50 protein-coding genes (2 of these 50 only partly in view) are annotated in these 57,671 nt (G+C 57.8%); 25 read left to right on the top strand and 25 right to left on the bottom strand.

The annotated features are described in order from the left end of the window. On the top strand, nt 1–434 hold the 3' end of the coding sequence (locus ACTJJ1_RS20910; RefSeq protein ID WP_325987423.1) for an MFS transporter. 859 nt of this gene lie to the left of the window's left edge; only the last 434 of its 1,293 coding nucleotides appear in the window; its start codon lies off the left edge, out of view; the stop codon is at nt 432–434. A gap of 33 nt (nt 435–467) precedes the next feature. On the opposite strand, the gene glpE is transcribed toward ACTJJ1_RS20910, so the two are convergent. Together glpE and malT are read right to left on the bottom strand one after the other, a co-directional pair. After that, nucleotides 468–794 (bottom strand): thiosulfate sulfurtransferase GlpE, encoded by a 327-nt coding sequence (glpE, locus tag ACTJJ1_RS20905; RefSeq protein ID WP_004951393.1) that lies wholly within the window; start codon nt 792–794, stop codon nt 468–470. 83 nt (nt 795–877) lie between these two features. Further along, nucleotides 878–3,592 (bottom strand): HTH-type transcriptional regulator MalT, encoded by a 2,715-nt coding sequence (gene malT, locus ACTJJ1_RS20900; RefSeq protein ID WP_004951391.1) that lies wholly within the window; start codon nt 3,590–3,592, stop codon nt 878–880. Nucleotides 3,593–4,136: 544 nt separating this feature from the next. Here malT and malP point away from each other — a divergent pair. Next, entirely contained in the window at nt 4,137–6,542 is a 2,406-nt protein-coding gene (gene malP, locus ACTJJ1_RS20895) for a maltodextrin phosphorylase (RefSeq protein WP_004951388.1), read from the top strand. A 9-nt stretch (nt 6,543–6,551) separates the two neighbouring features. Further along, nucleotides 6,552–8,642: a 4-alpha-glucanotransferase gene (gene malQ / locus ACTJJ1_RS20890; protein WP_020457643.1), complete on the top strand. Its 2,091-nt coding sequence runs from the start codon at nt 6,552–6,554 to the stop codon at nt 8,640–8,642. Between the two features lie 80 nt (nt 8,643–8,722). Here the strand turns inward: malQ and nfuA are convergent, their stop codons facing one another. Further along, nucleotides 8,723–9,298, bottom strand: a complete 576-nt coding sequence (gene nfuA / locus ACTJJ1_RS20885) for a Fe-S biogenesis protein NfuA (protein ID WP_004951381.1) — start codon at nt 9,296–9,298, stop codon at nt 8,723–8,725. A 58-nt stretch (nt 9,299–9,356) separates the two neighbouring features. Beyond that, a complete protein-coding gene (gene gntX / locus ACTJJ1_RS20880) occupies nt 9,357–10,040 on the bottom strand; it encodes a DNA utilization protein GntX (protein ID WP_004951379.1) in 684 nt (227 codons plus the stop codon). A 42-nt stretch (nt 10,041–10,082) separates the two neighbouring features. Between gntX and bioH the strand changes: the two genes are divergently transcribed. Both bioH and ACTJJ1_RS20870 read left to right on the top strand, forming a co-directional pair. Continuing rightward, entirely contained in the window at nt 10,083–10,865 is a 783-nt protein-coding gene (gene bioH, locus ACTJJ1_RS20875) for a pimeloyl-ACP methyl ester esterase BioH (protein ID WP_122289999.1), read from the top strand. A 259-nt stretch (nt 10,866–11,124) separates the two neighbouring features. After that, nucleotides 11,125–11,406 carry a YdgH/BhsA/McbA-like domain containing protein gene (locus tag ACTJJ1_RS20870; protein WP_004951376.1) on the top strand — a complete coding sequence of 94 codons (282 nt, stop codon included), beginning with the start codon at nt 11,125–11,127 and terminating at the stop codon, nt 11,404–11,406. A 47-nt stretch (nt 11,407–11,453) separates the two neighbouring features. Here ACTJJ1_RS20870 and ACTJJ1_RS20865 read toward each other — a convergent pair whose 3' ends face one another. The 5 genes from ACTJJ1_RS20865 to greB form a co-directional block, all read right to left on the bottom strand. Beyond that, nucleotides 11,454–11,693, bottom strand: coding sequence for a FeoC-like transcriptional regulator (locus tag ACTJJ1_RS20865; protein WP_006328553.1), 240 nt, complete (start codon nt 11,691–11,693; stop codon nt 11,454–11,456). Then, entirely contained in the window at nt 11,693–14,008 is a 2,316-nt protein-coding gene (gene feoB, locus ACTJJ1_RS20860) for a Fe(2+) transporter permease subunit FeoB (protein ID WP_208904462.1), read from the bottom strand. The genes ACTJJ1_RS20865 and feoB overlap by 1 nt, the downstream gene beginning before the upstream one ends. Before the next feature lie 72 nt (nt 14,009–14,080). Then, nucleotides 14,081–14,305 (bottom strand): ferrous iron transporter A, encoded by a 225-nt coding sequence (gene feoA / locus ACTJJ1_RS20855; RefSeq protein ID WP_004951370.1) that lies wholly within the window; start codon nt 14,303–14,305, stop codon nt 14,081–14,083. 685 nt (nt 14,306–14,990) lie between these two features. Continuing rightward, nucleotides 14,991–17,315 (bottom strand): Tex family protein, encoded by a 2,325-nt coding sequence (locus ACTJJ1_RS20850; protein WP_440835116.1) that lies wholly within the window; start codon nt 17,313–17,315, stop codon nt 14,991–14,993. Between the two features lie 179 nt (nt 17,316–17,494). Next, on the bottom strand, nt 17,495–17,968 hold the full coding sequence (gene greB / locus ACTJJ1_RS20845) for a transcription elongation factor GreB (RefSeq protein ID WP_004951363.1): 474 nt from the start codon (nt 17,966–17,968) through the stop codon (nt 17,495–17,497). Between the two features lie 407 nt (nt 17,969–18,375). Here greB and ompR point away from each other — a divergent pair, with 407 nt between their 5' ends. Then, nucleotides 18,376–19,095, top strand: a complete 720-nt coding sequence (gene ompR / locus ACTJJ1_RS20840) for an osmolarity response regulator transcription factor OmpR (RefSeq protein WP_004709363.1) — start codon at nt 18,376–18,378, stop codon at nt 19,093–19,095. Continuing rightward, nucleotides 19,092–20,462 (top strand): two-component system sensor histidine kinase EnvZ, encoded by a 1,371-nt coding sequence (gene envZ, locus ACTJJ1_RS20835; RefSeq protein ID WP_004951358.1) that lies wholly within the window; start codon nt 19,092–19,094, stop codon nt 20,460–20,462. The genes ompR and envZ overlap by 4 nt, the downstream gene beginning before the upstream one ends. A 36-nt stretch (nt 20,463–20,498) precedes the next feature. On the opposite strand, the gene ACTJJ1_RS20830 is transcribed toward envZ, so the two are convergent. The 7 genes from ACTJJ1_RS20830 to ACTJJ1_RS20800 all read right to left on the bottom strand — a co-directional run bounded on the left by ACTJJ1_RS20830 (nt 20,499) and on the right by ACTJJ1_RS20800 (nt 27,401). Continuing rightward, nucleotides 20,499–20,978: a type II toxin-antitoxin system VapC family toxin gene (locus ACTJJ1_RS20830; protein WP_004951355.1), complete on the bottom strand. Its 480-nt coding sequence runs from the start codon at nt 20,976–20,978 to the stop codon at nt 20,499–20,501. Beyond that, nucleotides 20,975–21,238 (bottom strand): FitA-like ribbon-helix-helix domain-containing protein, encoded by a 264-nt coding sequence (locus tag ACTJJ1_RS20825; RefSeq protein ID WP_004951351.1) that lies wholly within the window; start codon nt 21,236–21,238, stop codon nt 20,975–20,977. The genes ACTJJ1_RS20830 and ACTJJ1_RS20825 overlap by 4 nt, the downstream gene beginning before the upstream one ends. A 126-nt stretch (nt 21,239–21,364) precedes the next feature. Continuing rightward, entirely contained in the window at nt 21,365–22,984 is a 1,620-nt protein-coding gene (gene pckA, locus ACTJJ1_RS20820) for a phosphoenolpyruvate carboxykinase (ATP) (RefSeq protein ID WP_004951348.1), read from the bottom strand. Between the two features lie 196 nt (nt 22,985–23,180). Continuing rightward, nucleotides 23,181–24,059: an Hsp33 family molecular chaperone HslO gene (gene hslO, locus ACTJJ1_RS20815; RefSeq protein WP_004951344.1), complete on the bottom strand. Its 879-nt coding sequence runs from the start codon at nt 24,057–24,059 to the stop codon at nt 23,181–23,183. 25 nt (nt 24,060–24,084) lie between these two features. Further along, the gene (gene hslR, locus ACTJJ1_RS20810; protein WP_004951342.1) at nt 24,085–24,492 is read right to left on the bottom strand and encodes a ribosome-associated heat shock protein Hsp15; all 408 of its coding nucleotides are present in this window, start codon (nt 24,490–24,492) and stop codon (nt 24,085–24,087) included. Further along, entirely contained in the window at nt 24,489–25,169 is a 681-nt protein-coding gene (gene yrfG, locus ACTJJ1_RS20805; protein WP_440835111.1) for a GMP/IMP nucleotidase, read from the bottom strand. The genes hslR and yrfG overlap by 4 nt, the downstream gene beginning before the upstream one ends. 96 nt (nt 25,170–25,265) lie before the next feature. Then, the gene (locus ACTJJ1_RS20800) at nt 25,266–27,401 is read right to left on the bottom strand and encodes an intracellular growth attenuator family protein (protein WP_004951338.1); all 2,136 of its coding nucleotides are present in this window, start codon (nt 27,399–27,401) and stop codon (nt 25,266–25,268) included. A gap of 459 nt (nt 27,402–27,860) precedes the next feature. Here ACTJJ1_RS20800 and nudE point away from each other — a divergent pair, with 459 nt between their 5' ends. After that, nucleotides 27,861–28,415, top strand: a complete 555-nt coding sequence (gene nudE, locus ACTJJ1_RS20795; protein WP_004951335.1) for an ADP compounds hydrolase NudE — start codon at nt 27,861–27,863, stop codon at nt 28,413–28,415. Between the two features lie 58 nt (nt 28,416–28,473). Here nudE and mrcA read toward each other — a convergent pair whose 3' ends face one another. After that, nucleotides 28,474–31,032, bottom strand: a complete 2,559-nt coding sequence (mrcA, locus tag ACTJJ1_RS20790; protein WP_409443879.1) for a peptidoglycan glycosyltransferase/peptidoglycan DD-transpeptidase MrcA — start codon at nt 31,030–31,032, stop codon at nt 28,474–28,476. Nucleotides 31,033–31,154: 122 nt separating this feature from the next. On the opposite strand from mrcA, the gene pilM reads away from it, so the two are divergent. From pilM to trpS, 12 genes are all read left to right on the top strand, one after another. Beyond that, nucleotides 31,155–31,988, top strand: a complete 834-nt coding sequence (pilM, locus tag ACTJJ1_RS20785; RefSeq protein WP_440835108.1) for a pilus assembly protein PilM — start codon at nt 31,155–31,157, stop codon at nt 31,986–31,988. After that, complete coding sequence (locus tag ACTJJ1_RS20780; protein ID WP_440835106.1) at nt 31,988–32,524, top strand: PilN domain-containing protein; 537 nt, start codon at nt 31,988–31,990, stop codon at nt 32,522–32,524. Before pilM ends, ACTJJ1_RS20780 begins: the two co-directional genes overlap by 1 nt. Then, a complete protein-coding gene (locus ACTJJ1_RS20775; RefSeq protein WP_122290018.1) occupies nt 32,517–33,038 on the top strand; it encodes a hypothetical protein in 522 nt (173 codons plus the stop codon). The genes ACTJJ1_RS20780 and ACTJJ1_RS20775 overlap by 8 nt, the downstream gene beginning before the upstream one ends. Further along, entirely contained in the window at nt 33,031–33,390 is a 360-nt protein-coding gene (locus ACTJJ1_RS20770; RefSeq protein WP_041417220.1) for a DNA utilization family protein, read from the top strand. The genes ACTJJ1_RS20775 and ACTJJ1_RS20770 overlap by 8 nt, the downstream gene beginning before the upstream one ends. Further along, nucleotides 33,387–34,631, top strand: a complete 1,245-nt coding sequence (gene hofQ / locus ACTJJ1_RS20765) for a DNA uptake porin HofQ (RefSeq protein WP_440835104.1) — start codon at nt 33,387–33,389, stop codon at nt 34,629–34,631. The genes ACTJJ1_RS20770 and hofQ overlap by 4 nt, the downstream gene beginning before the upstream one ends. Nucleotides 34,632–34,979: 348 nt before the next feature. After that, the gene (aroK, locus tag ACTJJ1_RS20760) at nt 34,980–35,501 is read left to right on the top strand and encodes a shikimate kinase AroK (protein ID WP_004391482.1); all 522 of its coding nucleotides are present in this window, start codon (nt 34,980–34,982) and stop codon (nt 35,499–35,501) included. A 95-nt stretch (nt 35,502–35,596) separates the two neighbouring features. Next, entirely contained in the window at nt 35,597–36,694 is a 1,098-nt protein-coding gene (gene aroB, locus ACTJJ1_RS20755) for a 3-dehydroquinate synthase (RefSeq protein ID WP_004951314.1), read from the top strand. Nucleotides 36,695–36,852: 158 nt separating this feature from the next. Further along, entirely contained in the window at nt 36,853–37,923 is a 1,071-nt protein-coding gene (locus tag ACTJJ1_RS20750; RefSeq protein WP_004951310.1) for an SPOR domain-containing protein, read from the top strand. A 317-nt stretch (nt 37,924–38,240) separates the two neighbouring features. Further along, nucleotides 38,241–39,053, top strand: coding sequence for an adenine-specific DNA-methyltransferase (gene dam, locus ACTJJ1_RS20745; RefSeq protein ID WP_004951307.1), 813 nt, complete (start codon nt 38,241–38,243; stop codon nt 39,051–39,053). Nucleotides 39,054–39,165: 112 nt separating this feature from the next. Beyond that, a complete protein-coding gene (gene rpe, locus ACTJJ1_RS20740) occupies nt 39,166–39,843 on the top strand; it encodes a ribulose-phosphate 3-epimerase (protein ID WP_004951304.1) in 678 nt (225 codons plus the stop codon). Then, a complete protein-coding gene (locus ACTJJ1_RS20735; RefSeq protein WP_004951303.1) occupies nt 39,836–40,534 on the top strand; it encodes a phosphoglycolate phosphatase in 699 nt (232 codons plus the stop codon). The genes rpe and ACTJJ1_RS20735 overlap by 8 nt, the downstream gene beginning before the upstream one ends. 2 nt (nt 40,535–40,536) lie before the next feature. Then, nucleotides 40,537–41,541: a tryptophan--tRNA ligase gene (gene trpS / locus ACTJJ1_RS20730; RefSeq protein ID WP_004951301.1), complete on the top strand. Its 1,005-nt coding sequence runs from the start codon at nt 40,537–40,539 to the stop codon at nt 41,539–41,541. 51 nt (nt 41,542–41,592) lie between these two features. On the opposite strand, the gene cysG is transcribed toward trpS, so the two are convergent. The 4 genes from cysG to nirB are packed head-to-tail and all read right to left on the bottom strand — an operon-like array spanning nt 41,593 to nt 46,749. Continuing rightward, a complete protein-coding gene (cysG, locus tag ACTJJ1_RS20725; protein ID WP_440835100.1) occupies nt 41,593–42,996 on the bottom strand; it encodes a siroheme synthase CysG in 1,404 nt (467 codons plus the stop codon). A gap of 49 nt (nt 42,997–43,045) precedes the next feature. Beyond that, the gene (nirC, locus tag ACTJJ1_RS20720; RefSeq protein WP_004951298.1) at nt 43,046–43,846 is read right to left on the bottom strand and encodes a nitrite transporter NirC; all 801 of its coding nucleotides are present in this window, start codon (nt 43,844–43,846) and stop codon (nt 43,046–43,048) included. Nucleotides 43,847–43,876: 30 nt separating this feature from the next. Continuing rightward, a complete protein-coding gene (gene nirD, locus ACTJJ1_RS20715; protein WP_004951296.1) occupies nt 43,877–44,203 on the bottom strand; it encodes a nitrite reductase small subunit NirD in 327 nt (108 codons plus the stop codon). Continuing rightward, nucleotides 44,200–46,749, bottom strand: coding sequence for a nitrite reductase large subunit NirB (gene nirB / locus ACTJJ1_RS20710; RefSeq protein WP_004951294.1), 2,550 nt, complete (start codon nt 46,747–46,749; stop codon nt 44,200–44,202). Before nirB ends, nirD begins: the two co-directional genes overlap by 4 nt. A 303-nt stretch (nt 46,750–47,052) precedes the next feature. On the opposite strand from nirB, the gene ACTJJ1_RS20705 reads away from it, so the two are divergent. Next, nucleotides 47,053–48,321 carry a cytosine deaminase gene (locus tag ACTJJ1_RS20705; RefSeq protein ID WP_440835237.1) on the top strand — a complete coding sequence of 423 codons (1,269 nt, stop codon included), beginning with the start codon at nt 47,053–47,055 and terminating at the stop codon, nt 48,319–48,321. A 63-nt stretch (nt 48,322–48,384) separates the two neighbouring features. On the opposite strand, the gene tsgA is transcribed toward ACTJJ1_RS20705, so the two are convergent. The 4 genes from tsgA to ACTJJ1_RS20685 form a co-directional block, all read right to left on the bottom strand. Beyond that, nucleotides 48,385–49,569, bottom strand: coding sequence for an MFS transporter TsgA (gene tsgA, locus ACTJJ1_RS20700; protein WP_440835097.1), 1,185 nt, complete (start codon nt 49,567–49,569; stop codon nt 48,385–48,387). Between the two features lie 248 nt (nt 49,570–49,817). After that, nucleotides 49,818–50,798, bottom strand: a complete 981-nt coding sequence (locus ACTJJ1_RS20695; protein WP_006328513.1) for a LacI family DNA-binding transcriptional regulator — start codon at nt 50,796–50,798, stop codon at nt 49,818–49,820. 97 nt (nt 50,799–50,895) lie between these two features. Next, a complete protein-coding gene (locus ACTJJ1_RS20690) occupies nt 50,896–52,203 on the bottom strand; it encodes a 6-phospho-beta-glucosidase (RefSeq protein WP_004951273.1) in 1,308 nt (435 codons plus the stop codon). Further along, the gene (locus ACTJJ1_RS20685; protein WP_004951271.1) at nt 52,200–52,538 is read right to left on the bottom strand and encodes a PTS lactose/cellobiose transporter subunit IIA; all 339 of its coding nucleotides are present in this window, start codon (nt 52,536–52,538) and stop codon (nt 52,200–52,202) included. The genes ACTJJ1_RS20690 and ACTJJ1_RS20685 overlap by 4 nt, the downstream gene beginning before the upstream one ends. A 355-nt stretch (nt 52,539–52,893) precedes the next feature. On the opposite strand from ACTJJ1_RS20685, the gene ppiA reads away from it, so the two are divergent. From ppiA to ACTJJ1_RS20665, 4 genes are all read left to right on the top strand, one after another. After that, a complete protein-coding gene (gene ppiA / locus ACTJJ1_RS20680; RefSeq protein ID WP_122290032.1) occupies nt 52,894–53,463 on the top strand; it encodes a peptidylprolyl isomerase A in 570 nt (189 codons plus the stop codon). 159 nt (nt 53,464–53,622) lie between these two features. Further along, nucleotides 53,623–55,308 (top strand): sensor histidine kinase, encoded by a 1,686-nt coding sequence (locus tag ACTJJ1_RS20675; RefSeq protein ID WP_004951267.1) that lies wholly within the window; start codon nt 53,623–53,625, stop codon nt 55,306–55,308. Then, on the top strand, nt 55,308–56,033 hold the full coding sequence (gene btsR, locus ACTJJ1_RS20670; RefSeq protein WP_004951264.1) for a two-component system response regulator BtsR: 726 nt from the start codon (nt 55,308–55,310) through the stop codon (nt 56,031–56,033). The genes ACTJJ1_RS20675 and btsR overlap by 1 nt, the downstream gene beginning before the upstream one ends. Before the next feature lie 140 nt (nt 56,034–56,173). Next, nucleotides 56,174–57,671, top strand: the 5' portion of a protein-coding gene (locus tag ACTJJ1_RS20665; RefSeq protein ID WP_006328494.1) for a helicase HerA-like domain-containing protein. The gene runs 29 nt beyond the window's last position; the window shows 1,498 of its 1,527 coding nt (coding positions 1–1,498); it begins with the start codon at nt 56,174–56,176; its stop codon lies beyond the right edge, outside the window.

Raw genomic sequence — 57,671 nt, 5'->3', positions numbered from 1 at the left:
TTCTGGGGGTATTGTGCGGTGGGGCGATTTCCGATCGTTTGATTCGCCGCGGGGTGAAAGCGATCACCGCACGCAAGATCCCGATCGTCTGCGGTGCCGCGCTGGCGGCCTGCTGCGTGGCGCCGATCGCCTTTGTCGACAGTACGCCGCTGTGCATTTTATTGCTGTCGCTGGGGTATTTCTTCTCGCAGCTGCCTTCCGGCGTGATCTGGACGCTGGCGACGGATATCGCACCGAAACAGCAGGTGGCTTCGTTGGGGGCGATTCAGAACTTTGGCGGTTTCCTCGGTGCGGCGATGGCGCCGATTGTCACCGGGGTGATCCTCGACCTGACCGGGCAGTTCACCAACGTGTTCTTGCTGGGGGCGGGTTTGCTGATGCTGGGGGCATTGAGCTACGGCCTGTTTGTCAAACGGCCGATGGCGGCGGAGTAACAAAGGAAGAGGGCGCAGGATGCGCCCTGATTTTTACGCTGAAGTTTCAACGTCCTGCGGGTACTGGCGTGCCCAGGCTTCAAAACCGCCATCAATGCTGTACACCGCATCAAACCCCTGATTCAGCAGGTATTGCGCCGCGCTGCGGCTGCTGTTGCCGTGGTAGCACATCACCATCACCGGCCGGTCAAAGTCGTTGTGCTGCATGAATGTTTGCAGGCTGGCGTTGGTGAGGTGAAAGGCGCCCGGCGTGTGCCCGGCTTCAAAACTCTGCGGATCGCGGATGTCGACCAGAGCGGCGCTGTCTTCTTTCCAACGCGCGTAGGCTTGTTCAACGTTGATCGCTTCAAACTGTTCCATGACTTCTGACTGCCTTGTAATGAGAATATGCCGCCATTGTAACCAACTCTGCGGCAATTAAGACCAGAGCAACGCTGTGGTTTTTAGGCGCCGTAACCCATCATCTTCAGCAGTTGCTGCGCCTGCTGTACCGCTTCCTGACGGTGGGCCACGCCCAGCTTCTGATACAGATTGCGGATATGGGTTTTGATGGTGGTGGCCGCCACGTCCAGCTCGCCGGCGATCTGGTCGTTGCTGTAACCGGAATAAATCAGCCCCAGCACCTGCCATTCGCGCTGCGTCAGCGGGCTGGTGCGGATCAGTTCCGGCACCTGTGGGTGCGTTAGCAGCTTATCGACGAAGTTCTCGTCAAAATGCGCGAATTTATGCCGATGGTGCTGGTTGATGTCGCGCAGAATGCGCTGAGCGCGATGGTGCTCCAGCTCAGGCAGCGTATTGAGCTGAATCAGCTGACGCAGCTGCTGCGCCATCACTTCGCCCTCGATGACAAAGTGGCTGATAAATCCGGTGCGGCTGGCCAGGGACAGCGCCTCCATCAGGACCTTTTGCGCATCGCCTTTACGTTCCATCTGCCAGTAAAGCTGGTTGCTAAGCAGCAGGTTGCGGTTCAGATCGCTCACCAGCCGCAGGCGGCGGGCGTTTTCGTTCAGTTCATCCAGCACCACTTCGGCTTCTTCGTATTGGCCGAGCATGATTTGCACCCGGGCGATATTACGCCACTGGCCCTGCATAAAGTGGTTATCCGCCATGCCGGGTTTTTCGGTCTGGCGCAGCCATTGGGCGGCGGCGGCGGTGTCGCCGGTCATCTGCCAGTGGATCACCCGCGGTTTGTCGGCATTGGTCAGCCAATCGCGATGGTATTGGCTGCCGTGCAGCAGTGCTTCGCAACGCTGCAGGTGCGCATGGGCGTTATCCAGATCGCCGCGTGCCAGCGAGCATTTGGCCAGCATGGCGATGCACTGCAGCTGTTGCTGAGGTTGGAAGTTGGCCAGAATTTTCAGGCCCTGACGCGCCGCGTCTTCCGCTTCGTCCAGCCGTGACCAGGACCACAGGATCTGCGAACGGATACGCAGCAGGAACTCATGCATCGGCAACTGTTCCAGATGTTGTTCGCGCACCAGCTCAAAAGCCTTGTCCTGCGTCTCATAGGCGGCCTGCAGGAAACCCTGGGCAATCAGGATTTCGCTCTGTTGCAACAGCGCCCACAACGCGTAGTGATAAGCCTGATGGCGTCGCGCCATCTGCTCGGTTTGTTGCATCATCGGCAACGCGCGGGCCAGCTCGCCCTTGCAGTGATGGACTTCGCCGGTTACCGAGGTGGCGACGATGCGGCTATAATAACTGGAAAGCGGCAGAAACTTCAGCGCCTCGGTGGCCAGGCGTTCGGCCTCTTCCGGCTTGCCGGCGTTGATCGCCACCTGTGCGCGCAGGGCGTCGAATTCGGCATGCAGGGTCCGATCGACGTCGATTTTTTGATCGCGCATCGCCTGTTCGGCGCGTTCCAACAGGGTATTCACTTCGATGTAGCGGTGTTGGCTCTGCGCCAACCAGGCCTGCAACAGCGCCAGCTTGGGATTTTGGATCAAGCGTTCATACGGCAACGCATTCAGGCACTCTTCCAGCAGGGCCAGCTCGCTGTGATGGAACAGCGACCAGGCGTGTTGCAGCAGGATATCGCGCAGCATGCTGACGTCGCTGGCCGCCAGCGCGTGGTGAATCGCCTCCGCCGGGTAACCCAATGCCAGCCAGCCTTCGGCGGCGGCGCGGTGCAGCCCCGGTAGCTCCAGCGCCAGCTCCCATTGGCAGCGTTGGCGCAGGAAAGTGGCGAACAGCGGATGGAAGCAGAACCATTCGCCGGTGTCGTCCATGCGGTGGATAAACAGCCCCTGGCGCTCCAGTTCTTCCAGCCGTTGCTGGCCGTTATCTTCGCCGGTCAGGCGCACGATCAGCGCATCGTTCATTGAACGCAGCACCGAGCAGCGCAACAGGAAAGCGCGCGCCCCGGCATCGACGTGATCCAGCACTTCGTCCACCAGATAATCGGACAGGTGGCTGGCGTTCAGACCGGCCAGGCGTTTGGCGGATTGCTGTGCAGACGAGGTGGACTGCCGGGCAGACAGCGCAATCAGCTGCAACGCGGTGGCCCAACCTTCGACTTCATCGCACAGGCGGCTGCTGTCATGCTGTTCCATCGGCGCGGTCAGGCGGCAGTCGAAGAATTGTTTGGCTTCCTGATGGGTAAACGCCAGTTGCTGCGTGCCCATCTCCAGCAGTTGATCGCGCACGCGCAGGTTGGCGATGCCCAGCGGCGGCAGGGTACGGGACAGCAGGATCAGCGTCAGGTTTTCCGGCTGATGACGCAGGAAGAAGCGCATGGCTTCATGGATGACGTCATTGGTGATCAGGTGGTAATCGTCAATCACCAGGTACAGCGGCTGATGCCAGTCGGACAGCTCAATGAACAGCTGGGCGAACAGCGCCGACAGGCTGGCGTACTGATGTTTTTGGCTCAACGCTTCGCTCTTCACGCAGTGGCCGCCGCTGGCATGTTGCAAGGCGGCGATCAGGTAGCTGGCAAAGCGCTCGGGTTGGTTGTCGCTTTCATCCAGCGAGTACCAGCCCAAATCTGATTTGCCGGCTGCCCATTGTGCGACCAGCGTCGTTTTTCCGTATCCCGCCGGGCAATTAACCAATGTCAGGCGATAGTTTGCCGTGCCGGCTAATTTGGCCAGCAGGCGATCGCGGATCACGGTATTTTGCAGCCGTACCGGACGGCTCAGTTTTGATGGGATCAGCATAGTATTCCAGAGTGAAAATCGCGGCTCCCGTAGCCGTTGGCCTGCCCGAAGGGGTTCATTTCATCGCGACTCCTGCCGGGATCGGAGTAAAACTAATTATTTTATGGCTCGTAATTAATCACCCTCCTAACTTCTGACAACGTTAAACGTATTGCAACAAGGTTCATCTTCGGCTTGGAGTTAAATTGCTATTGATCACACTTTTTTACGTTTGCAGGCAAATCATTGCGCAATTGCGGCGTTGTGGGGCGGTTTGGTAACGCGGTTGAGGGAAAGCATTTCGATGCATGTACAAAACTTCATCAGCTGCATTAACTATGCTAATTTCATAGCGGGGATTTTCTGCTTATTCTCAGTGCTCGCGGCGTTCGTCGGCGGGCTTTTTTGCATCATGCAAGGGAGTCAAAAAGTGCCTGAGATCACAATTTTAGCTACGCCCCAATCCTCCTCCCCAGCTAATCCCCGGGCGGGATGATGCCTTCAACCTTTCTCCCCGGCACGATAACGGTAATTTGACCCACTTACTGGATAGAGAGTTTCCCTTATGTCACAGCCTATGCTTAAAAAGGATGCTTTTCTGGCGGCACTGACCCGTCAGTGGCAACGGTTTGGCCTCAGTTCTGCACAACAGATGACCCAGCACCAATGGTGGGAGGCGGTAAGCCGTGCGCTGGCCGAGCAGCTTGCTGCGCAGCCTGCGCCACGCAAAAGCGCCAAGCCGTTGCGCCATGTGAACTATATTTCGATGGAGTTTCTGATTGGCCGCCTGACGGCGAATAACCTGATTAACCTGGGCTGGTACGACACCGTCGAACAGGCGCTGGCGGAGCAGGATATCAAGCTGGCGGATCTGCTCGAGCAGGAAACCGATCCGGCACTGGGCAACGGCGGGCTGGGGCGCCTGGCGGCCTGTTTCCTGGACTCGATGGCGACGGTGGAGCAACCGGCCACCGGTTATGGTCTCAATTACCAATACGGGCTCTTCCGCCAGTCGTTCAGCGAAGGTCAGCAGCAAGAAGCGCCGGATAACTGGCAGCGCGAAAGCTACCCGTGGTTCCAGCACAATGCCGCGCTGTCGGTGGATGTGGGTATCGGCGGGAAACTGGAAAAACTGGCCGATGGCCGCGAACTGTGGCGTCCGGCGTTTACCCTGCGTGGCGAAGCCTGGGATCTGCCGGTGCTGGGCTTCCGTAATGGCGTGACCCAACCTCTGCGCCTGTGGCAGGCGACCCATCAGCACCCGTTCGATCTGGGGGATTTCAACGACGGCAAATTCCTGCAGGCGGAGAAGCAGGGCGTAGAAGCCGCCAAGCTGACCAAGGTACTGTACCCGAACGACAACCATCAGGCGGGTAAGCGTCTGCGCCTGATGCAGCAATATTTCCAGTGCGCCTGTTCGGTGGCGGATATCCTGCGCAAACACCATCAGGCCGGCCGCAAGATTGAAGACCTGCCTAAGTACGAAGTGATTCAACTCAACGACACTCACCCCACCATCGCCATCCCGGAAATGCTGCGCATTCTGCTGGATGAGCACCAGTTGGAATGGGATGCCGCCTGGGCGATCACCAGCAACACCTTTGCCTACACCAACCACACCCTGATGCCCGAGGCGCTGGAGTGCTGGGACGAGAAGCTGGTGCGCAGCCTGCTGCCGCGTCATTTCTCCATCATCAAGCAGATCAACGCCAACTTCAAAAAGCTGGTGGATAAACGCTGGCCGGGCGACAAGGCGGTGTGGGCCAAGCTGGCGGTACACCATGACAAACAGGTGCGCATGGCTAACCTGTGCGTAGTCAGCGGCTTTGCGGTCAACGGCGTAGCGCAACTGCACTCCGACCTGGTGGTGAAAGACCTGTTCCCGGAATATCACCAGCTGTGGCCGAACAAATTCCACAACGTCACCAACGGCATCACGCCGCGCCGCTGGCTGAAACAGTGTAACCCGGCGCTGTCGGGGCTGATTGACGAGACGCTGAAGGTCGAGTGGGCCAACGATCTCGACGCGCTGAAAGGGCTGGAAAAATATGCCGACGATGCAGCGTTCCGTCAGCGTTATCGGCAAATCAAGCGCGATAACAAAGTCGCCTTGGCAAACTACGTGCACGGCGTAATGGGCCTGACGCTGAACCCGGACGCCATTTTCGATGTGCAGATCAAGCGCCTGCACGAATACAAACGCCAGCATTTGAACCTGTTGCACATTCTGTCGCTGTATCGCCAACTGCGTGACAACCCGAATCTGGACATCGTGCCTCGGGTATTCCTGTTCGGGGCCAAAGCGGCGCCGGGCTACTATCTGGCGAAGAACATCATTTATGCGATCAATCAGGCGGCTTCGGTGATCAACAACGATCCGCTGGTGAAGGATCGGCTGAAAGTGGCGTTTATTCCCGACTACCGCGTTTCCGTCGCTGAACTGATGATCCCGGCGGCGGATATCTCCGAACAGATCTCTACCGCCGGCAAAGAGGCGTCCGGCACCGGCAACATGAAGCTGGCGCTGAACGGCGCGCTGACCGTCGGTACGTTGGACGGGGCCAATGTGGAGATCGCCGAGCAGGTGGGCGACGACAACATCTTTATCTTCGGCAATACCGTCGATCAGGTGAAGGCGCTGCTGGCCAAAGGCTACGACCCGCTCAGCTACCGCAAGAAGGACAAACACCTGAAGGCGATCCTCGACGAGTTGGCGAGCGGCGCCTTCAGCCATGGCGACAAGCATGCCTTCGACATGATGCTGCACAGCTTGCTGGAAGGCGGTGACCCTTATCTGGTGCTGGCCGACTTCGCTTCGTACTGCCAGGCTCAACGGCAGGTAGACGAGCTGTATCGTGACCAGGACGAATGGACACGCCGCACTATTCTTAACACCGCGCGGGTCGGTATGTTCAGTTCGGATCGTTCGATCCGCGACTACCAACAGCGTATCTGGCAAGCCAAGCGTTAAGGAGAGCGAATGGATCGCAAGCGCATCGATCAGGCGGCCGCTCAGGCGGGTATTGCCGCTGATTATATTAACGCTCATGGGAAACAGCAGGCGATCGCGCAGGACACCAAGCGCAAACTGCTGGATGCCATGGGGCGGACTGCCGCGCCGCTGGAGGCTGCGGTGACGCCGCTGCCGGCGGTCAAGGTATTCTATCAGGGCGCGCCGGTGGCGTTGCCGCTTGCGGGCAGCGGCGAGTATCTCTGGACTCTGCTGCGTGAAGACGGTGGCCGGCAACAGGGGCGCGCCGGCGCGCGTAAAACCCTTACCCTGCCGGGCGAGTTGCCGGCGGGTTATCACCAACTGACGCTAACCCAGGACGAACAGCAGTGGCAGTGCCGGTTGATTGTTGCGCCGAAACGCTGCTTTGAGCCGGATGCGCTGCTGACCGGACAAAAACTGTGGGGCGCTTGCGTCCAGCTTTACACCCTGCGCTCCGATCGTAACTGGGGTATCGGCGATTTCGGCGATCTGCGGCAGATGGTGGAGCAGGTTGGGGAACGGGGCGGCGCTTTTGTCGGGCTGAACCCGATCCACGCGCTGTATCCGGCGAACCCGGAAAGCGCCAGCCCGTACAGCCCGTCGTCGCGACGCTGGCTGAACGTGGTGTATATCGATGTGAACGCGGTGGAAGAGTTCCAGCGTAGCGATGCGGCGCAGAAATGGTGGCTGAAGCCGGCAACGCAAAAACAGCTGATCAAAGCGCGCAGCAGCGAACTGGTGGATTACAGCACGGTGACGCAGCTCAAGCTGGCGGCGCTGAAGCTGGCGTTCCCGTTGTTCCAGGGGCGTAAAGCTGGTGACGAACAGCGTCAGGCGTTCGAGCAGTTTGTTGCCGACGGTGGCGACAGCCTGTATCAACAGGCGGCGTTTGACGCATTGCATGCTCATCTTGCCGCCGCTGACGGCAGCCTGTGGGGTTGGCCGGCCTGGCCTGAGCAATATCGGCAGGGCGACAGCGCCGCAGTTAAGCAGTTTTGCCGGCAACAGCAAGATTCGGTGACCTTCTATCTGTGGTTGCAGTGGTTGGCCGCCAGCCAGTTCGCCGACTGTTTCCGCCGGAGCCAGCAACAGCAAATGCCGATTGGCCTGTACCGCGATTTAGCGGTAGGCGTGGCGGAGGGCGGTTCGGAAACCTGGTGCGAGCCGGATCTTTATTGCCTGAAAGCGTCGGTTGGCGCGCCGCCGGATATTCTGGGCCCGCTGGGGCAAAACTGGGGGCTGCCGCCGATGGATCCGCACGTGATGGCGGCGCGGGGTTACCAGCCGTTTATCGATCTGTTGCGCGCCAATATGACCAGTTGCGGTGCGCTGCGCATTGACCACGTAATGGCGTTGCTGCGCCTGTGGTGGATCCCCTACGGTGAAACCGCCGATCATGGCGCTTACGTGAAATACCCGGTGGATGACCTGTTGGCGGTGTTGGCGCTGGAGAGCCAGCGTCACCGCTGTATGGTGATTGGCGAAGACCTCGGGACCGTGCCGGTCGAGATTGTCGCCAAGCTGCGCGACAGCGGCGTCTATTCTTATAAGGTGCTGTATTTCGAGCGTGACGGCGAGAACCACTTCCGTGCGCCGCAGGCCTACCCGGTGCAGGCGATGGCGACCATCACCACGCATGACCTGCCGACGCTGCGCGGTTATTGGCAGAGCGGCGATCTGCAACTGGGCAACCAGCTGGGGCTGTATCCGGATGCGGAGATCCTGAAAGAATTGTTTGCCGATCGTGAGCGCGCCAAGCAGGGGTTGCTGGACGGATTGCATCATTATGGCTGTGTGCCGCAGAAGGTGGGCAAGAAGGCGGCGTTGCTGAACATGAGCCCGCTGCTCAACCGTGGTTTGCAGCGCTATGTTGCCGATAGCGCCAGCGCACTGCTGGGCCTGCAGCCGGAAGACTGGCTGGACATGGCCGAACCGGTCAATATTCCTGGCACCAGCGATCAGTACCCAAACTGGCGGCGTAAACTGAACAAAACCCTCGAGGAGATGTTTACCGATCAGCAGGTTAACCGGTTGCTGAAGGATCTGGACAAGCGGCGGCGAACGGTGTCGGTGGGGTAATTGTCATAAAAATGCCGGAGTTGGCGAAGCCAATCCGGCATTTTTCTTTCCGTTTCCAGGCTATTGCCTGGAGTGCGGGATCAGTAGTAAGAGTGCTCGCCGCGCTGATGCTCGGTCAGATCGCGCACGCCTTTCAGCTCAGGGAACTTCTGCAGCAGTTCTTTCTCGATCCCTTCTTTCAGCGTTACGTCGACCATTGAACAGCCGTTACAGCCGCCGCCGAACTGCAGGATCGCCAAACTGTCGTCGGTGATTTCCATCAGCGTTACGCGGCCGCCGTGGCCTGCCAGCTGTGGGTTGATCTGCGATTGCAGCACGTATTCGACGCGTTCCATCAGCGGGGCGTTATCGTCGACCTTGCGCATTTTGGCGTTTGGCGCTTTCAGCGTCAGCTGCGAACCCAACTGGTCGGTGACGAAGTCGATTTCGGCGTCTTCCAGATAAGGTTTGCTTATTTCGTCGATATAGGCGGACAGCTTTTCGAATTTCAGCTCGGTGTCTGTCGCTTCCACGGCATCCGGCGGGCAATAAGAGACACCGCATTCGGCCGTAGGCGTACCCGGGTTGATCACGAATACGCGGATTTGGGTGCCTTCTTCTTGATTTGCCAGCAGTTTGGCAAAGTGTTCCTGTGCGGTATCTGTTATACGAATCATAGCATTAGCTCAGTAGTTGACTTCTATTGTCGGTTATAATACGCCCATTGCGGTGGCACTACAATGTGCGGCAAACGCACCAGATTTGTATCGATGCCGCCCCTTGCCGCAGCAAGAGTCTGGTGATTTCCGCCACCGTGCTGCCGGTCGTCACCACATCATCCAACAGGGCAACGTGTCGGCCTGCCAGCGGCTCATGGCAACGAAAGGCGCCACGCAGGTTGCGCCTGCGCATACGGGCAGGCAGCCGCTGCTGTGGAGCGGTTTTTCGTACCCGCCTCAGGGCGGCAGGGCGATAATCGCAACCCAGCCAGTGCGCCAGCGGCCGCGCCAGCAGATCGCTCTGGTTATAGCCGCGTCGCCAGCAGCGTTTAGCCTGCAAGGGTACCGCTAAAATCATATCGGGTCTGTTCAGATACTGCTCTCTGTGCGCCCGTTGCCAGTTTAGCAATATCAGCCGTGCCAGCAGCGGCGCCAGTTCCGGTGCGTGCTGAAACTTGAATTTTTTGATCAGTTGACGAAGCGGCGCGACGTAGTCGCCGACGAACACCAATGCCTGCCAGGGCGGCGGCCGTTGCAGGCAGCGGCCGCAGGGGTGTGCGGCGTCGCCGGCGGGCAGGCCGCAGCAGGGGCAGCACAGCGGTTTGGCCGGCAGATGGCGCAGGCAGTAACTACAGATGCCGTGGCGGCTGAGGCATAATGGCTGCCGGCATAGCCAACAGCGGCTGTGGATTGATAGCATGGCCGTCCTCCCTGACGGATGAGAATGAAAGGACAATAACTGATGACAGCGCTGTACTGGCAAACAATAGGTGAAGGCGAACGCGATCTTGTGCTGCTGCACGGATGGGGACTGAATGCGGAGGTATGGGGTTGCACGCTCGAGCGGCTGACGCCGCATTTTCGCCTGCATCTGGTCGATCTGCCGGGCTATGGCCGCAGTCAGGGATTTGGCGGCATGTCGCTCGCGCAGATGGCGGAGATCGTGCTGGCCGCCGCACCGCCACAGGCCTGGTGGTTGGGCTGGTCACTCGGCGGGCTGGTGGCCGGCCAGATTGCGCTGACGCAGCCTCAGCGGGTACGCGGATTGATCACCGTGGCTTCCTCGCCGTGCTTTGCCGCACAGGACGACTGGCCGGGGATTCGCCCAGAGGTGCTGAGCGGTTTTCAGCATCAGCTGAGTCAGGACTTCCAGCGCACCGTAGAACGCTTTCTGGCATTACAAACCCTGGGTACGGCAAGCGCACGGCAGGACGCACGCCTGCTGAAATCGGTGGTGTTGAATCAGCCGATGCCGAGCGTCGAGGTACTGAACGGCGGCCTGGAGATGCTGCGCACCACGGATTTACGCCTGCCGATGGCGGAACTGACCCTGCCGCTGCTGCGTATATACGGTTATCTGGACGGGGTGGTGCCGCGCAAGGTCGCCGGGCTGCTGGATGTCAGTTGGCCGTATTCATCGTCGGTAGTCATGGCGAAAGCCGCTCATGCGCCCTTCATTTCTCACCCTGATGAATTTGCCGAGATTATTCGTACCTTTGTGACCGAAGGTGGCATTCCGCGCTAAAACGCACAATAAAGCGCTAAAGAAATGGCCGCTCAGTGGATAAAAAAGAAACCTGTTCGATACTTAGTGGGGTAGATGCGTTGGCTGAAAACTGAAAAACCGCTCGCGGATTTTTTCGCTTTGACGTTTCGTCTCTGGGAAAAGGATTCTCGTCATGGAAAGCAACGAGGTCTGAAGATGTCACGGCAGCCGGTGTTATTGCGCATGTACCCTTGGACGGCTTTCATAACAAATAAATGTTCCCTAGAGAGGTATGGTAATGAAATCTTTGAAAATGATTATTGCAGCGTTGGTCGTCGGTTCCGTGTCTTTCAGCTCCCTGGCGGCAACCTTGCTGACCAAAGAAGATCTGGACAAGAATCCGGGTAAATACGAGAAGATCGGTACGGTCACCACCACCGCGCAAACCACATCACCGATGGATGCGAAAGAAGAACTGTCGAAGAAGGCCGATGAAAAAGGTGGTCAGTATTATGTGATTATCTCCGGCCGCGAACACGGTAAGTTCAGCGCGACAGCCGAAGTGTATAAAGACAAGTAATCATTCTTGATTTAAGCAGGGGCGCATTTCGTACTGCGCCCCGGTTTTTAGCGCTTTAACCGATACACCACCGTATCGCACCCCTTGCCCTCCGGGCAGCTTTTGCAACTGCCGCTCAGGCAGGCGCTGTTGTCCTGCTCAACCCGCTCCACTTTTCCCATCGCCGTTAAACGTTCCAGCATCGCCAACACCAGCGGCAGTGGGGTCGCCAACTGGCGGCTGAGTTGTTGCGCCTGAGCGCTGCCATGCAGCGCCAACGCATCGCGGATCTGCAGCAGGCCGGCCATCAGTGGCAGTTACCCTGAGCACCCTGGCAACAGGCGGCAGGCGTAGCCTTGCCCAGACGTACCGTTACCCGGCTGCGCGCCCGGCGCAGGCAGAACAGGATCAGCAGATTAAACAGCGCCACGATGGCGATGGCCGTCAGGCTGTACCGCGGATGCTGGCTGAAGGTGGCTGTCTGGTAAAACAGCGTGGCCAAGGAGTAGGCGACGTTCAGCCCCCAGAGAATGGAGAAAGTCATCCAGCCGCGGCTGGATTCACGGGCGATTGCGCCCATCACCGAGACGCAGGGCACGTACAGCAGCACAAAGATCAGGTAACTGTAGGCGGAGATGCCGGAGCCGAATTTGCTGCTCATCATGCCCATGGAACTGACGCCCATTTCCCCGTCGCCCTTGCTGGCCTCGATGGGGTTGGACAGCACGCTCAGGCTGAAGGTGTCTTTCAGTCCTTGCCAGGTGGTCTCCACAGCACCGCTCAGCTCGTCCAAAAGGTTAAAGTTGGCGGCATCAAACTCGGTGTTATTGATGTGTTCAGCGGTGTACAGGGTGTTCAGCGTGCCGACCACCACTTCTTTCGCCATAGCTCCGGTCACCAGCCCGACGGTGGCTTGCCAGTTGTCGCTGTGCACGCCCATAGGTTGCAGCAGCGGCGTCAGCATTTTGGACACCGACGCCAGCGCGGAATCGTTGATGTTATCGACCGGTTTGCCGCTGAACGTAAAACTGTTCAGGCCGCCGATGAAGATGCTGGCGATCACGATCACTTTCCCGGCGCGCAGCACAAAGCCTTTCAGCCGCTGCCAGGTTTGCAGCAGCAGGCTTTTCAGGTGCGGCACGTGATAAACCGGCAATTCCATGACGAACGGCGAAGCTTCGCCGCGCATGATGGTGTACTTCAGCACCAACCCTGTGAGGATCGCCACCACGATGCCGAGCATATACAGCGAGAACACCACGCCTGCACCGTCCTGGCCGAAGAAGGCGGCGGCAAAGACGGCGAAGATCGCCAACCGGGCACCGCAGGACATGAACGGCGCCATCATGATGGTAATCAAGCGTTCACGCGGGGCATCCAGCGTACGGGCGCCCATGATGGAGGGGACGTTGCAGCCGAAGCCGACAATCAACGGCACGAAGGATTTACCGGGCAGCCCGAGCGCCTGCATCAGGCGGTCCATGACAAATGCCGCACGCGCCATGTAGCCGGAGTCTTCGAGAAAGGACAAAAACAGGTACATCATGCCGATTTGCGGCACCAGCGGCAGCACGGTGTTGATGCCGCCGCCGACGCCCTGCGCCAGGAAAATCGTCAGCCATTCAGGGACGTGCAGGCTGTAGCCCAGCCATTGAATGCCCTGGATAAAGATCGCCGCCGAACCGATATCAAATATCGGTTGCAGCGCGCCGCCGAGGTTAATCGCCAGCAAGAACATCAGGTACATCACCAGCAAAAAGATGGGCACCCCCAGCCAGCGGTTGAGGATCACCTTGTCCAACGCTTCGGTCAGGCGGTTTGGCATCGCCTGCTGCGAGTTGCTGACCGCATCACACAGGGTGGCTATCGACTGATAGCGCGCATCGGCAATCACCAACGCAGGATCTTCTTGTTGCTGCCGTTGCAGCGCCAGCCTGGCGGCAGGCAGCAGGGCGGTGGCGTTGCCGGCCAATTGGTGGCCGTAGATGTCGCCCTCCAGCATTTGCAGCGCCAGCCAGCGGCGTTGTTCCGTCGGCAGATCCTCCGGCATGGCATCGCTCAGGGTGGCCATTTCCTTCAACAGTACCGGTGGATAGTCCACCAACGCTTTCAGATCGTTAAACCGGTGATGGTCGATTATTTGCTTCAACGCGCCGATACCGTCGGCCTTGGTGGAGACCAGGGGCACCACCGGGCAGCCGAGGCGTGCCGACAGCGCAGCGATATCAATGTCGATTTGCTGGCTTCTGGCGATATCCAGCATGTTCAGCGCGATGATGCAGGGGATACCCAGTTCCAGCAGTTGCAGCGTCAGGTAGAGGTTGCGCTCAAGGTTGGAGGCGTCGACGACGTTGATCAGCAGATCGGCATCGCCGCTCAGGATGTAGTGGCAGGCGATTTGCTCGTCGAGCGAGGTTTGCTCCGAGATGGTGGTCAGCGAGTAGGTGCCGGGCAGATCGACCAGTTTGACCTGGGATTGCGGCGTGGTGAACTGGCCTTCTTTACGCTCTACCGTCACGCCTGCCCAGTTGCCGACCCGCTGGCGAGCCCCGGTCAACTGATTGAACAGCGTGGTTTTACCGGAATTGGGGTTGCCTATTAAGCCAATAGTGAGTTTTTTCATCATTTCGCGTGATATCAGTCAATGGACATTGAGCCGGGCGGTGGGGCGCGGCCGGGGCAAGAGGGCGCAGAGTCAGGATTGGCCGTCGAGCAGGATCAGGGCCAAATCTTTCCTGCGCAGCACCAGGCTGACGCGGCGGGTTTTTATTTCTATCGGGTCCCCAAGCGGCGCGACGCGCACCACTTCGAACGATGAGCCGGGCAGCATGCCGAGCGATAACAGTTTCTGGCGATAGGCCGGGCCGATGTCGTTGGAGAAACCGGCAATTTTATAAGAGCGTTTAGGTTGAAGATGCATATAACCTTCTCAGAGCCCTTGGTCTTGGGCCGATGACGATAAAAGAACGTTCCAGACGAAGCGCCGCGATGAGGATCGCAGGCTGCCGACGTTTTCAATCCATGAGGTAATGCAGTGAACACGCAACGCAATAATAGTGAGAATAGTTATCGTATTCAATACAAAAAGTAGGGGTATTGGTAACCAAAGGTTATGGCACCGACACTTAACGATCGGATTGCCTGATGCCTTTATTTCTATCACCGGGTCTGCAGGGGTGCAAATGCGAATGGCGAGTTAAATCAGTTACGTAATTGCGGCGATTTTTTCCGGTTTGCAAAACTTAGCGACAGATTGAGAGGTTTTTAGAAGGTGTGGCGGCATGCCGGCGTTTATTCGGCAACATCTTGTCTACGGAATGCGAGCGCTAACCATTTGTGTTTCGCCGGGAAATGCCAAAATGAAAACGCCATGTTAATAACGGTGTTAATGAACCGGGATTCGACGTTATTTTCAGGCTTAAAAACCGGGCGTTTATCGCTCAGGAAAAATAAGCGGGTTTATTGAGGCGGGTCAAAAAATAGCGACGCTATTTTTTGAGAAAGGGCGGAGCCGGCTCCGCCCTGTGTACTTTTGGCCTTTCAGTATGCAGGACTGCGCCAGTGACCGGGGCGAATGTATTTGCCCCGGTCATGCCGCGCCCCTGCTATTTCTTACCGAATGCCGCAGCCAGCGCATCACCCATGGCGCTGTTGCCGGCCGGTGAACTGTTGCGCGGTTTGGCCTTATTGGCCGGCGCGCGGGAGGGAGCATCCTTCGCCGGTGCATTGCCGCCGCCGCGACGTGGCGAACCTTCACCCGGTTGCTCGTCCAGACGCATGCTCAGTGCGATGCGCTTGCGCTGCAGATCCACTTCCATCACCTTCACTTTGACGATGTCGCCGGCTTTCACCACGGTGTGCGGATCTTCGACGAATTTGTCCGCCAGCGAGGAGATATGCACCAGGCCGTCCTGATGTACGCCGATATCCACAAAGGCGCCGAAGTTGGTGACGTTAGTGACCGAACCTTCCAAAACCATGCCCGGTTGCAGATCGTTGAGGGTTTCCACACCCTCGGCAAAGGTGGCGGTTTTGAATTCCGGGCGCGGATCGCGGCCCGGTTTCTCCAGCTCTTTCAGGATGTCGGTGACCGTCGGTACGCCGAATTTGTCGTCGGTGAAGTCGCTGGCCTTCAGGCTGCGCACCGCCGCCGGGTTGCCCATCAAATCCTGCAGCGCCTGCCGGGTGGCGGCCAGAATGCGTTCGACCACCGGGTAGGTTTCCGGGTGAACGGTAGAGGCATCCAGCGGGTTGTCGCCGTGGTTGATGCGCAGGAAGCCGGCGCACTGTTCAAAGGCTTTCGGCCCCAGGCGGCTGACTTTCAGCAGTTGTTCGCGGTTGCTGAAGCGCCCGTTCTCATCACGCCAGGTGACGATGTTCTGCGCCATCATGCGCGTCAGGCCGGCCACGCGGGTCAGCAACGGCACTGAGGCGGTGTTCAGATCGACGCCGACGGCGTTTACGCAGTCTTCCACCACCGAGTCCAGCTTCTTCGCCAGTTGGCTTTGGCTGACGTCGTGCTGGTACTGGCCGACGCCGATGGATTTCGGGTCGATTTTGACCAGCTCGGCCAGCGGATCCTGCAAACGGCGGGCGATGGAAACGGCCCCGCGCAGCGAGACGTCGAGGTTCGGGAATTCCAGCGCCGCCAGTTCGGAGGCGGAATACACCGAGGCGCCCGCTTCGCTGACGATCACCTTCTGCGCTTTGACTTCGCTGAACTGCTGCTGCAATTCAAGGTAAAAACGCTCCGTCTCACGCGATGCTGTGCCGTTGCCGATAGCGACCAGCTCCACTTTGTGTTTGATGCACAGTGCGGCGACGATGGCGGCGGCTTTCGCGGCCTGGCCGGTGTGCGGGTAGACGGTATCGGTGGCAACCAGCTTGCCGGTTGCATCCACTACCGCTACCTTTACCCCGGTGCGCAGACCGGGGTCCAGGCCCATGGTGGCGCGCATGCCGGCCGGTGCGGCCATCAGCAGATCCTGCATGTTACGGGCGAAAACGTTGATGGCTTCGTCTTCCGCACGTTCGCGCACCGTGCCCATCAATTCGGTTTCCAGATGCAACAGCACCTTGATGCGCCAGGTCCAGTTGACCACCGCTTTGCGCCAGGCGTCGGCCGGGGCGTTATTCAGGCGCAGATCGAGGTGGCTGATGATGATTTGCTCCGCCTGGCTTTCGCGCGGGGCTTCTTCAAACTGCGGATCGGCGTTCAGCGCCAGCTGCAGCACGCCTTCGTTGCGGCCACGGAACATCGCCAACGCACGGTGTGAAGGCACCTGGGCAATAGGCTCATGGTGATCAAAGTAATCGCGGAACTTGGCGCCGGCTTCTTCTTTGCCTTCCACCACTTTGGACACCAGGTGGGCATGCTTCCACAGGTAGTTACGTACCTTGGCCAGCAGCGCGGCGTCTTCGGCGAAGCGCTCCATCAGGATGTAACGCGCGCCGTCGAGGGCGGCTTTGACATCCGCCACGCCCTTGTCGGCGTCAACGTAGCTTTCGGCCAGCTGTTCCGGCTGTTGCTGCGGATCCTGCCACAGGGTGTCGGCCAATGGTTCCAGACCGGCTTCGATAGCGATTTGGCCACGGGTACGACGTTTGGGTTTGTACGGCAGGTAGAGGTCTTCGAGCTCGGTTTTGCTTTGCGTGGCGTTGATCGCCCCCGCCAGCTGTTCGGTCAGTTTGCCCTGCTCGTCGATTGATTTGAGGATGGTCTGACGGCGGTCTTCCAGTTCACGCAGATAACCCAGGCGGGTTTCCAGCTGGCGCAGTTGGGTGTCGTCCAGGCCCCCGGTGACTTCCTTACGATAGCGTGCGATAAAAGGCACGGTATTACCTTCATCCAGCAGACGGATGGCGGAGTCAACTTGCTCCGGCCGGGCCTGCAGTTCTGTTGCAATAATGCGGCTCAGTGGGTCATTCATAGGTCTGGTATCTGTTGAGAACGGTTAGGAAACAGGGGGACAGTTATACGGATTGATCGGCAAAAATGCCAGTGGCGCTGCCCGTCTTTGCCCGATGCGCCGAGGTTACGCGGGTGGCCGTTGCCGCAAGCTCCGCGGGACAGCGGCCACCTGCGCGGCCGCTCGGAAAAAACCGAATCTTACTTCACGTACTCGATCTCATTCACATACCACAGCGCATCGCCCACCGGGGTGTTGACGGTGGCGGCATCCCCCACCTCTTTTTTAAGCAGGGCGCGGGCCATCGGCGAATCGATGGAGATGTAGTCCCGGCGGCCAAAAATTTCGTCGTAGCCCACGATGCGAAAGCGCTTACACTCGCCATTCTCATTTTCCACTTCCACCCAGGCGCCGAAGAACACCTTGCCTTCCTGTTGCGGCGAATAGTCGACAATCTTCAACTGCTCGAGGCATTTGGTCAGGTAGCGGACGCGGCGATCGATTTCCCGCAATCGTTTTTTGTTGTACTGGTAATCGGCATTTTCACTTCTGTCGCCGAGACTGGCGGCCCAGGTCACTTTCTTGGTGACTTCCGGTCGTTCTTCACGCCAGAGAAAGTCCAGCTCTTGCTTGAGATTGTCGTAACCCTCGCGGGTTATCAGCTGCGTTCTCATTGTTTTCTGCCTTTATGGGGATATCAAAGGTTGCATGACGGTGCTTTGGCTTGGCGTTGCTGGATGCAATAAGCGCTCAATAAAGCATTGGCTCGCAAAATTGCCGACCGCTGACGTTTTTTATCGCCTCGCCTGAGTTACACTGCCGAACCAGCCGCCCGGCTGCAACTTGAAATTCATGGGGCATCGCCCTTGGTCGATTAACGGCGTTATCCCAAATTCAGTCTAAAAATATCGGGATTTTGACGAACGGTCGCCGGCATTTTGATGAAAATTGTTGATAAATGGGCAAAAGAATAAGCTTTGTAACAATTTCGTCTAGAATATATACCATTAAACGCTGTCCGAAATGACAGGGTTTTTTAACAATATTCACGTCAGGCAATAAAGCCTTTGGGAGTAATACAATGCAAGAGAATCATAAGATTCTGGTCGTCGATGATGACATGCGCCTGCGTGCGCTTTTAGAGCGTTATTTAACCGAACAGGGTTTTCAGGTTCGCAGCGTCGCCAACGCTGAGCAAATGGATCGCTTGCTGACTCGTGAATCTTTCCACCTGATGGTGTTGGACCTGATGTTGCCGGGTGAAGATGGGCTGTCCATCTGCCGCCGTCTGCGTAGCCAGAGCAACCCGATGCCGATCATCATGGTGACCGCCAAAGGCGAAGAAGTCGACCGTATCGTTGGGCTGGAAATCGGCGCCGACGACTACATCCCAAAACCTTTCAACCCACGTGAACTGCTGGCCCGCATCCGTGCGGTATTGCGCCGCCAGGCCAACGAACTGCCAGGCGCGCCTTCGCAGGAAGAAGCGGTGATTGCCTTCGGCAAATTCAAACTGAATCTGGGCACCCGTGAAATGTTCCGCGAAGATGAGCCTATGCCATTGACCAGCGGTGAGTTTGCGGTGCTGAAGGCGTTGGTGAGCCACCCGCGTGAACCGCTTTCGCGCGACAAGCTGATGAACCTGGCGCGCGGCCGTGAATATAGCGCGATGGAACGCTCCATCGACGTGCAAATTTCCCGTCTTCGCCGCATGGTTGAAGAAGATCCGGCACATCCACGCTATATCCAGACCGTTTGGGGTCTTGGCTACGTCTTCGTCCCGGACGGCAGCAAGGCATGAGACGATTGCGCTTTTCACCGCGTAGCTCGTTTGCCCGAACCCTGCTGTTGATCGTCACCTTGCTGTTCGTCAGCCTGGTGACGACTTATCTGGTGGTGCTGAACTTCGCCATCCTGCCCAGCTTGCAGCAGTTCAACAAGGTATTGGCCTACGAAGTCCGTATGCTGATGACCGATCGGTTGCAGTTGGAAGATGGCACGTTGTTGGAAGTGCCGCCGGCGTTTCGCCGTGAAATTTACCGCGAGTTGGGGATTTCTCTGTACACCAACTCGGCGGCGGAGGAGAGCGGCCTGCGCTGGGCACAGCACTATCAATTCCTCAGCCAACAGATGGCGCAGCAGCTCGGCGGGCCGACCGACGTACGGGTGGAAGTGAACAAGAACTCACCGGTGGTGTGGCTGAAAACCTGGCTGCAACCTGATATCTGGGTGCGGGTTCCGCTAACTGAAATTCACCAGGGCGATTTCTCGCCGTTGTTCCGCTATACCCTGGCGATTATGCTGTTGGCTATCGGCGGCGCCTGGCTGTTTATCCGTATCCAGAACCGGCCGCTGGTGGAGCTGGAGCACGCGGCCTTGCAGGTCGGTAAAGGCATTATCCCGCCGCCGCTGCGTGAATACGGCGCTTCGGAAGTGCGTTCGGTGACGCGGGCCTTTAATCAGATGGCATCGGGCGTCAAGCAACTGGCCGACGACCGTACGCTGCTGATGGCCGGCGTTAGCCACGATCTTCGCACGCCGCTGACGCGTATCCGCTTGGCGACCGAGATGATGAGCGCCGAAGATGGCTATCTGGCGGAGTCGATCAATAAAGATATCGAAGAGTGCAACGCCATCATCGAGCAGTTTATCGACTATCTGCGCACCGGCCAGGAGATGCAAACCGAGCTCAGCGATCTGAACTCGATTTTGGGCGAAGTCGTGGCGGCCGAGAGCGGCTATGAGCGGGTGATCGAAACCGCCATTGCGCCGGGTGAACTGATGATGAATGTGCATCCGCTGTCGATTAAGCGTGCGGCGGTGAACATGGTGGTGAATGCGGCGCGTTACGGTAACGGCTGGATCAAGGTCAGTAGCGGGCGTGAACTGCAACGCGGCTGGTTCCAGGTGGAGGACGACGGCCCGGGCATCAAGCCTGAAGAACTGAAACACCTGCTGCAGCCGTTTGTCCGCGGCGACAGTGCGCGCAGCACCAGCGGAACCGGGCTTGGTCTGGCTATCGTACAGCGCATTATCGACGGCCATCACGGCGCGTTGGATATCGGTACCAGTGAACGCGGCGGGTTGTTGATCAGGGCTTATATTCCGTTGCCGATGGAGAAAAAAGAGTCGGCCAATGGGCATCAGGCGGCGAAAGAGAACGCATGATACCTGCTGACAGAGGGCCGCCTCGCTGCGGCCTCGTCAGGGTTTTCTGCTCATTACGTAGTATTCCGCCGCTTCTTCATGCAGGCGACGGGTATGACCCATTAGCCAGGGATCGGTGAGGGTGATACCGCTGTGTATAAAGTCCTTGGTGTTACGCGTGGCTAAAGTCGCGCCGTAATGCAGGCATGTTGCGGCTATCTGATTATCAATAATGCTGATGGTTGTGCCCCGACGGCGATTGGCACCCATTAATTCCGCATGCCGTATGGCGCACTCGGCGTCAAAGGGCAAAATTCTTTCTACGAACTCTTCTTGCAGCATCGTGCTGAGATTGTTTTGCAATTCGGTCTGCCTTTTACCCTCGGGCATACAGGCAACGCCGGTGTAGAGCTCTGCAACCACGATCGCGCTGAGATAAAATTCGTAGGTATCCTGCTCATCCAGCCATTTTAAAACATTGTAGTGAGGAGCTGGGCGCAGTAGTTCAGAAACCACGTTAGTATCGAGAATGATCATGCCTGGTCATCATCATCGTCAAAGGTGACAATGCGCGCAGGGGTTTTATCGCGCGGTGGGATCTCCAGCTCAATGCCACCCGACGCGGCGAAATGTTGATGGATACGCGTTCCCAGTCCATAACGCGGCGGTTTTTTCACCAGAGCCTGTTTCAAAATCATGCGTGCCTCCTCCTCCATGGAGTGGCCGTTTTTCGCTGCCGAAATACGCAGCAATTCCTTTATGTCATCGTCCAGATTTCTGACGGTTATGGTAGCCATTGAAATCTCCTTTGCTGTCAATGATTGCACTGCATTATCATCTCGCTTGTCTGGCTAAAAAACAACCGTTAAAAATAAAAAAAGGCGTGGAATCCACGCCTTAGCTGAAGCTGTAAAAAGAGAAAGTTACAGTTTTGGACCGGCGCTGACCAGCGCTGCACCCGCAGGCGTATCGGTATATTTGTCGAAGTTGGTGATAAACCGCTCGGCCAGATCCTGCGCTTTTTCCTGCCACTGCTCAGGGTTGGCGTAGGTAGCACGTGGATCCAGAATCGCCGGGTTGACGCCCGGGAGTGAGGTCGGCATCGCCAGATCGAAGATTGGCAGAGTAATGGTTTCCGCCTTATCGATTTCACCGTTGAGGATGGCGTCAATAATGCCGCGGGTATCCTTGATGGAGATGCGTTTGCCGGTGCCGTTCCAGCCGGTGTTCACCAGGTAGGCTTGTGCGCCGGCGGCCAGCATGCGTTTTACCAGCACTTCAGCATACTGCGTTGGGTGCAGCGTCAGGAAGGCTGCGCCGAAGCAGGAGGAGAAGGTCGGGGTTGGCTCGGTCACGCCGCGCTCGGTACCGGCCAGCTTGGCGGTAAAACCGGACAGGAAGTGGTACTGAGTCTGGTTCGCGGTCAGGCGAGAGACCGGCGGCAACACGCCGAAGGCGTCCGCGGTCAGGAAGATCACCTTGGTGGCATGACCCGCTTTGGAAACCGGTTTGACGATGTTTTGGATGTGGTAGATCGGGTAGGAAACGCGGGTGTTCTCGGTTTTTGAACCGTCGTTGAAGTCGATGGTGCCGTCTGCCAGCACGGCAACGTTTTCCAGCAACGCATCGCGCTTGATGGCGTGATAGATTTCCGGTTCGGCTTCTTCAGACAGCTTGATGGTTTTGGCATAGCAACCACCTTCGAAGTTAAATACGCCGTCGTCATCCCAGCCGTGTTCGTCATCGCCAATCAACTGGCGTTTTGGATCGGTGGACAGGGTGGTTTTGCCGGTGCCGGACAGGCCGAAGAACACGGCCACGTCGCCTTTCTCGCCCACGTTGGCCGAGCAGTGCATGGAAGCGATGCCTTTCAACGGCAGCAGGTAGTTCATTATCGAGAACATACCCTTTTTCATTTCGCCGCCGTACCAGGTGCCGCCAATCAGCTGCATGCGTTCGGTCAGGTTGAAAGCGACGAAGTTTTCCGAGTTCAGGCCCTGTTGCTGCCAGTTCGGGTTGGTGCATTTTGCGCCGTTCATCACCACGAAGTCCGGCTCGAAATCCTGCAACTCTTCGTCAGACGGGCGGATGAACATGTTTTTCACGAAGTGTGCCTGCCAGGCTACTTCAGTGATAAAGCGTACTTTCAGGCGGGAGTCGGCGTTGGCGCCGCAGAAAGTATCTACAACAAACAGACGTTTGCCGGAGAGCTGCGTGGTGACCAGCTGTTTCAGGTCTGCCCAGATTTCAGGGCTGAGGGGTTTGTTGTCGTTTTTGCCTTTGCCTTGATCGGCCCACCAGACGGTGTCGCGGGTGATGTCGTCACGGACGATGTATTTATCTTTCGGGGAACGGCCGGTAAAAATACCGGTGTCGACGGATACGGCGCCCAACTTGGTCACGACCCCACGTTCAAAACCTTCCAGAGACGGGTCTGTTTCTTCCTTGAACAGCAGTTCATAACTCGGGTTGTAAACGATTTCGCCGACGTTATGAATGCCATAAGCGGCCAGCTCCTGAGGGGTTATACCTTTAACACGCATGTCACTACTCCTTGGTCACAGAATTTCTGGCGCCAATTGTAGGGATTCAGCAGTGCGTAACCGCGATAGGTATCAAATAATTAACGTTTTAGGCGGTTTTTCGTTACGATCTGAGAGATAGTCCACGGAAAAAAGCAAGCGTGCAAACGGGGAAAACCGGCAGGCGCAGGGTGCACCCGCCGATACGAGGTGTTACTTAGTGCAACTGTTCGCTTTCGCCGGTGTTACCGGTGTACAGCGCTGCTACATCCACGGCGTCAAAGACATAGTGATTGCCGCAGTAGTCACAGTGCATATCGATATTGCCGTCCTGCTCCAGCATTTGAGCCACTTCTTCGGCCGGCAGCGTAATCAGGGCGTCAGCGCAGCGCTGGCGTGAACAGGTGCAACGGAAGATCACGTCCTGCGGTTCGTAGAGGGTGACTTCTTCCTGATGGTACAGGCGATACAGCACCTCATTGGCCGGCAGGCCGAACAGTTCTTCGCTTTTCACCGTGTTGGTCAGTTGCACCAGATGATCGAAATCATCGGCATTGCCGTCTTGCGCCGGCAGTACCTGCAACAGCATACCGCCCGCAGCCGGTTTGCCTTCTGACTCGCCGGTACGAATGAACAGGCGGGTTGGCAACTGCTCGGACTGGCGGAAGTAGGCTTCAAGGCATTCGGCCAGAGTTTCGCCTTCCAGCGCGACCACGCCCTGATAGCGTTCGCCTTCGGTAGGCGCGATGGTGATCACCATGACGCCGTTGCCAATCATCTGATGCAGCGTGCTGTCGTCGGCAATGTCGCTTTGCACGCGCGCCACGCCCCGCATTTCCTGGCGATTGTTGCCGTTAATCACCGCCAGCTTCAGTGGACCGTCGCCCTGCACTTGCACGGTGATGTCGCCGTCGAACTTCAGGGTTGCCGTCAGCAGGCTGGTGGCGACCAGCAGTTCACCCAACAGCTTTTGTACCGGCGCCGGGTAGTCGTGATTGTTCAGAACCTGCTGATAGGTTTCGCTGACGGTAACCAGCTCACCGCGCACCGCGTAGTTTTCAAACAGGTAACGGTGCAATTGGTCATGGTTGGACATAGTTTTCTCTCATTGCGGCGAGGGGTTATTCCTGCTCACCAAATTTAAATTTAATCAGGTCGCGCCGCTCTTTCTTGTCCGGACGGCGGTCCGGGTGCGGCATGGTCAACGCATTCATCTTGCGCGCGATCGCCATTTTCTCTCGGTTGGCGATACTGGCCTCGGTTTCCTGATACATTTGCTGCGCCTCGTCGGCGCCGCGCCGTTGGCCGGTGAGGGCCAGCACGATCACCGTGCGTTCTTCATTGCCCTGGCGCAGTCTGATCTCTGCATCGATCTCGACAATTTTGCTCGGCTTGCCGCGCTGTCCGTTGTAGTGCACCTTGCCGCCGTCGATCATGTCCCGCGCCAGCGCGCGGGTCTTATAGAAACGAGCCGCCCAGAGCCATTTGTCCAGCCGGACCGCGTCGTCCCGCGTTGCTTTTTCTTTCATCGTTTGCCCTTTTCCAGCGCCGGTATCAACAGGCGGTAGTCGCGCATCGACGGATAGTGCCGGAAGGTTTTCTCCGCCATGCTGGAATCCGGGTTCTGTACGCCCAGGCAGTAGCGAATGCCAAAACTGCGGGCGGCGTCCAAAATAGGCTCGCCGTCATCGATAAACAGCGTGCGCTGCGGATCAAAACCGGTGTGCTGCTGAACGGCCTGCCACAAACGCTGATCTTCTTTCGGATAACCAAATGTGTGGGTGGAAAGCAATAAATCAAGGTGCTTATCCAAACCGGTATGCTCGATTTTTACCGCCAGGCTGTGCGGATGGGCATTGGTCAGCAAAATAGTCTGATGGCCGGCCGCGCGTAAGGCCTGTAAAAAGGGCTCGGTATCCTCGCGCAGACGAGCGCGGTTGCCCACTTCGCTGGTCATGCGATAAATGTCCAGATCGAGCCGTTCGCTCCAGTAATCGAAGCAGTACCAATTCATGGTGTGCTGCACCGCCACATATTCCTGATGAATAATCTGGCTTGCTTCTTCGAGCGGGATAGCGCGTTGTTCGCTTAATGCCTGTGGCACGAGACGCAACCAAAAATGGCTGTCGAACTCCAGATCGAGCAGGGTGCCGTCCATATCCAGCAGGACGGTGTCGATCTCATGCCAGTCAAACTCGGGAACCATGAAAACTCCATAGGCGAACCGTCGGCGGTCCGCAGGATAAGGATAATAGCGTTAGCGTAGCATAAGCTGATGACAGGGCCGAAATCGGCGAGTGACTCAGGCCATCGGCCGCAATGACATTGGGGTAAGCTGCGGGTTAAAGCAACTTTCGTAGTAGCGCTGGATATCGGCGATACGGTGCTGGTTGAGACGATAGCGCTGCGCGAACCGCCAGGCGTTGTAACCCAGAATGACCGTGACCGCCAGCAACAGCAGGCTGGTGCCCAGATAGCGCCACAGGGTGATCATATCCGGTTCGCTATGCAGCGCGATGTGGCGGGTGCCGTTGGCGTCGACGCTGATGTTGGTGATGACGCCCTGGGCTTCGAATGGCGTATGCAACAACATGCCGGCAAGGCGTTGCAGTTCATTCCACTGCTCAAGCGCATTGTATTCGTTTAACGGCACTGCCGGCTGCGGGTGGTTCACCAACTGTTTGCCTTCATCGCTGCTGATCAGGAAACCGCCCGGTGGCGGGCTGTTAAGCGCCGCCGCGGCCTGCCGGGTTTCGTTGTACACGAACGAGGAGGCGGCAACTTTGGTCAGGCTTTCCAGCGATTCGGCGCTCACCGGCCGCAGCAGGACGTTAACCCCTTGCAGCGAGCCTGATTTGGCGCGTTTCACCAGGGTATTCCAGTTTTTGACGTTGCCCAGGTTCACCAGCGCATTCTTGAGCCGGACACAGTCATTTTCCGCTTGGCACAGATCCTGCGTTTTCAGCACGATACCGGAAAAATCATCCAGCAGTATCATGCCCGATTTTTCAATTGCGCTGGCCAGTTGCGGGTTGAGCTTCTGTTCGGCAACTTCAGGATGCAACTGGGTATTCACCGCCGCCAGCAACGCCGAGGCCTTGTCGATGACTTCCGACTCCGGTTGCGGCAGCGGTGCGGCGGTGTTCCAGTAAATCCCCGAGCAGTCGAAAGGCATAAAGTTGGAGGCGTTTGTACCGTTGGCCAGCGGTGGCACATAACACATACCGTTACCCTGGGCTTTCAATTGGTCCCCGATGCGCAAGGTTGTGCCTTCCAACGCTTGCACATTGGTCACCTCAATTTTTTGCGCGCCTTGCAGCCAGGCCGTACTTAGCTTCAGCGGCAGGCTCAGCGGGATGTAGGTCAGCAGTAACACCAGTATCAGCAACGAACTGGCCATCAGAACCGCGTTTTTGCCCCATTGCTGCAGCGGGAAGTTTTTCACCTCATCGTGCAGCGAAAGGAAGCGCCCCTGACGCACCACCTGACGGTTAAGGTAGATATCTACATCGGTGGTTTTCCCCAGATCCTGGGTGATGTAAGGCTGCCAATGCGGCGGGTAAATCAGATCGATGATACCGAGCGAGATGTTGCTTATCTGCCCCTGATTGGATTCGCCAAACAGTCCCCAGCGTTTTGGGGTGCCGCGCAGGCAGTGCACTTCTTTCAGTTCACGCGCGGCCGGCTGGCGGAACAGGTTCCAGCAACCCCAGGCGATGGTCAGCACGGCGACGAAAATCATCCAGGGGATGACCAACACCGGGCTTATCAGGCTGAAAAACAGCAATAGCAGGGCGGCGGAGATGATGCCGGCTTCCTTGATGCCGTTCGGACGATTCAGCGTGTGTTCTTCGGGGGTTTCCTTGCGGATGTTCACCAACTCGACGTGTTCGCTTTCTTCCTTGCGGATCGAGGCGTTTTTGGTTGGCGTTGCCGTTACTACCGGCGGTTGCGGCCGATCGTGGATATGATCTTTCAGCGAATGCCCATTGAGTGAAATGACCAGTGGCAGAGTCTGGGTTTTTATCACTTCCACGTGGTTATCGGCGCTGATGTATTGTTCCCAGAACGGCGGCAGATGCACTTCTTCGGCATCGAGATAATAGCGCCACTTATTGGGTTCATCGCTGGCCAGCCCATAACGGGTAATGGCGTGGGTGACGGGATAAACGTTATCGCTCTGCGGGGTCAGCGCCAGTTTGGCGGACGGCAGCGACGGGCTGCTGCCCGGCAACAGCTTGTTGCTGAGCATATTCTGCAGGCTGAGGTAGTGCTCAACAGCCATGCGTTCTTCGCCGGACAGTTTGCGGTGCGTGGGTTTGATAAAGGGCAGGGCACGTGTCAGCATCGGCTGATTGCGGGCTTTAAACCAAAGATACAGGCCGGCGGCAATCAGGCAGGCAAGCACTAAGGCCAATATCAACACTATTGTGCTCATGCTATCCCCATCTTGCACCCGTGAACCTCACCAACCTGATGAAACGTTGAATATTATACGGAGTAAACGGCCGGCAGGCACTTAGAACAATGAGGGAGGAACAGATTTTCTGTCGCGATCTCATTTATCGATGCAATATATCTGCTCAGTTGCCGTGTCTCCTCTACGCGATGATAGCAACCGGGGGAGGCAGTCGATATCGGCATTATCCTATTTTAATGCTCTCTTTTTGCTGAATGGGTACAGAAAATCGGCGGGTAGCTGGCGAGGCTTGTTAAAAAAAAGTAAATTACAGCTTGTGCTCGTTGCGACAAAGGTTCTCATTAACGCACAATGTGATCAAGATCGAATTTGGTCAGCGTTTGAGCGCATCTGCGCCACGCCAATCATTATTCTGGGTATCCGCGTCATCATCTCTGATGCAGTGGCGCACCGCCGGATAACTCATTTGAGGCAATCATGGATAAACACCTGCAAAAACCTAAAATTCTGAAAGTGGAAACGGTCGCACGTTCGCGTTTATTTAACGTTGAGTCGGTCGATCTGGAGTTCAGTAACGGTGTACGGCGGGTGTATGAGCGGATGCGGCCTTCGGAAAGGGAGGCCGTTATGATTGTCCCGGTGATTGGCGACGACCTGCTGCTGATTCGCGAATATGCGGTGGGCACCGAATCTTACGAGCTGGGTTTCCCCAAAGGGTTGATCGACCCGGGTGAAGGCGTGCTGGAGGCGGCCAACCGCGAACTGATGGAAGAGGTGGGTTTTGGCGCCAAACGCTTCGATTTCCTTAGCCAACTGACCATGGCGCCGTCCTATTTTTCCAGCAAAATGAATATCGTGCTGGCGAACGATCTCTATCTGCAGAGCCTGGAAGGCGACGAGCCTGAGCCGTTGCCGCAGGTGCGTTGGCCGATAGCCGACATGATGTCATTGCTGGCGGAGCCTGATTTCCGCGAGGCGCGCAATGTCAGTGCGCTGTTCCTCACCGAGGCATTTCTGCGCGGCTCGCGTTAGGCATCAATCCCCTATCTCCTCGATAAAAAAAGGGCCAGATTTCTCTGGCCCTTCTCTATTAGAACAGTTCGTGGCTTTCGCCGCCGGGGTCCGTCAACGTAGTGCCGGTATCCCGTGTCGGGTAGCTTGTCGGCTGAGTACCTTCGATAAAGTATTCAGAGCGACTGCCGCCGCCGCCGCCGGAAAGCTTGCCGCTGCTTTTGTCGATGGTGACGCTGATAATGCCCGGCGGTGGGGTGACTTTTTGCTCCGGAATGCCTTCCAGCGCGACCTTCATAAAATCATCCCATGCCGGTTGTGCGCTCTTCGCACCGCCTTCACCGCCGGAGATCTGATCTTCGATGGCGCCGGAAGCCGTTGCGCGGCCGAGGTCGCGGCGATGATCATCGAAACCAATCCATACCGACGTGACGGTATCGGGGCCATAGCCGGAGAACCAGGCGTCTTTTGAACTGTTGGTGGTCCCGGTTTTGCCGCCGATATCATGCCGCTTCAAATCGCGTCCGGCGCGCCACGCGGTCCCCATCCAACCCGGTTCGCCAAAGATGTTGCTGTTCAGCGCATCGTGCATCAGGAACGCCAACTGGGTACTGATGACATGCGGCGCATACTGCTGATCGCCATCCTGCTGAACCTGAGCCGGCGTAACCTGTTCCAGTTGCGGCATCGGTACGTTACCGTTACCGCCTTCCTGCGATGTCGCGACGTTTTCGACGTTATCGTCGGAAAGCACGGCGGAACGATGGGTATCGCCATAAATCACCGGCAGATTGCAGCTGTCGCAGACCACTTTGGGTCTGGTTTCAAACACGGTATTGCCGGTTTCATCTTCGATTTTGGTGATGAAATACGGGTCGACCAGATAACCGCCGTTTGCCAGTACCGCATAACCGCGCACCAGTTGCATCGGAGTGAACGAAGCCGAACCCAGCGCCAGCGATTCGGTGTGCACGATGTTTTGCGCCGGGAAACCGAAACGTTGCAGATATTCCGCCGCGTAGTCGACACCCATTGCACGCATGGCGCGCACCATCACTACGTTCTTCGACTGTCCCAACCCCTGACGCAGGCGAATAGGGCCGTCGTAGGTTGGCGGTGAGTTCTTCGGCCGCCAGTCAGTACCGGCACCGGCGTCCCAGCGGGTGACCGGCAGATCGTTCAGGATAGTGGCCAGGGTCAGGCCTTTGTCCATCGCCGCGGTGTACAGGAACGGCTTGATGTTAGAGCCGACCTGACGCAGCGCCTGGGTAACGCGGTTGAACTTGCTCTGATTGAAGTCAAACCCGCCTACCAACGCTTTCACGGCGCCATCATTCGGGTTGATCGACACCAACGCCGAGTTGACGTCCGGCACCTGCGACAGCCACCAGCTTTCGTTCACCTTGCGTACCCACACCTGCTGGCCGGCCTGCACCACGTCGGTCACGCGTTTTGGCGTTGGGCCTTGCTGCGTATCGGACTTGAACGGCCGCGCCCAGCGCATGGTGGCCAGTGGCAAGGCAATATTGCTGCCATCGGCCAGCATGGCCGTCGCTTCATCGGCGGTCGCTTTGGTAATCACCGCAGGCGCCAGCGGGCCATAATTCGGCAGGTTTTTCAGTGAATCGACGATCTGTTTTTGATCCCAGGCCGCCTCGCCCACTTTCCACAGCACGTTGGACGGGCCGCGGTAGCCGTGACGCATGTCATACGCCAGCACGTTGTTGCGTACCGACTCCTGCGCCGCCAACTGCAGCTTTTTGGTGATGGTGGTATAGACCTTGTAACCGTCGGTATAGGCGTTCTCACCGTAACGCTTGATCATCTCCTGACGCACCATCTCGGAGAGATAGGGGGCGGAGAAGTTGATTTCCGGCGCATGGTAGTTGGCCACCAGATCTTCGCTACGGGCCTGATCGTACTGAGCCTGGGTGATGTAATGCTCATCCAGCATGCGCGACAGCACCACATTGCGGCGAGCCACGGCACGATCGTGCGAGTAAAGCGGGTTGAAGGTTGATGGCGCCTTAGGCAAGCCGGCGATGGTCGCCATTTCGCTCAAGGTCAGTTGGCCGACGTCCTTGCCGAAGTAGACCTGCGCTGCAGCGCCTACGCCGTAAGCGCGGTAACCCAGGTAGATCTTGTTCAGATACAGCTCGAGGATTTCGTCTTTGGTCAGCATCTGTTCGATGCGTACCGCCAGGAAGGCTTCCTTGATCTTGCGCATCAGGGTGCGTTCCGGGCTTAAAAAGAAGTTTCTCGCCAACTGTTGGGTAATGGTACTCGCCCCTTGTGACGCATGGCCGGAGACCAGTGCAATAGAGGCGGCACGGAAGATACCGACCGGATCGACGCCGTGATGTTCATAGAAACGGCTGTCTTCGGTGGCGATAAACGCATGCACCATGACCGGCGGAATTTGGTTCAGCTTCAGCGGAATACGGCGTTTTTCGCCGTATTGGGCGATCAGTTCGCCATCGGCGCTGTAAACCTGCATCGGTATCTGCAGCCGTACGTCTTTCAGCGTTGCAACGTCAGGCAGCTGCGGCTCGACATATTTGTACAAGCCAAAAATCGAGGCTGCCCCCAACACGATGCAACACACTGCAAGGATTAGTAAATACTTTACGAACTTCACCTGAGATTTCCCATTTTCATGTCATTTGGGCAGTTTATAAACAACCGCGCGGTAGTATAAAGGCAAGCCTGCAACATGGATATGTTCTTTTATCATCTGACGATATGGAGGTCGGGCGAAATATGTTATCTCAAGCATGGCAGGTGGGGCTGGATATACAAAGTAACCGCATTTGCGCCGTGGCGGCACAGCGCCGCCGCAACGGTTGGCAACTGCGTCACTGGTGGCAGCAAACGCTGCCGCAAGCGGTGCTGCGCGAAAGGTGTCTCGAACAACCCGAGGTGCTGACTCACGCACTGCGGCAATGGCGGGTCCAGTTGCCAAGACATATTTGCTTACGCATTGCTTTGCCTGCCCAGCGAGTTTTGCAGCATCTGATGCCGATGCCGGATGCCAGGCTGAAAGAGCCGGCGCGCGGTGATTATATTACCCGTCATGGTCTGAAGCAGTTCCCGCTGGATAGCCAGACATTGGCGCTGGACTACCGCCAATCTCCGCCTGACTCTGCCGCTTTGTTGCTCACCGCCGCGCGCCAGCAAGAGTTGCAGCAGTGGCTGCATTGTTTGCGTCAGGCCAATTTACGGCCGCAGGTGGTCGACATCACTCCTTGTGCCTTGCACATGATGGCATTTGCCGCAGGCGTACCGGCTGAAGCCGGTTTGCTGCACCGTCTCGATCGGGAGTGGCTGTGGACCGCCCCGCGCCGCACGGCCTTTGCCTATGGCATTTTGCCGGAGGGCGAGGCAAGCCAGGCGCTGGCGGCGATGCATGCAGCCTGCCCGTCAATCGGTGAGCAGCCGATTTATTACAGCAGCGTGGTGGACGAGCCGCCTCCTCAGGGGTGTTTGCCATGGTCACCGTTCAGCGCGTTCAACCAATTGCGGCCCCCGTTACCCCGATTGCCGGGGGCATTTGTGTTGGCCGGGGGGCTGGCGCTGCGCAGCGGGGACAACTGATGTATCAGGTCAACCTTCTGCCCTGGCGCAGGCTGGCCCAGCGCCGCCGTTGTGCCTTCTGGTTACGAATTTTCGTCTTGCAACTGGTGTTGATACTGGCGGCAATGGCGGTTGTTTTTGGCCTGATGAGTCATCAACAAACACAGCGGCATGAGGCTTTGTCGACGCTGTCCCGGCAACAGGCGGCGTTGGCGGAGCGCTATCAGCAACTCCAGCAGGCGATGGCGCGTTTGGCTCGCTTAACCACGCAAGCGGATCAGCAGGAGAAGAACCAGGCGCACAATCGGCGTTATCTGCAGCTGTTACAGCAGTTTGCGGTCATTCTTCCAGCGCCGATGTGGCTTACCTCGTTGGAAAGCAACGCACAACATATCACGCTGCGGGGCCTCAGCCGCCGATATGGGGCTGTCGTCCAGTTTGAGCGGCAACTGGCGGTACTGCCGCTATTGCAGCGCTGTCGGTTGGCGGACGTGGTACAGCGCCAGGATGGCCTGTTCTCATTCACTCTGATGGCGCAATGGGGGCTGAATGGATAAGCCGTTGCCACTCTGGACAAGGCACTGGCTGAACCTGCCGGGTTGGAAGCTGCTGGTTGCGCAGGGGATGGTGTTGGGCTGCCTGGCTTTGCTGCTCGTCATGCTTTTTCTGCACGAGAAATGGCAGCAGCGGGAGCGCACATTGGCGGAGCAACAGCGTCTGATTGAGCAGATTGAGCCGTTAAGACAGCAGTTGGCCCAGATGCCAACGTTGGAGGAGATTAATCTTCGCTTGCAGCAGTACGCGCTCAAGCCCGTCGCCCATGGCGATTTGACGCAAGTGCTGCCGTTGGCGGGTGCTGCATTGCAACGCTGGCAGCAGCAGGAGAAATCGCAGCGTCAAACCCTGAGCCTGAACATTCATTACGGCGGTTTATTGCGGCTGCTGGAGGCGTTGCCTCCCGCATTTCGCATCGATCAAATAACCCTTGAAGCACAGGCTGACGATCTGACGGTGCACTTCGTTTTACACGACGCGCCGGCAGACGCCGCTCCGGTAAATGCGGATGAATAAAGGTTATGGGGTTTGGTGGCTGTTGCTGCCGTGGGCGTTGATGGCGCAACCGCGCAATCCCTTTATGCCGCCACCCGCGTCTGAGTGCCTGACGCAGAGAGAATCACCGGCAAACTGGCTTTTGAAGGGGACCGTCGGGCAGGCAGCGTCGCGCCATGCCTGGGTGGTCACGCCCGCAGGGCAGTGGTTGCGTTTAGAGTCTCGGCAAAGTCTGCTGGGGGGGCGCTGGCGAGTGGAACAGGTGTTTGAGGGGCGGCTGGTGTTGAAAGCGGGTCCTGAAGATCCGGCTTGTCCGGCGGCTGACAATACCCTGGTGCTGACATTGGGAAACCATAAGGAAGAAAAAAAATGAAAGGAGGCATTTGGCTGGGCGCGGTGCTGTGGGGTATTGCTGCCTACGGCATGGCGACACAGAACAAGGAACCGATATCGATGGCGTTTCAGGACGCGCCGGTAACCCTGGTATTGCAGGCGCTGGCGGATTATCAGCAACTCAATGTGGTCACCGCGACTGGCGTGGGCGGCAACCTGACGTTGCGGTTGGATAACGTGTCCTGGCAGCAAGCGCTGGCGGTGATCCTGCGTATGGGAAAGCTGTCGATGACGCTGGAAGGCAACGTCATGATGGTGTTTCCCGAACCGGATGAACAGGAGAAACAACGGCAACAGTTGGCTTTGGCGCAAAAGCAGCCGCTGGAAAGCGTAACCCTGACGTTAAATCATGCCGATGCGGTTGAGATTGCCGAAAATTTGAATGCCCAGGGCAGTATTTTACTGAGCGAGCGCGGCAGCGTTGTGGCGGATAAACGCACTAACGCGCTGCTGATCCGCGATACTGCCCCAATCGTGGCGTTATTAACCAAGCGCATCGCGGAAATGGATGCGCCGTTGGCGCAGGTACAGCTGGCGGCGCATATTGTCACCATTAACAGTGAAAGTTTGCGCGAGCTCGGCGTGCGTTGGGGCCTGGCCACGGATGAAGGTGCTGCAAAGCCATTGCGGATGGGGGATTTTAACGTGAGCTTGCCGCTGGAACGCAGCGCGGTCAGCGCCGGTTTCCACCTGGCGCGCATCGGCGGACGGCTGCTGGATCTGGAGCTAATGGCACTGGAGCAGGAGAACCGGGTTGAAATCATCGCCAGCCCGCGCTTGCTGACTGCGCATCAGCAAACCGCCAGCATTAAGCAGGGTACGGAAATCCCGTATGAGGTGAAGAGCGGCAGCAGCGGGGCGACATCGATGGAGTTCAAGGAGGCTGTATTGGGCATGGAGGTGACGCCGAAAATTTTGCCGAACGGCCGCATTACGCTGACGCTGCAAATCAGCCAGAACATGCCCGGGCGTTCCATCAGCCGGGCGGATGGCGAGGCGCTGGCGATCGATAAGCAGGAGATCAAAACCCAGGTGACGGTGAAAGACGGTGAAACCATTGTATTGGGCGGCGTATTTCAGCGCCAGAGCGCTCAGGGGGCGGACAAGGTACCGGGGCTCGGGGATATTCCACTGCTGGGTTCCTTGTTCAAACAGAGCACCAAACAGCATAAACGACGCGAGCTGGTGATATTCATTACTCCGACATTGATTAAGGCATGAGCAGCAAGCTGTCAGGTTCGGTGGAAATCGCCTAAAGTTGATGAGCAGATGCACTTTTTTCTCACCTTGGGGGCATCTGCGTTTGACGCTGCGGCCGATTTAGCTTACAAGGGTTACCGAATTGAGCACCGAGGTTTTTTGTTAACGCCAAGACGCCGTTAAAAACGTATGGTTTCCCTCCTGCGGCGTGGATTGCGATTTATTCGGTTGCCAAACTACCAAGAGTGTTGAGATAATTTTCCGTCTGATCTCGCACTATCGCTCATGAGGTTTCAGTTTAGGTCCCGCCGCTGATTTGATTGGCGGGGCGGGTTAACATTAACGAATAGTCTTAGTAATACCAAAAACATGGCAGAGAAACGCAATATCTTTCTGGTTGGGCCTATGGGTGCCGGCAAAAGCACTATTGGCCGTCAGTTAGCTCAGCAACTCAATATGGAGTTCTTCGACTCCGATCAAGAAATTGAGCGACGTACCGGAGCTGACGTGGGCTGGGTATTCGACGTGGAAGGTGAAGAAGGTTTCCGCGATCGTGAAGAAAAAGTCATTAATGAACTGACGGAAAAGCAAGGGATTGTGCTGGCTACCGGCGGTGGTTCGGTTAAATCGCGTGAAACGCGTAACCGTCTGTCGGCGCGTGGTGTCGTGGTTTATTTGGAAACCACCATCGAGAAGCAGTTGGCCCGCACTCAGCGCGACAAAAAGCGTCCGTTGTTGCAGGTTGATTCTCCTCCGCGCGAAGTGCTGGAAGCGTTGGCGAAAGAGCGCAATCCGTTATACGAAGAAATTGCAGATGTCACCATCCGCACCGACGATCAAAGCGCTAAAGTGGTTGCCAACCAGATTATCAATATGCTGGAAAGCAACTGATTGCGGTTTCCGTGTTCGCCACGGCAAATGCGGAAAGACTGATTGTGTTCCCCGCAACAGCGGGGATAAACCACACATTGAGAACTGAGCGCGACATGGAGAGAATTACCGTAACGCTTGGGGAGCGCAGCTACCCGATTACCATAGCCGCCGGATTGTTTAACGATCCGGCTTCTTTTATGCCGCTAAAGGCGGGTGAACAGGTCATGCTGGTCACCAACCAGACCTTGGCGCCGCTCTATCTGGACCGGGTCCGGAAGGTGCTTGAACAGGCGGGCGTAATGGTGGATCAGGTGATTTTGCCTGATGGCGAACAGTATAAATCCCTTGCCGTGCTTGAGCAGGTGTTCTCGGCGCTGCTGCAAAAGCCTCACGGTCGCGATACCACATTGATCGCGCTCGGCGGCGGCGTGGTGGGCGATCTTACCGGTTTTGCCGCGGCTTGCTATCAGCGCGGTGTCCGCTTTATTCAGGTTCCTACCACCTTGCTTTCGCAGGTGGACTCTTCCGTTGGCGGCAAAACCGCCGTCAATCATCCGCTCGGTAAAAACATGATCGGCGCATTCTATCAGCCTGCTTCAGTGGTGGTTGATCTGGACTGCCTGAAAACCTTACCGGCGCGTGAGCTCTCCTCTGGTCTGGCTGAAGTGATCAAGTACGGGATCATTCTCGACAGTGATTTCTTCGTCTGGCTGGAAAACAACATCGATGCGTTGGTTGCGCTGGATATGAATGCCCTGGGCTATTGTATCCGCCGTTGCTGTGAACTGAAGGCCGAGGTGGTTGCCGCTGATGAACGCGAAAGCGGTCTGCGCGCGCTGCTGAATCTGGGCCATACTTATGGCCATGCGATTGAAGCAGAAATGGGCTATGGTGTATGGCTGCACGGCGAAGCCGTTGCCGCCGGCATGATGATGGCGGCGGAAACCGCGCATCGTCTCGGCCAGTTCTCCGCCGAGGATATTGAACGCATTAAAACCCTGTTGTTGCGCGCGGGTTTACCGGTGTGCGGGCCGCAGGAAATGGCGCCGGAATCTTATTTGCCGCACATGATGCGCGACAAGAAAGTGTTGGCCGGCGAACTGCGTCTGGTACTGCCGACGGCCATTGGTCAGGCGGAAGTTCGTGGCGGAGTCGGGCATGATGTGGTGCTTGCTTCTATCGCGGCTTGCTTGCCTGAACGGAACGCCTGAGTAAATCGGACGAAGTAACAGTGGCTTAGCCGCTGTTTACATCTATATTAATAATGTGCAAAGCATGACTGATGTCGCTTTGCCATCATCGGGTTAATCTGCTCGTACCACGGTAGGTCTACGGTGGTGGGCTTTTGCCTCTAGTTGGAGGGTTTCAGATGGATGAGTTTAAACCGGAAGACGATCTCAGACCTGATAGCAGCGATCGTCGTCCTGCACGTTCGCGTAAACCGGCTCCGGGACCACGCTTTGCCGTTTCGCGTCAGCACTTGATGATTGGCATCGGTATTCTGGTGCTGCTGTTGCTGATTGTCGGTATCGGCTCGGCGTTGAAGGCGCCTACCAAGCATGAAGCGGCACAGGAAGGCGCGCAAAACGGCGCGGCCAAAGACATCAACCTGTCCGGTTCTTCGTCGCTGACCACCGGCAATACCGGTGTTCCAGGCGGCACGACCGATACCAATGACAATAACGGCGTGAGCAGCACTTCCGCGCAACAGCCGCAAAACGTCAGCGTTCCACCGATCTCCAGCACTCCGACAGAAGCGCAACCGCAGCCGGTGCAGGATGGCGCGCAGCAGCGTGTCGATCTGCCGGGCAATATGTCGGATGCGTTATCCGCCCAGCAGGGCCAGGTTGATGCGGCGACGCAGGGCATGAGTGGCCCGGCTTCAACGCTGCCTACGGCTCCGGCCACCCTGATGAACGGCGCCGCCGCTACCGTGGCTAAAGAAGCAACGCGCCCGGTTCAGGGCTCTGGGTCACAGCAACATAAGACACCGGCAAAAACCGTCAGTAAACCGGCGACGACGCAGCAGCATAAAGCGCCAACCACGGTGTATACCCCGGCTCCTTCCGCTAAACCGGGAGCGGCAAGCAGCAAAACGGGCACGACGAGCGCCAAAGCGGACACGACGAGTGCCAAGGCGGGCGTTGTTAGCGGCAGCGGCAGTTCGCTGCAGTCTGCCCCGGCCAGCCACTATACCCTGCAGTTGAGCAGCGCTTCGCGTTCCGATACGTTGAACGCCTACGCCAAGCAGCAGAAACTGCAGAATTATCAGGTGTACGCGACCCAGCGTGACGGTAAAGCATGGTATGTGCTGGTGAGCGGTAATTACGCTTCTGCGGCTGAAGCCAAGCGCGCAATCGCGACGCTGCCGGCGGATGTTCAGGCGAAAAAACCGTGGGCCAAGCCTGTACGTCAGGTTCAGCAGGACCTGAAAAAGTAACCCAATAGATTTCAAGCTGCAGTCAGGGCATGGATTTCATGCATTGTAGGGATGTAGATGCTGCGGCCGTAGTAAGCGGGGCGAAGATTTTTGCCCCTACGGTGATGGGGGGCAAGTGTGCCATGAGCAGATTTGCCCGCCCCCTGCGGTGGCTCCGAGAGGGGTAGGCTCATGGACAGGCCAAATAACTGCACGCAGTCGACATTGCTGCAGCTTGAAAGATGAAGGGTATAATCATTTAAATTTGTGCGCTGATGTGCTGTCTGAAACAGAGTACAATCCGCCGCTCTGAATTGTATAAGTAGCTAACTGACGGCATGAAGAAAAACCGCGCTTTTTTAAAATGGGCTGGTGGAAAATACCCGCTGGTTGACGAGATTCGTCGTCATCTGCCGGCGGGCGACTGCTTAATCGAACCCTTCGTGGGTGCGGGTTCAGTCTTCCTGAACACGGAGTACGACGCCTATATTCTCGCCGACATCAACAGCGATCTTATCAACCTGTATAACATCGTTAAGCTGCGTACGGATGATTTCGTGCGCGATGCCCGCCTTCTTTTCACCGATGAGTTCAATCAATCGGATCGCTTTTACCTGCTGCGCGAAGAGTTTAATACCAGTGCCGATGCTTATCGCCGCGCGCTGCTGTTTCTCTATCTGAACCGCCACTGTTATAACGGCCTGTGCCGGTATAATCTGCGTGGAGAGTTCAACGTCCCGTTCGGACGTTACAAGAAACCGTACTTCCCGGAAGAAGAGCTGTACTGGTTCGCTGAAAAATCCCGCAACGCCACTTTTGTCTGCGAGCATTACCGCGATACCATGGCAAAAGCCGAGCGCGGGACGGTGATATATTGCGATCCGCCGTATGCGCCATTATCGGCGACGGCGAATTTTACCGCTTACCACACCAACAGCTTCAGCATTGCCGATCAGCAAAGCTTGGCGTTAATGGCGCATCAGCTTTCTGTGGAAAGCCAGGTGCCGGTATTGATTTCCAACCATGACACCGAGCTGACGCGTGACTGGTACCAGCATGCCGCGTTGTACGTGGTGAAAGCGCGCCGCACCATCAGCCGTAATATTCTTGGTCGCAGTAAAGTGAACGAGCTTTTGGCGCTCTATCGTTAAACCGGGGTACGCCCCGGCGTATATGCCCGGCGGATTTCAGGTGCAGCCAACCACGCTGCGGCTTGAAACGCGAAGGGTATAACAATTCGAACCCTACGTTTGGAGATTGCGGATGAAAAAGTTTTTAATAGCCCCGTCCATTCTGTCGGCAGATTTTGCCCGGTTAGGTGAAGATACCGCTAACGTGCTGGCCGCAGGCGGCGACGTGGTGCACTTCGACGTGATGGATAACCACTACGTTCCCAATCTGACCATCGGGCCGATGGTTTGCCAGGCGCTGCGCGACTATGGCATCACCGCGCCGATTGACGTGCATCTGATGGTGAAGCCGGTTGATCGCATCGTCCCGGATTTCGCTGCGGCGGGCGCCAATTATATCTCTTTCCATCCGGAAGCCTCCGAACACGTCGATCGCACCATTCAACTGATTAAAGAGCACGGCTGCAAGGCCGGCCTGGTATTCAACCCGGCGACGCCGTTGAGCTACCTGGATTACGTCATGGATAAAGTCGACGTGATCCTGCTGATGTCGGTCAACCCGGGCTTTGGCGGCCAGTCGTTTATCCACGGTACGCTGGATAAGCTGCGCCAGGTGCGCAAGCTGATTGACGACAGTGGCCGTGATATCCGTCTGGAAGTCGATGGCGGCGTGAAAGTAGACAATATCGCCGAGATTGCGGCGGCGGGCGCGGACATGTTTGTCGCCGGTTCAGCGATCTTCGGCAAGCCGGATTATCGCAAGGTGATCGACGAGATGCGCAGCGAACTGGCGAAAGTGACTCATGGCTGATTTCAGCGCGATCCGCGCTCTGGCCTTCGATCTCGACGGCACGCTGGTAGACAGCGCGCCGGGGTTGGCGGCAGCCATCGATCTGGCGCTGGCCGAAATGGGCCTGCCGCAGGCCGGCGAAGCCCGCGTGGGGACCTGGATTGGCAATGGCGCCGACGTGCTGGTGCAGCGTGCGCTGCGTTGGGCTGAAGTGGAAGCCACGCCGGAACACAACAGTCAGTTGCGTGAGCGCTTCGATCACTTCTACGCGCAAACCGTCGACAGCGGCAGCCGCCTGTTCCCACAGGTGAAAGAAACGCTGGCCCGCCTGGCCGCACAGGGTTATCCGATGGCGCTGGTGACCAACAAACCGACGCCGTTTGTTGCGCCGTTACTGACCGCGTTGGGCATTATCGATTATTTCTCGCTGATCATCGGCGGTGACGACGTGGTGGAAAAGAAACCGCATCCGGCGCCGCTGTATCTGGTGCTCGGCAAGCTTGGTCTGCGCGCCAATGAGTTGTTGTTCGTCGGCGATTCGCGCAACGATATTCAGGCGGCACAGGGGGCGGGTTGCCCAAGCGCTGCGCTGACCTACGGTTATAACTACGGCGAGGCTATTGCCCTGAGCCATCCCGACCGCGTGTTGGAGCGCTTTGCCGATTTGTTGCCCTCTCTTGGGCTGTCATCTTTAGAGAATCAGGAAATTTAAACATGAGTAAGCCCATCGTATTTAGCGGCGCGCAGCCGTCCGGTGAACTGAGCATTGGCAACTACATGGGTGCGCTGCGTCAGTGGGTTAAGCTGCAGGACGATTACGACTGCATCTACTGCATCGTCGATCTGCACGCCATCACCGTACGTCAGGACGCGGAAAAACTGCGCAAGGCTACGCTGGATACGCTGGCGCTGTATCTGGCCTGCGGCATCGATCCGCAAAAGAGCACCATCTTTGTGCAGTCGCACGTGCCGGAACACACTCAACTGAGCTGGGTGCTGAACTGCTACACCTATTTCGGCGAGCTGAGCCGCATGACCCAGTTCAAAGACAAATCCGCGCGCTATGCGGAAAACATCAATGCCGGTCTGTTCAGCTACCCGGTGCTGATGGCGGCGGACATTCTGCTGTATCAGACCAACCAGGTGCCGGTCGGCGAAGACCAGAAGCAGCATCTGGAATTGAGCCGTGACATCGGCCAGCGTTTCAACGCGCTGTATGGCGATGTGTTCAAGGTGCCTGAGCCGTTCATTCCCAAGTCTGGCGCGCGCGTGATGTCGTTGCAGGATCCGACCAAGAAGATGTCCAAGTCGGACGATAACCGTAATAACGTGATCGGCCTGTTGGAAGATCCGAAAGCGGTGGCCAAGAAAATCAAGCGCGCGATGACCGACTCCGAAGAGCCGCCGGTGATTCGTTACGACGTGGCGAACAAGCCGGGTGTGTCCAACCTGCTGGATATTCTCTCGGGTGTGACCGGCAAAAGCATCGCTCAGCTGGAAGCCGAATTTGAAGGCCAGATGTACGGCCACCTGAAAGGCGCGGTTGCCGACGCGGTATCCGGTATGTTGGGTGAGTTGCAGGAGCGTTATCACAACTTCCGCAATGACGAGGCCTTGCTGCAGCAGGTCATGCGCGACGGTGCGGCCAAGGCGCGCGCGCGCGCTCAGGAAACGCTGGCGAAGGTTTATCAGGCAGTAGGCTTCGTATCGCAGCCGTAATGCTTTACGCAGAGAGAAAAGCGGCCATGAGCCGCTTTTTTTACGTCGGTATCAGGCCATTTGAGCCAGCTTTTGCGGCGTTTCCTGGCTGGCGAACCAGTTCAGCTTGCTGCGCAGGCTCACCACGCTGCCGACGATAATCAGGCTCGGGCTGGCAGCCTGTTGGGCCAGCGCCCCCAGTTGGTTCAGCTCGCCTTCGATCACCCGCTGACGGCATGAAGTGCCGTTTTCTACCAGCGCCACCGGCGTGCTCGCGGGCATGCCGTGGGCAATCAGCTGGCGCTGGATGTCCGCGGCCTGCGTCAGGCCCATGTAAAACACCAGCGTTTGCTGCCCGGCGGCCAGCGTCGCCCAGTCCAACCCGCCGCCGCTCTTGGCGTGGCCGGTCACCAGCCGCACGCTCTGCGCATGATCGCGATGGGTGAGGGGAATGCCGCTGTAGGCAGAACAACCGGAAGCGGCGGTAATGCCCGGTACCACCGAGAACGGGATATTGGCATCGGCCAGCGTTTCCAGCTCTTCGCCGCCGCGGCCGAAAATAAACGGGTCACCGCCTTTCAGCCGCACAACGCGTTTACCCTGTTGCGCTTGCTCCAGCAGGATGCGGTTGATCTGCTCCTGCGGTACGCAATGATGGCCCGCGCGTTTGCCGACGAAGATACGCTCGGCATCGCGGCGCACCAGCGTCATGATCTCGTCGGACACCAGCCGATCGTAAACCACCACGTCGGCCTGCTGGATCTGTTGCAAACCCTTGAGCGTCAGCAAACCGGCGTCCCCCGGCCCTGCGCCCACCAGCACCACTTCGCCGGACTCCTCCGCAGGGCAGTCGAACAACTGTTCGATCTGCCGTTGCGCCAGCGCCTGGTCATCATTGGCCAGCGACTGCGCCAGCCGGTCATGGGCAAACAACTTCTCCCAAAAACGACGGCGGGCACCTGCACCGGTAAAGTGCCGTTTCACCCGTTGGCGCAATGATCCACCCAGTTGCGCCAGCTTGCCAAGATGCTGCGGCAATACGGCTTCCAGCTTTTCACGCAGCAGCCGCGCCAGCACCGGCGCCTTGCCGCCGGAGGACACCGCGACCATGATCGGCGAGCGATCGATAATCGACGGCATGATAAAACTGGCGCGTTTGGGATCGTCGACAACGTTGCAGAATACCCGTTGCTGGTTGGCGCACTGATAGACCAGCGCGTTGACCTCGAGCCGATCGGTTGCGGCGATGACCAGCCATTTTTCCGCCAGCAATGCCGCGCTGAATTCCCCTTCCACCAACGTAACCCGGTCAAGGGCCGCCCACTCGTGGAACTGGGGGCTGAATGCGCAGGCGTTGACGGTCAGCAACGCGCCGGCGTCCAGCAGCAGGCGCGCCTTGCGTTCGGCGACCTCGCCGCCGCCGACCAGCAGGCAGGCTTTGTGTTGCAGTTGGCAGAAAATCGGCAGGTAATCCATCGGCAAACCTCGAGCAATTGGCAACGGGGGCGCAGTGCGCCCCGGAATATTATGCAGCCTGGCGCGCTGCGGTTTTCTCGGCCTGCGGACGTTCGGCACGCGGGGTGGCGTACCAGTAACCCAGGCCCATCAGGACCGAGCCGGACAGGATATTGCCCAGCGTCACCCACAACAGGTTATGGCCGATCCCGCTCAGCGTGTAGGCTTCGCTGTGATGACCGAACCAGGACAGGGCGAACAGCGTCATGTTGGCGACGGAGTGTTCGTAGCCGGAGGCGATAAAGGCCAGCAGGCACCACCAGATGGCGATGAACTTGGCGGCGCCCTCGACGCGAATCGCCATCCAAATCGCCAGGCAAACCAGCCAGTTGCACAGTACGCCTTTGAAGAACAGCACCTCGGCGGGGGCGGTGGTTTTCGCCAGCGCGGCAGTATGAATCAGGCTGGTGTCCACCGGCAGCAGGCTGCCGCCGCCGTAGTAATACATCAGCGCCACCAGCACCGACCCCAGCAAGTTGCCCAACCAGGTTTGCGGCAGGACTGCCCACATCTGGCTCTGGCGGATGGTACCGGCTTTGACGCCCAGCGTCAGGAACATTGTATGGCCGGTAAACAGCTCGGAACCGGCGATGATCACCAGCGTCAGCGCGATGCCGAAGGTGGCGCCCATCACTAATGGCCGAAGGGACGGATCGACCAGATTGCCAAGGGTGAAGATCAAAATGATGCCGAGGCCGACGTAGGCCCCGGCCATCGCCGAGCTGATCCAAAAGCCCAGCGGGCTGTCTTTCGACAGCCTGACGATGCGCGCCGCGTTGGCGGCGCATTTGTTGATGGTATCGGTGAACATGCTGCTTCCCCTGAGGTTAAAATGAAAATGTCAGGCCGCGACCTGCACCATGCCATCGACTACGCGGCTGGTGAAATGCGCAACTGAGCGGCTGCCGTCTTCCAGGCAGTAGCCGTCGTGCAGGCGGAAATGCTGTTTTTTCAGCGGGCTGGCGACCCACAGTTCCCCCTGATGTTCGGCGATCAGGCCACGTGACAGCACGCTGGCCTGGGCGAAGGGATCGATATTGCTGATAGCGAAGACCTGCTCATCGGCATGGGGGCGGAATACCGCCACCTGCTGTTCGCCGATCAGGGCGCACACGCCGGTGCCGGGCAGGATATCAGTGACGGGGCAAAGGGTGATCCACTGGCTCATACGTTGCTCTCCTCTGCGTCCAGCAGGGTGACGGGAATGCGTTCATCCGGGCGCGCCGGCCGATGTTGTTCGCGCTCGGCGACGATCTGTACGTTAGGATCGCGCAGGCTGCTGTTGATAAAGTGGGCGAAACGGACCTGGGCCTGCGGATCTTCGACGGCTTCTTTCCACTCGCAGATAACTGCATCGCGCAGGCGGGCGATTTCGGTTTCCAACTGATCGTTGATGCCCAGTTTGTCGTCAATGATCACCTTGCGCAGATAATCGATGCCGCCTTCAAGGCTCTCCAGCCACACCGAGGTGCGTTGCAGCTTATCGGCGGTGCGGATGTAGAACATCATGAAACGGTCCAGATAGCGTTCCAGCGTAGCGCTGTCGAGATCCGCCGCCAGCAGGTCGGCGTGGCGAGGTTTCATGCCGCCGTTACCGCATACGTACAGGTTCCAGCCGTTCTCGGTGGCGATGATGCCGACGTCCTTGCCCTGCGCTTCAGCGCATTCGCGGGTACAGCCGGAAACCCCGAACTTCATTTTGTGTGGCGTGCGGATGCCTTTGTAGCGGTGTTCCAGTTTGACGCCAAACCCGACGCTGTCACCCACGCCAAAGCGACACCAGGTGCTGCCGACACAGGTTTTCGACATGCGCAACGCCTTGGCGTAGGCATGGCCGGTTTCAAAACCGGCGGCAATCAGCTTGCTCCAGATAGCCGGCAGGTCGTCCTTCTGCGCACCGAACATGCCGATGCGCTGAGAACCGGTCATCTTGGTATACAGATTGTATTCCTTGGCAATCTGGCCGACCGCCATCAGCCCGTCCGGCGTAATTTCACCGCCGGCGGAGCGTGGGATCACCGAATAAGTGCCGTCTTTCTGGATATTGCCGAGGAAGTTGTCGTTGGTGTCCTGCAGCGGCGTGTGCTGCGGTTTGAGCACGAATTCATTCCAGCAGGAAGCCAGCAGCGAGCCGACGGTCGGTTTACAGACTTCACAACCGTAACCTTTGCCGTATTTGGCCAGCAGTGCGTCGAAGGACTTGATGCCTTCAACGCGGATCAGGTGGTACAGCTCCTGGCGCGAATAGGCAAAGTGTTCGCACAGATGGTGGTTAACCTCGATGCCCTGTTTGCTCAGCTCGGCGTTCAGCACCTGGGTGATCAGCGGAATACAGCCGCCGCAGCCGGTACCGGCCTTGGTTTCCGATTTTATCGCCGCGACGGTGTGGCAGCCCATGCCGACCGCCTTGACGATGTCGCCCTTGGTGACGTCGAAGCAAGAGCAGATTTGTGCGGTGTCCGGCAGGGAATCTACGCCGATGGCCGGTTTGCTGCCCGCGTGCGCCGGCAGGATCAAGCCGTCCGGATTTTCCGGCAGTTCAATGGCGTTCAGCGTCAGTTGCAACAGGTTGCCGTAGTCGCTGGTATCGCCCACCAACACGGCGCCGAGCAGGGTTTTATTGTCGGCGCTGACGATGATGCGCTTATAGACTTCTTTGCTTTCATCCAGATAAACGTAGCTGCGTGCGCCTTCAGTGCGACCGTGGGCATCGCCAATGCCGCCAACGTCTACGCCCAGCAGCTTCAGCTTGGCGCTCATGTCGGCACCCTGGAAGGCATTTTCACGGCCCAGCAGATGATCGGCCGTGACCTGCGCCATTTTATAGCCCGGCGCCACCAGACCGAAGGTTCGCTCATGCCAGGAGGCGCACTCGCCGATGGCGTAAACGTCCGGATCGGAGGTTTGGCAACTGTCGTTAATTACGATACCGCCACGGCGGGCGGTCGCCAGACCACACTGGTGAGCCAGCTTGTCCTGAGCGCGGATACCGGTCGAAAACACGATAAAGTCCACTTCCAGCTCGGTGCCGTCGGCGAACTGCATGGTTTTGCGCGCCTGTTCCCCGCCGTTGACGATCTCTTTCGTATTTTTACCGGTATGCACTTTGACGCCCATGCGTTCGATCTTGCGGCGCAACTGATCGCCGCCCATAGGATCGAGCTGTTCGGCCATCAGCATTGGGGCGAATTCAATGACGTGGGTTTCGACGCCCAGGCTTTTCAGCGCACCGGCGGCTTCCAGCCCCAGCAGGCCGCCGCCAACCACCGCACCGCGTTTGCTGCGGCGTGCGCAGGCTTCGATGGCGTTCAGATCTTCAATGGTGCGGTAGACGAAGCAATCCTGGCTTTCCGAGCCTTTAATCGGCGGGATCCACGGGTAGGAGCCGGTGGCCATGATCAGCTTGTCGTAGTAAAGGGTGCGGCCGGTATTGGAGTGAATGACCTTCTCACTGCGGTTGATGGTAATGGCGCGCTCGCCAACCAATACCTTCACCCCCTGTTTTTCGTAAAAGCCTTCGCGTACCAGCGAAAGTTCTTCGGCAGTATGGTGGGCGAAATAAGAAGACAGGTGCACACGGTCATAGGCGATGCGCGGTTCTTCACAAAACACGGTGATCTCAAACTGGTCTTTGTCCGCTTTTTCCAGCAGATCTTCGATAAACCGGTGGCCGACCATGCCATTCCCGATGACAGCAAGTTTGACTCTGCTCATTATTGCCTCAAAATTCTGATTTCCTAGGCTTACCTTATGCCTCCCCACGGGCAATTTATTGATGCAAATCAAGTGCACCTTCATATACCTCGAATGTGGTATATGAATGATTTTTCTCGATATTTGATAAGTTGCGGTTTTTATTCATCTTTAGCTGAAACGAGCCAGTTGCTGCGAACCTTACCCCTTCGGGAGTAGCGGAGGGAGTAATAAACTTTTTGCGGCTTTGTCAGCCGGATCCTCTGCCAGTATGATGAATAAAACGAGCCGTAACAGCAGAGGTGAAGGGTGGCCCAGAGTCCATTGAAGTTTATCGACAACCTGCGTTTGAGCGGGCATGAAGGGTTGTGGCAACTGGCCATTGAGCAGGGGCGCATTGCCCATCTGGTGCCGCAACCTGAGGGGCAGGAATGGCGCAGCGACGTGCTTGATGCGCAAGGTGGGCTGGCACTGCCGGCGTTTGTCGAGCCGCATATCCATTTGGACACCACCCAGACCGCCGGACAGCCGGCCTGGAACCAGTCCGGTACCCTGTTTGAAGGCATTGAGCGCTGGGCGGAGCGCAAGGCATTGCTGACCCATGAGGACGTCAAACAACGCGCCTGGCAGACGCTGAAATGGCAGATCGCCAACGGCGTGCAGTACGTGCGTACCCATGTCGACGTCTCAGATCCGACCCTGACCGCGCTGCGCGCCATGCTGGAGGTGAAGCAGGAGGTCGCGCCCTGGGTGACGCTGCAAATCGTCGCTTTCCCGCAGGAAGGCATTATGTCCTATCCCAACGGCGAGGCATTGCTGGAAGAGGCGCTGCGGCTGGGGGCTGACGTGGTGGGGGCCATTCCGCACTTCGAGTTCACGCGCGAATACGGCGTAGAGTCGCTGCACAAAGCTTTTGCGCTGGCGCAAAAATACGATCGGCTGGTGGACGTACACTGCGATGAGATTGACGATGAGCAGTCGCGCTTTGTCGAAACCGTGGCGGCGCTGGCGCTGAAGCTGAATATGGGCGCCAAGGTGACCGCCAGCCATACCACCGCGATGCACTCCTATAACGGCGCTTACACTTCGCGGCTGTTCCGCCTGTTGAAAATGTCCGGCATCAACTTTGTCGCTAACCCGCTGGTCAATATTCACCTGCAGGGGCGCTTCGACAGTTACCCGAAACGGCGCGGCATCACGCGGGTGAAAGAAATGCTGGAAGCGGAGATTAACGTCTGCTTTGGCCACGACGATGTCTTCGATCCCTGGTATCCGCTGGGGACCGCCAATATGCTGCAAGTCCTGCACATGGGGCTGCACGTCTGCCAACTGATGGGATACGGCCAGATTGACGACGGGCTGAAACTGATCACCAGCCACAGCGCGCGCACCCTGCACCTGACCGATTATGGCCTGGCGGCGGGCAACAGCGCCAACCTGGTGATCCTGCCGGCGGAAAGCGGCTTTGACGCGGTGCGCCGTCAGACTCCGGTGCGCTATTCGATCCGGCAGGGGGCGGTGATTGCCGAGACCCGGCCGGCGGAAACCACGCTGTATCTGGCGAAGGATGAGAAGGTGGATTTCCGGCGCTAAGGCGTGGGCATTTCCATAAAAAAAGGCGCCTGAGGCGCCTTTTTTGATGTCACTGACGGCAGATTAGTGCGTCACGTGACCGTGGCTGCGGTGCTTGGTAACGAAACCGAGCAGCAGACACATGACGAACACCGCCAGGTACAGGCCGTTGGCGGTGGTCAGCGCAGCGTGTGCACCGCCTTTAGCCACGATCGGGCCGGTGACCACGAAGGTCAGCATGGTGCCGATGGTGCCGCAGGTCAGGATGAAGTTAACCAGTTTCGGCGAGGACACCTTGGTTTGCAGCGAGCCGAGGGTGATAAGCGTGGTGTAGATCGCGCTGGATACGAAGCCCAAAGCCATAATGTAGTAGCCCAGGTGTTCCGGATTGTCGGTGCTGACGAACAGGTACATCGCGCCGGTCGCCAGAGCGGCCAGCACGGTGACGATACGCTGCAAGTCAAAGAAGCGCAGGATAAAGCTGAACACCCACATGCCAACCATGTACGAAGTCCAGAAATCGCTCACCAGCTTACCGGCCTGGCCAAGGTCCATCCCGAAGGACTTGGTGGCGTATTCCGGCACCCATTGGATAAAGCCCAGTTGACCGAGGATATAGCACAGAGCGGCGATCGACAGGAACAGCACGCCGATACCCCATTTCTCTTTCGCTACCGGCTGGCCGGCATTGGCGTCTTTGTTGCCCAGCACCGGGAACTCGGAGAACAGGGTCAGCACAAAGATCCCTACGTACAGCAGACCGATGCAGGCATACACCCAGTACCAGCCGATCTGACGCGCCAGCAGCATCGCGGCGACAATCGGGAAGATCATCCCGGCCATGCTGAAGAAAGAGTCAGTGAACAGCAGGCGCGAACCGCGCTGGCGGCCGGCGTACATATGGGTGATCAGGAAGGTGCCTATCGACATGGTGATACCGCTGACCACGCCAAGGATAAACATGCACAGGGAGAACATCGTCAGGCTCTTGGTCACCATCAGCCCGGCGACAGCCAGCACCATCAGGATAAAGCCAAACATCAGTTGACGCTTCAACGGAATGATTTCCATCAACCAGGCGTTGAGGAAGATCGAAATCAAGATGCCGGCGTTAAGGAAAGTGAAGGTGTTGCTCATGCTGGAAACCGGCAGATTAAAGTACTCTGCAATGTTCCCCATCACCATCCCTGTGACGATAACTAAAGCGCCGGTCAGCGCGTAAGAAAAATAGCTGATCCAGGTAAGCCGTAGACGGTTGCTGTCATTCATTATAAAGGCCTGATTATGTCTGTTAGGATTATTCCCGTCGCCTTTCAAACCGCAACCGGGCGTCCAGCTGCAATTTGAAATTCATAGGGTATAACGCTGGATTAAGGCCGCTGGCTTTTCCTGGTAAAAACGGAAAAGTCCCGATCAGGCCACCAGGGAGCGGATCCTAGCACAGACAACGGGAGTTTTTGTGATGGCTGTCGATTTTTTGATGCAATCAATGAAAGGTTGTGAAATTTTTTTGTGATCTATTTGCTCATCGTCACGATCGAGTCTCGGCTGACGATCGTCGGCGCGAAGCTGATGCGCGGGGTGGCCGGATCAATCAGCAGCCGCGTGGCGTATTGTGCCATCTCGGTAATAGGGAAATGTACGCTGGTCAGAGCCGGTCGCACGAAGGGCGCACGCTCGCCGCTGTCGTAACAGATCAGCGAGATATCTTGCGGTACTCGCAAGCGGTGCTCGTTGAGCGCCAGCAGAGCGCCGATGGCCATTTCTTCGTTACAGCAGTAAATGGCGGTGGGCAGGGTTTCCAGTTGCAGCAGCCGGTCGGCGCAGCGGTAGCCGCTTTCCAGGTCGTAAACCCCTTCCACGCAGGCCAGCGGTTTGATATGCGCGGCCTGCATCGCCTGTTCGAAACCCTGCAGCCGCAGCCGGCTGGAAATCCGCTCGCTTGGGCCGCTGATGCAGGCGATACGCCGGTGACCGGCCTCGATCAACTGTTGCGTTGCCATACGGCTGGCGAGCGGGTGATCAAAGGTGACGCAGCGGTCTTCCAGACCGGGCACCAGGCGATCGAGCAGCACAAAGCTGCGTTGCTCCGCCGCCAGTTGGCGCAGTTGGTCGTCGCTGAGGAAACGCACGTGCAGGATCACCCCGTCACAGCGCAGGTTGAACAGCCGCTGGATTGCCCGCCATTCGTTTTCCGCGCTGCTGCGGCCTTGGGTCACCAGCAGCTGTTTACCCTGGGATTCGGCTTCGGTTTGCACAAAATCCATCAGCGCGCCGAAGAAACCGCCGCGATACGAGGTGGTGACCAGGCCCAGCGTATTGCTGTGGCTGGAGGCCAGCGCGCGGGCGGCGGGGTTGGGGGTATAACCGAGCTGAGCTACCGCCCGTTCGACCTTCTCGCGGGTCGGGGCTTTAACGTTGGTATCGCCATTCACTACGCGTGACACGGTGGCGCGAGACACGCCCGCCAATGCTGCGACATCTTCCAGTGTCACCATCATCCGACTCCTGATTACGGCTAAAACCGGGTTCGGCGAACCGAACCCCTGCATAGTAGGTATAGCAATGTATCAGCAACCACGTCCCGCCAGGCGGTTATTTAAACTGCGGCAGATAAGGCGCATTCACCGCCAGCACCTCTTCCAGCAGCGGCTGCGCCACGTTGGCATTGGCCACCAGCGGATTGGTGACCAGCGCCAGCAGCCCGCTGCGGCGATCGCCATGCACGGCGGCTTCGATGGTCAGGCGCTCGTAGGCCTTCACCTGCTGGGTCAGCGCGTGCATGGAATCCGGCAGCGTGCCGAAGGTCAGCGGGTGCGCGCCCTGCGCATCGACGATGCAGTTGGTTTCTATCACGGCATCGTCCGGTAAGCCGCGAATGGCGCCCCGGTTTGCGGTATTGACGACTAATTGCGTACCGAGATTATTATGGATCGCACGAATTAGCTCCAGCGCCACTTCCGAATAGTATGATCCACCGCGAAAACTCAGTTGTTCAGGCTTGCTGTCGAGCTGAGGATCGGCATACAGCTCAAACAGTTCTTTCTCCACCTTCATCACCTGCTCGGCGCGGGTGCCGCGCTCGGCCGCCGCGGCCACTTCTTCGGCCAGCATCTCTTTGGTCTGGTAGAAATAACGATGATACGGGCAGGGGATGGCGCCTACGGCGCGCAGGAAGTCTGGCTGCCACGGCTCTTCCTTGATGTTGTTCATGGTCAGAGCCGCGCCGTCGCACAGCATGTCGATCACCTTGTCGGTCACGTCATGGCCGTTTTGCAGCACCTGATGCACCCACACCATGTGGTTCAACCCGGCGAACTGCAACTGCACGTCTTCATAGGCGCTTTTTAACATAGTGGCGATCATGTGGTGCATGCTGATCGGCACGTTGCACAAGCCGATAATTTTCGCTTTGGTGTAGCGGGAAACCGCTTCGGTGACGATGCCGGCCGGGTTGGTGAAGTTAATGATCCAGGCGTCCGGCGCCAGCTTTTCCACTCTGCGCGCAATATCCAGCATGACCGGGATGGTGCGCAGCGCTTTGGCGAAGCCGCCCACGCCGGTAGTTTCCTGGCCGATCAAATCGTATTTCAGGCCGAGACGCTCGTCGGCGGCGCGTGCCGGCAACTGGCCGACGCGGAACTGGGTCAGGACGAAGTGGGCACCGCGAATGGCGTCATCCAGCTCGAAATGCACGCTGACTTTCACCTGCTCCAGCCCATTGCGCGCCAGCATGCGCCGGGTCAGCGCGGCGATGATCTCTACCTTTTCGCGGCCCGGTTCAACGTCCACCAGCGCCAATTCGGTCACCGGCAGTTCTTCGATGCGCTGGATTAGTCCATCGACCAACTCTGGCGTGTAGCTGCTGCCGCCGCCGATAACGGCGATTTTCAACGAATTCATGCGCGAGTCTCCAACAGGGCCTGACGGCGGTAAAGTTCAATCATGTCGTCTGCCAGATCCTGGATCACCATGGCGTTCATCAGGTGGTCCTGCGCATGAACGGTAATCAGGTTGATGGCCAGTTTGCCGCAGCCTTCATCCAGGCCGATCAATTGAGTCTGGATAAGGTGCGCCTTTTTCACCGACTGTTTCGATTCGGCCATGTGTTTGGCTGACGCGGCAAAGTCCCCGGCACGCGCCTGTTGCAGCGCCATCAGGGCACTGCTGCGGGCGCCACCGGAGAACACCAGCAGTTCCATGATGGTGCTTTCAAAATCGGGGCTGATTTCAGTCATCAATTCACTCACGTTATTTCTCCTGTTATCGCGCGACAGCGGTGCCGGCGGGCATGCGTTAATCTCGGTCTCTCAAAAATGAGAGCGCTCTCATTTATGTAGAGTAACGGGAATCGAGAACTAAACCGGGAGTTGCGTCGCAAAAAGCGACGAAGGTGTGAAAAGGGCAAAAAATGCGTGATGCAGTTGGCAAAAAGGGTATCGGCGATCATACTTTCGGCAGTAAAAACTGCGGCTGGCCAAGATATGCCCCCTCAATTGCGTAAATATAGGTAAATGGCTGGCACTCGCAGGTACAGCTCTTTAGAATCAAAGCGCTTTTCCGTTGTTTGTCTCTCAGAGAAAGGACCCGTTAATGTTCAAACGTACTTTAGTGACCTTCGTTGCGCTGTGTTCCCTGACAGCAATGACACCCGCAGCGTTTGCCGCCGGTGAAACTCATGTCATGCTGACCACCTCGGCAGGGAATATCGAATTGGCGCTCGACAGTCAGAAGGCTCCGGTTTCCGCCAAGAACTTCGTCGACTACGTGAACAGCGGCTATTACAACAACACCATTTTCCACCGCGTGATCCCGGGCTTTATGGTTCAGGGCGGCGGTTTTACTGCGGATATGCAGCAAAAATCCACTAACGCGCCAATCAAGAACGAAGCCGATAACGGTCTGCGCAACCTGCGCGGCACCATCTCCATGGCGCGTACCGCCGATAAAGACAGCGCCACCAGCCAGTTCTTCCTGAACGTGGCGGATAACGCCTTCCTGGATCACGGTCAGCGCGACTTCGGTTACGCAGTGTTCGGCAAAGTGGTGAAAGGCATGGACGTGGTGGATAAAATTTCCCAGGCGCCGACCGGCAATGTTGGCCCGTACCAGAATGTCCCGAGCAAGCCTATCGTCATTCTGTCAGCCAAAGTGCTGCCATAAATTTTCTGTGCCGATCCCGCCGGGGTCGGCCGTTCCTTCGTTCCGAAGCTTTGCCTGCATCACTGTTTTCTTCCCCGCCGCATGTTTTAATAGCCCGCTTATAATCAGACCGGAAACCCGGCGTTGTGCCTTTGTTTTCTCTCGGAATGAGCGGCTGCCATGTTTGAATTTAACCAGGTTCTGCTGTTGTTGCAGCAGATGTGCGTTTATCTTGTCATTGCTTATTTGTTGAGCAAAACTCCGCTGTTCATTCCTCTGATGCAGGTGACCATCCGGTTGCCGCATAAGCTGTTGTGCTACCTCATCTTCTCGGTGTTCTGCATCATGGGCACCTATTTCGGCTTGCATGTCGAAGGTTCGATAGCCAATACCCGCGCCATCGGCGCCGTGCTGGGGGGCCTGCTGGGCGGGCCTTCGGTCGGTTTTCTGGTGGGGCTGACCGGTGGCCTGCACCGTTACACGCTGGGCGGCATGACCGACATCGCCTGCGCCGTATCCACGGTGGCGGAAGGGCTGGTAGGCGGGTTGGTGCACAGCATCGCCATGCGCCGCAGGCGTATCGACTTGCTGTTTAATCCCTTGTTTGTCGCCGGCGTAGCGTTGGTCACCGAAGTGCTGCAGATGGCGATCATCCTGGCGATTGCACGGCCGTTCGACGAGGCGCTGCGGCTGGTCGAACACATTGCCTTGCCGATGTTGATCGCCAACACCCTGGGGGCGGCGATGTTCATGCAAATCCTGCTGGACCGGCGGGCGATGTTCGAGAAATACACCAGCGCGTTTTCCGCCAAGGCGCTGAAGATCGCCGAACGTACCGAGGGCATCTTGCGGCAGGGGTTCGATCAGGAAAACAGCATGAAGGTAGCGCGGGTGATCTATCAGGAGTTGGGCATCGGCGCGGTGGCGATAACCGATCGCGAGAAGCTGCTGGCGTTTATCGGCATTGGCGATGATCACCATCTGCCGGGTACGCCGATCTCATCGGGGCATTCGCACCGCGCTATCGACAACAACGAAGTGGTGTACGCCGACGGTAACGAGCTTTCCTACTGCTGCTCGATCAACCCCAACTGCAAGCTGGGTTCGACGCTGGTGATCCCGCTGCGCGGCGAGAATCAGAGGGTGATCGGCACCATCAAGCTGTACGAACCGAAAAGCCGGTTGTTCAGCACCATCAATCGCACGCTGGGCGAGGGTATCGCCAGCCTGTTGTCCGCGCAGATTATGGCCGGGCAGTATGAGCGCCATAAACAGCTGCTGGCGCAGTCCGAAATCAAACTGCTGCATGCGCAGGTTAACCCGCACTTCCTGTTTAACGCCCTGAATACGCTGGTGGCGGTGATCCGCCGTGATGGCGACCGGGCCTGTGAGCTGGTGCAGTACCTTTCCACCTTTTTCCGCAAAAACCTGAAACGTTCGGATGACGAGGTCAGCCTGGCTGACGAGCTGGAACATGTGAACGCCTACCTGCAAATTGAGCAGGCGCGTTTTGCCGATCGGCTGGAGATCGCGGTTTCGCTGCCGGCAGAACTGTTGGCGGTGCGATTGCCGGCCTTTTCACTGCAACCGATCGTCGAGAACGCCATCAAGCACGGTACTTCGCAACTGTTGGGCGTGGGGCGGATTGATATCGGCGCACGGCTTGAGGGCGAGTGCCTGCTGCTGCAAGTGACCGATAACGCCGGCTTGTTCCAGCCGCAGCCGAACAACAGCGGGCTGGGGATGAACCTGGTGGATAAGCGCATTCGCGTACGCTACGGCGAGGGCTATGGTGTGCAGGTGGCCTGCGAACCGCAAACATTTACCCGCATTACGCTCAACGTGCCGCTGGCGAGGGCTGCCTGATGTTAAACGTACTGATTGTCGATGACGAACCTTCCGCACGCGATAACCTGCGGCATTTACTGGAGGCGGAAGAGGGTATCTGCATCGTCGGCGAATGCGCCAACGCGATAGAAGCCATCAGCGGGATCCACCGCCTGCAGCCGGACGTGGTGTTCCTGGATATTCAGATGCCGCGCATCACCGGGTTGGAGATGGTGGGTATGCTCGATCCCAACCGCATGCCGCATATCGTGTTCCTGACCGCCTACGACGAGTACGCGGTGCAGGCCTTTGAAGAACACGCGTTTGATTATCTGCTGAAACCGGCGGAGCCGAAGCGGTTGAGCAAAACGCTGCAGCGCCTGCAGCAGCACCGTGGGCAGCAGAATATCGGCGCATTGGATGAGAGCGCCGGCTATCTGAAATACATCCCCTGCACCGGCCACAGCCGCATTTACCTGTTGCGTTTTGACGAGGTGGTGGCTGTCCGTTCGCGGTTGAGCGGGGTGTTCGTGGTGCGTAATGACGGCATGGAGTGTTTCACCGAACTGACGTTGCGGACGCTGGAGCTTCGCACGCCGTTAGTACGCTGCCACCGCCAGTATTTGGTCAACCTGGAGCAGGTACGCGAAATTCGCTTCGAGGACAGCGGCGCGGCGGAGATGATCATGCCGGCAGGAGAACCGGTGCCGGTCAGCCGCCGCTACCTGAAAGCGCTGAAGGAAGAGCTGGGGCTGCGGGGTTAGGGCGATTCTGAAATTATTGGCTTTACGGGCGTCTTGATGACGCCCTTTTTGTTTGTCCTTGACGGGGTTACGCCGCGCTTATAGCTTTATTGACATCAACAGGCGCTTTTCGCGCCGGGCCAGCGTCAAAGGAAAAGAAAATGAGTGAAGCACGGATTATCGCCAAAGCGATGAAAGACGGGAAACCGGTGCAGGATCTGGCGATCCTGCCCGCTTTGGCGAACCGCCATGGCCTGATTACCGGCGCGACCGGGACCGGTAAAACCGTGACGCTGCAAAGAATGGCCGAGCAGTTTTCGCGCATCGGTGTCCCGGTGTTCTTGTCGGACGTGAAGGGCGATCTGTCGGGGATTGGCGCGGAAGGCGTGCCCTCCGAAAAGCTGCAAGCGCGTCTGTCGGCGATCGGGGTTAGCGACTGGCAGCCGCAGGCCTGCACCATCGTTCCCTGGGACATCTACGGCGAGAAGGGTCACCCGATCCGCGCTACCGTTTCCGATCTGGGGCCGCTGCTGTTGGGGCGCTTGCTGGATCTGAACGATGTGCAAAGCGGCGTGCTGCAACTGGTATTCAAAATCGCCGACGACAATGCGCTGTTGTTGCTGGACATGAAAGACCTGCGTGCCATGGTGCAATACGTGGGCGACAACGCCAAACAATTCCAGACCCAGTACGGCAATATCTCTTCCGCCTCGGTCGGCGCTATCCAGCGCGGGCTGCTGACGCTGGAGGAGCAGGGCGCCAATCAGTTCTTCGGCGAGCCGATGCTGGACATCAACGACCTGATGAAAACCGACGCCAACGGTCACGGCATCATTAACCTGTTGGCGGCGGACAAGCTGATCAATCAGCCGAAGCTGTATTCGGTGTTCCTGCTGTGGTTGCTGGCCGAATTGTTCGAACATCTGCCGGAAGTGGGCGACCCGGAACAGCCGAAGCTGGTGTTCTTCTTCGACGAAGCGCACCTGCTGTTCAATGACGCGCCGGCGGCGCTGCTGACCAAAATCGAGCAGGTGGTGCGCCTGATCCGCTCCAAAGGCGTCGGCATCTATTTTGTCACCCAAAATCCGTTGGATATCCCGGACAGCGTGCTTGGCCAGTTGGGCAACCGCGTGCAACATGCCCTGCGCGCCTTTACTCCTCGCGATCAGAAGGCGGTGAAAGCCGCAGCGCAAACCTTACGCGCCAACCCGGCTTTCGACGCGGAAACGGCGATCACCGAACTGGGCGTGGGCGAGGCGCTGGTGTCATTCCTCGACGAGAAAGGGCGGCCTAACGTGGTGGAGCGTGCGATGGTGATCGCGCCGGAGTCCAAAATGGGCATGCTGGGGGCTGAAGGGCTAAACAGCGCAATTAATAAGTCACCGCTGTATGGCCGCTACGAGGATATGGTCGATCGTGAATCGGCTTATGAGAAGCTGTCGTCGGAAGGGTTCGCCACCGTCGGCAGCCCGCAGCCGGGCCAGCCGGCGCAACAACCGCAGGCGCAGCAGCAGGCGGGCGGTGGCCTGATGGGCGGCTTGAACGAAATTCTGTTCGGATCCACCGGCCCACGCGGCGGCAAGCGCGACGGTATCGTCCAGACCGCCGCCAAGAGCATGGCGCGCGATCTCGGCCGTCAGATCCTGCGCGGCGTGCTGG

This window comes from Serratia sp. 22264 (assembly GCF_052045345.1).
Taxonomy (GTDB): Bacteria; Pseudomonadota; Gammaproteobacteria; order Enterobacterales; family Enterobacteriaceae; genus Serratia; species Serratia plymuthica.
Note: the sequence above shows the minus strand (reverse complement) of the source record. Positions and strands in the feature narration are given on the sequence as shown.

What these genes read in the sequence shown, in the direction of transcription:
- ACTJJ1_RS20870 (WP_004951376.1), top strand. Translation starts at nt 11,125, where the DNA reads ATGAAATCTTTGAAAATGATTATTGCAGCGTTGGTCGTCGGTTCCGTG.
- malP (WP_004951388.1), top strand. Translation starts at nt 4,137, where the DNA reads ATGTCACAGCCTATGCTTAAAAAGGATGCTTTTCTGGCGGCACTGACC.
- gntX (WP_004951379.1), bottom strand. Translation starts at nt 10,040, where the DNA reads ATGCTATCAATCCACAGCCGCTGTTGGCTATGCCGGCAGCCATTATGC.
- nirD (WP_004951296.1), bottom strand. Translation starts at nt 44,203, where the DNA reads ATGAGCCAGTGGATCACCCTTTGCCCCGTCACTGATATCCTGCCCGGC.
- ACTJJ1_RS20690 (WP_004951273.1), bottom strand. Translation starts at nt 52,203, where the DNA reads ATGAATTCGTTGAAAATCGCCGTTATCGGCGGCGGCAGCAGCTACACG.
- nirB (WP_004951294.1), bottom strand. Translation starts at nt 46,749, where the DNA reads ATGAGCAGAGTCAAACTTGCTGTCATCGGGAATGGCATGGTCGGCCAC.
- hslR (WP_004951342.1), bottom strand. Translation starts at nt 24,492, where the DNA reads ATGAAAGAAAAAGCAACGCGGGACGACGCGGTCCGGCTGGACAAATGG.
- ACTJJ1_RS20675 (WP_004951267.1), top strand. Translation starts at nt 53,623, where the DNA reads ATGTTTGAATTTAACCAGGTTCTGCTGTTGTTGCAGCAGATGTGCGTT.
- ACTJJ1_RS20800 (WP_004951338.1), bottom strand. Translation starts at nt 27,401, where the DNA reads ATGAGCACAATAGTGTTGATATTGGCCTTAGTGCTTGCCTGCCTGATT.
- aroB (WP_004951314.1), top strand. Translation starts at nt 35,597, where the DNA reads ATGGAGAGAATTACCGTAACGCTTGGGGAGCGCAGCTACCCGATTACC.
- ACTJJ1_RS20770 (WP_041417220.1), top strand. Translation starts at nt 33,031, where the DNA reads ATGAATAAAGGTTATGGGGTTTGGTGGCTGTTGCTGCCGTGGGCGTTG.
- ACTJJ1_RS20775 (WP_122290018.1), top strand. Translation starts at nt 32,517, where the DNA reads ATGGATAAGCCGTTGCCACTCTGGACAAGGCACTGGCTGAACCTGCCG.
- ACTJJ1_RS20780 (WP_440835106.1), top strand. Translation starts at nt 31,988, where the DNA reads ATGTATCAGGTCAACCTTCTGCCCTGGCGCAGGCTGGCCCAGCGCCGC.
- nfuA (WP_004951381.1), bottom strand. Translation starts at nt 9,298, where the DNA reads ATGATTCGTATAACAGATACCGCACAGGAACACTTTGCCAAACTGCTG.
- greB (WP_004951363.1), bottom strand. Translation starts at nt 17,968, where the DNA reads ATGAGAACGCAGCTGATAACCCGCGAGGGTTACGACAATCTCAAGCAA.
- hofQ (WP_440835104.1), top strand. Translation starts at nt 33,387, where the DNA reads ATGAAAGGAGGCATTTGGCTGGGCGCGGTGCTGTGGGGTATTGCTGCC.
- cysG (WP_440835100.1), bottom strand. Translation starts at nt 42,996, where the DNA reads ATGGATTACCTGCCGATTTTCTGCCAACTGCAACACAAAGCCTGCCTG.
- feoA (WP_004951370.1), bottom strand. Translation starts at nt 14,305, where the DNA reads ATGCATCTTCAACCTAAACGCTCTTATAAAATTGCCGGTTTCTCCAAC.
- ACTJJ1_RS20735 (WP_004951303.1), top strand. Translation starts at nt 39,836, where the DNA reads ATGGCTGATTTCAGCGCGATCCGCGCTCTGGCCTTCGATCTCGACGGC.
- btsR (WP_004951264.1), top strand. Translation starts at nt 55,308, where the DNA reads ATGTTAAACGTACTGATTGTCGATGACGAACCTTCCGCACGCGATAAC.
- rpe (WP_004951304.1), top strand. Translation starts at nt 39,166, where the DNA reads ATGAAAAAGTTTTTAATAGCCCCGTCCATTCTGTCGGCAGATTTTGCC.
- aroK (WP_004391482.1), top strand. Translation starts at nt 34,980, where the DNA reads ATGGCAGAGAAACGCAATATCTTTCTGGTTGGGCCTATGGGTGCCGGC.
- bioH (WP_122289999.1), top strand. Translation starts at nt 10,083, where the DNA reads ATGACAGCGCTGTACTGGCAAACAATAGGTGAAGGCGAACGCGATCTT.
- nirC (WP_004951298.1), bottom strand. Translation starts at nt 43,846, where the DNA reads ATGTTCACCGATACCATCAACAAATGCGCCGCCAACGCGGCGCGCATC.
- ACTJJ1_RS20825 (WP_004951351.1), bottom strand. Translation starts at nt 21,238, where the DNA reads ATGGCTACCATAACCGTCAGAAATCTGGACGATGACATAAAGGAATTG.
- feoB (WP_208904462.1), bottom strand. Translation starts at nt 14,008, where the DNA reads ATGAAAAAACTCACTATTGGCTTAATAGGCAACCCCAATTCCGGTAAA.
- tsgA (WP_440835097.1), bottom strand. Translation starts at nt 49,569, where the DNA reads ATGAATGACAGCAACCGTCTACGGCTTACCTGGATCAGCTATTTTTCT.
- pilM (WP_440835108.1), top strand. Translation starts at nt 31,155, where the DNA reads ATGTTATCTCAAGCATGGCAGGTGGGGCTGGATATACAAAGTAACCGC.
- trpS (WP_004951301.1), top strand. Translation starts at nt 40,537, where the DNA reads ATGAGTAAGCCCATCGTATTTAGCGGCGCGCAGCCGTCCGGTGAACTG.
- yrfG (WP_440835111.1), bottom strand. Translation starts at nt 25,169, where the DNA reads ATGGTTCCCGAGTTTGACTGGCATGAGATCGACACCGTCCTGCTGGAT.
- malT (WP_004951391.1), bottom strand. Translation starts at nt 3,592, where the DNA reads ATGCTGATCCCATCAAAACTGAGCCGTCCGGTACGGCTGCAAAATACC.
- ACTJJ1_RS20850 (WP_440835116.1), bottom strand. Translation starts at nt 17,315, where the DNA reads ATGAATGACCCACTGAGCCGCATTATTGCAACAGAACTGCAGGCCCGG.
- ACTJJ1_RS20830 (WP_004951355.1), bottom strand. Translation starts at nt 20,978, where the DNA reads ATGATCATTCTCGATACTAACGTGGTTTCTGAACTACTGCGCCCAGCT.
- glpE (WP_004951393.1), bottom strand. Translation starts at nt 794, where the DNA reads ATGGAACAGTTTGAAGCGATCAACGTTGAACAAGCCTACGCGCGTTGG.
- envZ (WP_004951358.1), top strand. Translation starts at nt 19,092, where the DNA reads ATGAGACGATTGCGCTTTTCACCGCGTAGCTCGTTTGCCCGAACCCTG.
- ACTJJ1_RS20750 (WP_004951310.1), top strand. Translation starts at nt 36,853, where the DNA reads ATGGATGAGTTTAAACCGGAAGACGATCTCAGACCTGATAGCAGCGAT.
- ompR (WP_004709363.1), top strand. Translation starts at nt 18,376, where the DNA reads ATGCAAGAGAATCATAAGATTCTGGTCGTCGATGATGACATGCGCCTG.
- ACTJJ1_RS20695 (WP_006328513.1), bottom strand. Translation starts at nt 50,798, where the DNA reads ATGGTGACACTGGAAGATGTCGCAGCATTGGCGGGCGTGTCTCGCGCC.
- hslO (WP_004951344.1), bottom strand. Translation starts at nt 24,059, where the DNA reads ATGTCCAACCATGACCAATTGCACCGTTACCTGTTTGAAAACTACGCG.
- malQ (WP_020457643.1), top strand. Translation starts at nt 6,552, where the DNA reads ATGGATCGCAAGCGCATCGATCAGGCGGCCGCTCAGGCGGGTATTGCC.
- dam (WP_004951307.1), top strand. Translation starts at nt 38,241, where the DNA reads ATGAAGAAAAACCGCGCTTTTTTAAAATGGGCTGGTGGAAAATACCCG.
- ACTJJ1_RS20685 (WP_004951271.1), bottom strand. Translation starts at nt 52,538, where the DNA reads ATGACTGAAATCAGCCCCGATTTTGAAAGCACCATCATGGAACTGCTG.
- pckA (WP_004951348.1), bottom strand. Translation starts at nt 22,984, where the DNA reads ATGCGTGTTAAAGGTATAACCCCTCAGGAGCTGGCCGCTTATGGCATT.
- ppiA (WP_122290032.1), top strand. Translation starts at nt 52,894, where the DNA reads ATGTTCAAACGTACTTTAGTGACCTTCGTTGCGCTGTGTTCCCTGACA.
- nudE (WP_004951335.1), top strand. Translation starts at nt 27,861, where the DNA reads ATGGATAAACACCTGCAAAAACCTAAAATTCTGAAAGTGGAAACGGTC.
- ACTJJ1_RS20865 (WP_006328553.1), bottom strand. Translation starts at nt 11,693, where the DNA reads ATGGCCGGCCTGCTGCAGATCCGCGATGCGTTGGCGCTGCATGGCAGC.